The organism is Psychrobacter sp. 4Bb (genome assembly GCF_002836735.1).
GTDB lineage: Bacteria > Pseudomonadota > Gammaproteobacteria > Pseudomonadales > Moraxellaceae > Psychrobacter.
This window is the reverse complement of record NZ_PJAS01000058.1, coordinates 1-57,671: the sequence shown is the minus strand read 5'-3', so window position 1 is coordinate 57,671 and position 57,671 is coordinate 1. Positions and strand designations below refer to the sequence as shown.

At 44.0% G+C, this 57,671-nt stretch carries 46 protein-coding genes and 1 pseudogene (1 of these 47 running past the window's edge); 23 read left to right on the top strand and 24 right to left on the bottom strand.

Features of this window, described 5'->3' with window-relative positions:
• A protein-coding gene (locus tag CXF60_RS05925; protein WP_102091184.1) for an acyl-CoA dehydrogenase family protein crosses the window boundary here: on the bottom strand, window positions 1-526 show its start. The gene continues 1,280 nt to the left of window position 1, outside the view; 526 of the gene's 1,806 nt are visible here — the first part of the coding sequence; its start codon is at window positions 524-526; the stop codon falls past the left edge of the window.
• Between the two features lie 181 nt (window positions 527-707).
• On the opposite strand from CXF60_RS05925, the gene CXF60_RS05920 reads away from it, so the two are divergent.
• Window positions 708-1,730, top strand: coding sequence for a GlxA family transcriptional regulator (locus CXF60_RS05920; protein WP_102091183.1), 1,023 nt, complete (start codon window positions 708-710; stop codon window positions 1,728-1,730).
• A 19-nt stretch (window positions 1,731-1,749) separates the two neighbouring features.
• On the opposite strand, the gene CXF60_RS05915 is transcribed toward CXF60_RS05920, so the two are convergent.
• Entirely contained in the window at window positions 1,750-3,027 is a 1,278-nt protein-coding gene (locus tag CXF60_RS05915; RefSeq protein WP_102091182.1) for an LD-carboxypeptidase, read from the bottom strand.
• Window positions 3,028-3,230: 203 nt separating this feature from the next.
• Between CXF60_RS05915 and CXF60_RS05910 the strand changes: the two genes are divergently transcribed.
• A complete protein-coding gene (locus CXF60_RS05910; protein WP_102091181.1) occupies window positions 3,231-3,710 on the top strand; it encodes a YkvA family protein in 480 nt (159 codons plus the stop codon).
• A 109-nt stretch (window positions 3,711-3,819) separates the two neighbouring features.
• Here CXF60_RS05910 and CXF60_RS05905 read toward each other — a convergent pair whose 3' ends face one another.
• The gene (locus CXF60_RS05905) at window positions 3,820-4,125 is read right to left on the bottom strand and encodes a hypothetical protein (protein WP_102091180.1); all 306 of its coding nucleotides are present in this window, start codon (window positions 4,123-4,125) and stop codon (window positions 3,820-3,822) included.
• Between the two features lie 116 nt (window positions 4,126-4,241).
• Complete coding sequence (locus CXF60_RS05900; protein ID WP_228707053.1) at window positions 4,242-4,787, bottom strand: hypothetical protein; 546 nt, start codon at window positions 4,785-4,787, stop codon at window positions 4,242-4,244.
• Window positions 4,788-5,310: 523 nt separating this feature from the next.
• Here CXF60_RS05900 and dnaQ point away from each other — a divergent pair.
• From dnaQ to CXF60_RS05860, 8 genes are all read left to right on the top strand, one after another.
• The gene (gene dnaQ / locus CXF60_RS05895; RefSeq protein WP_102091179.1) at window positions 5,311-6,957 is read left to right on the top strand and encodes a DNA polymerase III subunit epsilon; all 1,647 of its coding nucleotides are present in this window, start codon (window positions 5,311-5,313) and stop codon (window positions 6,955-6,957) included.
• Between the two features lie 144 nt (window positions 6,958-7,101).
• Window positions 7,102-8,784, top strand: coding sequence for a hypothetical protein (locus tag CXF60_RS05890; RefSeq protein ID WP_102091178.1), 1,683 nt, complete (start codon window positions 7,102-7,104; stop codon window positions 8,782-8,784).
• Window positions 8,785-9,051: 267 nt separating this feature from the next.
• Window positions 9,052-9,990 carry an NAD(+) diphosphatase gene (nudC, locus tag CXF60_RS05885; protein WP_102091177.1) on the top strand — a complete coding sequence of 313 codons (939 nt, stop codon included), beginning with the start codon at window positions 9,052-9,054 and terminating at the stop codon, window positions 9,988-9,990.
• A 429-nt stretch (window positions 9,991-10,419) separates the two neighbouring features.
• Window positions 10,420-11,265: an RnfABCDGE type electron transport complex subunit B gene (locus tag CXF60_RS05880; RefSeq protein WP_102091176.1), complete on the top strand. Its 846-nt coding sequence runs from the start codon at window positions 10,420-10,422 to the stop codon at window positions 11,263-11,265.
• A gap of 120 nt (window positions 11,266-11,385) precedes the next feature.
• The gene (gene nth / locus CXF60_RS05875; RefSeq protein WP_102091175.1) at window positions 11,386-12,081 is read left to right on the top strand and encodes an endonuclease III; all 696 of its coding nucleotides are present in this window, start codon (window positions 11,386-11,388) and stop codon (window positions 12,079-12,081) included.
• 486 nt (window positions 12,082-12,567) lie between these two features.
• Window positions 12,568-13,734, top strand: coding sequence for a methionine adenosyltransferase (gene metK / locus CXF60_RS05870; protein ID WP_102091174.1), 1,167 nt, complete (start codon window positions 12,568-12,570; stop codon window positions 13,732-13,734).
• Window positions 13,735-13,810: 76 nt separating this feature from the next.
• Complete coding sequence (locus CXF60_RS05865) at window positions 13,811-14,167, top strand: DUF3144 domain-containing protein (RefSeq protein ID WP_102078350.1); 357 nt, start codon at window positions 13,811-13,813, stop codon at window positions 14,165-14,167.
• A 341-nt stretch (window positions 14,168-14,508) separates the two neighbouring features.
• Complete coding sequence (locus CXF60_RS05860) at window positions 14,509-14,757, top strand: hypothetical protein (RefSeq protein ID WP_102091173.1); 249 nt, start codon at window positions 14,509-14,511, stop codon at window positions 14,755-14,757.
• Window positions 14,758-14,899: 142 nt separating this feature from the next.
• On the opposite strand, the gene CXF60_RS05855 is transcribed toward CXF60_RS05860, so the two are convergent.
• From CXF60_RS05855 to CXF60_RS05820, 8 genes are all read right to left on the bottom strand, one after another.
• Window positions 14,900-16,552, bottom strand: a complete 1,653-nt coding sequence (locus tag CXF60_RS05855) for a BCCT family transporter (protein WP_102091172.1) — start codon at window positions 16,550-16,552, stop codon at window positions 14,900-14,902.
• A 242-nt stretch (window positions 16,553-16,794) separates the two neighbouring features.
• Entirely contained in the window at window positions 16,795-18,438 is a 1,644-nt protein-coding gene (locus CXF60_RS05850; protein WP_058025181.1) for a BCCT family transporter, read from the bottom strand.
• A 166-nt stretch (window positions 18,439-18,604) separates the two neighbouring features.
• Complete coding sequence (locus CXF60_RS05845; RefSeq protein WP_102091171.1) at window positions 18,605-19,888, bottom strand: PQQ-dependent sugar dehydrogenase; 1,284 nt, start codon at window positions 19,886-19,888, stop codon at window positions 18,605-18,607.
• A gap of 207 nt (window positions 19,889-20,095) precedes the next feature.
• Window positions 20,096-22,693 carry an ATP-dependent chaperone ClpB gene (gene clpB / locus CXF60_RS05840; RefSeq protein ID WP_102091170.1) on the bottom strand — a complete coding sequence of 866 codons (2,598 nt, stop codon included), beginning with the start codon at window positions 22,691-22,693 and terminating at the stop codon, window positions 20,096-20,098.
• Between the two features lie 309 nt (window positions 22,694-23,002).
• Window positions 23,003-23,584: a L,D-transpeptidase family protein gene (locus CXF60_RS05835; RefSeq protein ID WP_102091169.1), complete on the bottom strand. Its 582-nt coding sequence runs from the start codon at window positions 23,582-23,584 to the stop codon at window positions 23,003-23,005.
• A 111-nt stretch (window positions 23,585-23,695) separates the two neighbouring features.
• Entirely contained in the window at window positions 23,696-24,487 is a 792-nt protein-coding gene (locus tag CXF60_RS05830; RefSeq protein WP_102091168.1) for an SDR family NAD(P)-dependent oxidoreductase, read from the bottom strand.
• A 72-nt stretch (window positions 24,488-24,559) separates the two neighbouring features.
• Entirely contained in the window at window positions 24,560-26,269 is a 1,710-nt protein-coding gene (locus CXF60_RS05825) for an AMP-binding protein (RefSeq protein WP_102091167.1), read from the bottom strand.
• Between the two features lie 325 nt (window positions 26,270-26,594).
• Complete coding sequence (locus CXF60_RS05820) at window positions 26,595-27,725, bottom strand: DNA topoisomerase IB (protein WP_228707052.1); 1,131 nt, start codon at window positions 27,723-27,725, stop codon at window positions 26,595-26,597.
• Window positions 27,726-27,913: 188 nt separating this feature from the next.
• Between CXF60_RS05820 and CXF60_RS05815 the strand changes: the two genes are divergently transcribed.
• Complete coding sequence (locus tag CXF60_RS05815) at window positions 27,914-28,366, top strand: GNAT family N-acetyltransferase (protein WP_101205656.1); 453 nt, start codon at window positions 27,914-27,916, stop codon at window positions 28,364-28,366.
• A gap of 92 nt (window positions 28,367-28,458) precedes the next feature.
• On the opposite strand, the gene CXF60_RS05810 is transcribed toward CXF60_RS05815, so the two are convergent.
• From CXF60_RS05810 to CXF60_RS05795, 4 genes are all read right to left on the bottom strand, one after another.
• Entirely contained in the window at window positions 28,459-28,743 is a 285-nt protein-coding gene (locus tag CXF60_RS05810; protein WP_102091166.1) for a pyrimidine/purine nucleoside phosphorylase, read from the bottom strand.
• 77 nt (window positions 28,744-28,820) lie between these two features.
• A protein-coding gene (gene prfB, locus CXF60_RS05805; protein WP_102078362.1) for a peptide chain release factor 2 occupies window positions 28,821-29,916 on the bottom strand; the annotation gives its coding sequence in 2 pieces (ribosomal slippage) (window positions 28,821-29,843 and window positions 29,845-29,916; 1,095 coding nt in all).
• A 125-nt stretch (window positions 29,917-30,041) separates the two neighbouring features.
• Complete coding sequence (locus CXF60_RS05800) at window positions 30,042-30,743, bottom strand: HAD family hydrolase (RefSeq protein WP_102091165.1); 702 nt, start codon at window positions 30,741-30,743, stop codon at window positions 30,042-30,044.
• Window positions 30,744-30,901: 158 nt separating this feature from the next.
• Window positions 30,902-31,438: a gamma carbonic anhydrase family protein gene (locus tag CXF60_RS05795; RefSeq protein ID WP_102091164.1), complete on the bottom strand. Its 537-nt coding sequence runs from the start codon at window positions 31,436-31,438 to the stop codon at window positions 30,902-30,904.
• A 502-nt stretch (window positions 31,439-31,940) separates the two neighbouring features.
• Between CXF60_RS05795 and carA the strand changes: the two genes are divergently transcribed.
• From carA to CXF60_RS05750, 9 genes and pseudogenes are all read left to right on the top strand, one after another.
• A complete protein-coding gene (gene carA / locus CXF60_RS05790) occupies window positions 31,941-33,182 on the top strand; it encodes a glutamine-hydrolyzing carbamoyl-phosphate synthase small subunit (protein ID WP_102091163.1) in 1,242 nt (413 codons plus the stop codon).
• 153 nt (window positions 33,183-33,335) lie between these two features.
• The gene (gene carB / locus CXF60_RS05785; RefSeq protein WP_102091162.1) at window positions 33,336-36,599 is read left to right on the top strand and encodes a carbamoyl-phosphate synthase large subunit; all 3,264 of its coding nucleotides are present in this window, start codon (window positions 33,336-33,338) and stop codon (window positions 36,597-36,599) included.
• 330 nt (window positions 36,600-36,929) lie between these two features.
• Entirely contained in the window at window positions 36,930-37,406 is a 477-nt protein-coding gene (gene greA / locus CXF60_RS05780) for a transcription elongation factor GreA (RefSeq protein WP_057760725.1), read from the top strand.
• A 471-nt stretch (window positions 37,407-37,877) separates the two neighbouring features.
• Window positions 37,878-38,771 carry a hypothetical protein gene (locus tag CXF60_RS05775; protein ID WP_228707051.1) on the top strand — a complete coding sequence of 298 codons (894 nt, stop codon included), beginning with the start codon at window positions 37,878-37,880 and terminating at the stop codon, window positions 38,769-38,771.
• A gap of 237 nt (window positions 38,772-39,008) precedes the next feature.
• Window positions 39,009-40,277 (top strand): putative DNA modification/repair radical SAM protein, encoded by a 1,269-nt coding sequence (locus CXF60_RS05770; RefSeq protein WP_102091161.1) that lies wholly within the window; start codon window positions 39,009-39,011, stop codon window positions 40,275-40,277.
• Window positions 40,278-40,352: 75 nt separating this feature from the next.
• On the top strand, window positions 40,353-41,225 hold the full coding sequence (locus CXF60_RS05765; RefSeq protein ID WP_102091160.1) for a TIGR03915 family putative DNA repair protein: 873 nt from the start codon (window positions 40,353-40,355) through the stop codon (window positions 41,223-41,225).
• 150 nt (window positions 41,226-41,375) lie between these two features.
• Entirely contained in the window at window positions 41,376-42,707 is a 1,332-nt protein-coding gene (locus CXF60_RS05760) for a glycosyltransferase family 4 protein (RefSeq protein ID WP_102091159.1), read from the top strand.
• 44 nt (window positions 42,708-42,751) lie between these two features.
• Window positions 42,752-42,967 (top strand): annotated as a pseudogene (locus CXF60_RS05755) (agmatine deiminase family protein); the annotation flags it as partial.
• A 120-nt stretch (window positions 42,968-43,087) separates the two neighbouring features.
• A complete protein-coding gene (locus CXF60_RS05750) occupies window positions 43,088-44,461 on the top strand; it encodes an NAD-dependent succinate-semialdehyde dehydrogenase (protein WP_102091158.1) in 1,374 nt (457 codons plus the stop codon).
• 473 nt (window positions 44,462-44,934) lie between these two features.
• On the opposite strand, the gene CXF60_RS05745 is transcribed toward CXF60_RS05750, so the two are convergent.
• From CXF60_RS05745 to CXF60_RS05730, 5 genes are all read right to left on the bottom strand, one after another.
• Window positions 44,935-45,159, bottom strand: a complete 225-nt coding sequence (locus tag CXF60_RS05745) for a hypothetical protein (protein WP_102091157.1) — start codon at window positions 45,157-45,159, stop codon at window positions 44,935-44,937.
• Between the two features lie 264 nt (window positions 45,160-45,423).
• Complete coding sequence (locus CXF60_RS05740) at window positions 45,424-46,866, bottom strand: APC family permease (protein WP_102091156.1); 1,443 nt, start codon at window positions 46,864-46,866, stop codon at window positions 45,424-45,426.
• A 60-nt stretch (window positions 46,867-46,926) separates the two neighbouring features.
• A complete protein-coding gene (locus CXF60_RS14390; protein WP_180958095.1) occupies window positions 46,927-47,103 on the bottom strand; it encodes a hypothetical protein in 177 nt (58 codons plus the stop codon).
• Window positions 47,104-47,190: 87 nt separating this feature from the next.
• Window positions 47,191-48,450: a 4-aminobutyrate--2-oxoglutarate transaminase gene (gene gabT, locus CXF60_RS05735; RefSeq protein WP_102091155.1), complete on the bottom strand. Its 1,260-nt coding sequence runs from the start codon at window positions 48,448-48,450 to the stop codon at window positions 47,191-47,193.
• 201 nt (window positions 48,451-48,651) lie between these two features.
• A complete protein-coding gene (locus CXF60_RS05730; RefSeq protein ID WP_102091154.1) occupies window positions 48,652-50,115 on the bottom strand; it encodes an NAD-dependent succinate-semialdehyde dehydrogenase in 1,464 nt (487 codons plus the stop codon).
• 220 nt (window positions 50,116-50,335) lie between these two features.
• Between CXF60_RS05730 and CXF60_RS05725 the strand changes: the two genes are divergently transcribed.
• Window positions 50,336-51,097, top strand: coding sequence for an IclR family transcriptional regulator (locus tag CXF60_RS05725; RefSeq protein WP_102091153.1), 762 nt, complete (start codon window positions 50,336-50,338; stop codon window positions 51,095-51,097).
• A gap of 81 nt (window positions 51,098-51,178) precedes the next feature.
• Here the strand turns inward: CXF60_RS05725 and CXF60_RS05720 are convergent, their stop codons facing one another.
• The 3 genes from CXF60_RS05720 to CXF60_RS05710 all read right to left on the bottom strand — a co-directional run bounded on the left by CXF60_RS05720 (window position 51,179) and on the right by CXF60_RS05710 (window position 54,987).
• Window positions 51,179-52,249 (bottom strand): histone deacetylase family protein, encoded by a 1,071-nt coding sequence (locus CXF60_RS05720; RefSeq protein ID WP_102091152.1) that lies wholly within the window; start codon window positions 52,247-52,249, stop codon window positions 51,179-51,181.
• 147 nt (window positions 52,250-52,396) lie between these two features.
• Entirely contained in the window at window positions 52,397-53,605 is a 1,209-nt protein-coding gene (locus CXF60_RS05715; protein WP_102091189.1) for a CaiB/BaiF CoA transferase family protein, read from the bottom strand.
• Between the two features lie 197 nt (window positions 53,606-53,802).
• Window positions 53,803-54,987, bottom strand: coding sequence for an acyl-CoA dehydrogenase (locus CXF60_RS05710; RefSeq protein ID WP_102091151.1), 1,185 nt, complete (start codon window positions 54,985-54,987; stop codon window positions 53,803-53,805).
• Window positions 54,988-55,163: 176 nt separating this feature from the next.
• Here CXF60_RS05710 and CXF60_RS05705 point away from each other — a divergent pair, with 176 nt between their 5' ends.
• Together CXF60_RS05705 and CXF60_RS05700 are read left to right on the top strand one after the other, a co-directional pair.
• Window positions 55,164-55,991: an IclR family transcriptional regulator gene (locus tag CXF60_RS05705; RefSeq protein ID WP_102091150.1), complete on the top strand. Its 828-nt coding sequence runs from the start codon at window positions 55,164-55,166 to the stop codon at window positions 55,989-55,991.
• A 163-nt stretch (window positions 55,992-56,154) separates the two neighbouring features.
• The coding region (locus CXF60_RS05700; protein ID WP_102091149.1) for an FMN-binding glutamate synthase family protein at window positions 56,155-57,671 on the top strand (1,517 nt) is incomplete at its 3' end.

Genomic DNA, 57,671 nt, shown 5'->3' with positions numbered 1-57,671 from the left:
CGGCAAGCGATGAGCCTGCATGTGGCTCGGTCAGTGCCATGGTGCCGGTGAATTCGCCTGTCAGCATACGCGGCATAAAGGCTGTTTTGATATCATCACTAGCAAAATGCGAGATGACGTTGATTGCCGCCGTGGTCAGAAATGGATAGGCAGTCGTTGATGGATTGGCTGCCATAAAGTAGCCTGCCACAGCAGTCATCACTGTTTCAGGTAACTGCATGCCGCCGTCTTCAAAACTATAACGACCTGCGATAAACCCAGACTCGCGGAACGCATCAAAAGCGACTTTTACATCGTTTATCATGCTGACTTTTTTACCATCGAACTGCGGCTCGTTCTTATCTGCAATATGGTTGTGCGGTAAAAATAAATCTGTCGCAATCTTATTTGCCGTCTCTAATACAGCATCAAATGTCTCGCGGCTATGTTCTGAGAACTTTGCGTGCTCGGTGAGTGATTCCGTGCCTAGTACATCATACAATTGGAAAGGTAATTCAAAATCGTTTAGGAGGGTATCTGCGGCCATAGTATTCTCGTTAACTGATTAAATGTGGTTATCAATTGATATTAGTCTAATTTGATACCTGTCCGTATTGTCATTTATGACATAATTATGGTCAAATAAGACACAAACAGAGTATCTAACCAGTTAAAATCAACCAAATAATGGCTATTTTGGTAAGTACAGCAAAGGAAACGAGTGACTTATGCCCTATTTCAAACCTTTTAAAATGATTATTCTTGGCTTTGATGGTGTGCTCGGTAGTGTACTCTCTGGCGCATTGGATTTGTTTTCATTCACGGGGGTCAGCTGGCAACGCTTTTCGAATGAGTCTGTAGAGCCACGATTTAATGTGCAAATCGCAAGCTTGGGTGGCGGTGATATCAGGTGCAGTAATCGGTTAATCATGCAAGCCCACTGTGATATCCGAGACGTGACAGAGTGCGATTTATTGCTTGTGCCAACCATTGGCGATTCTATTGATAAGGTATTGAAGCAAAATAGTGAGCTGCTGCCACATTTAGTACGGCTTGCGAATACCAAGGCCGATATAGCAAGCAACTGTAGCGGTGCATTTTTTTTGGCAAAGGCAGGATTATTAGATCATAAGATAGCCACCACACACTGGGGCTATGCCAACAAGTTTAAGGTAGATTTTCCATTGGTGGACTTACAAGAGAATCAATTTGTTACCCATTCAAGAAGCGACTCAACAAACCAGTCAGGCAATATATTTTGTGCAGCTGGTGGCAGCGCCTTTTATGATTTGGGGCTATTATTGATAGAGCGGTACTGCGGACGTGAGATTTCTACACAAGTGGCAAAAACCCAAATTATTGATAGCAAAAGAGGCAGTCAAAATAGCTATACTAATGTGACCTTGCACAAGCCGCATTCCGACCATTTGATTAAACAAGTCCAGGAATATATCGAAGAAAACTTTCAGCATTCTTTGCAGGTCAGTAGTTTAGCCGCTATGGTAAATATTACCCCGCGCACTTTAAACAGGCGCTTCCAGTCCTGCGTGGCGATGCGACCGATTGAATATATTCAGGCCGTTAGAATTGAACAAGCCAAACGCTTACTTGAATTAGGCGATGTATCGATAAAGTCGCTTGCCGATCAAGTAGGCTACGATGATATCTCTTCATTCACGCGTCTATTTAAACGTGCGACAGAGCTGACGCCTAAAGAGTACCAAGATAAATTTTCACGGTTGGCTATTTAAAAAGGACAGTGATTAGCGTTTAAGTAGTCTGCCACAAGCTTTCTACTTGGATGGCATCAGCCTTGATGGTTGGATAATCGGTAAATGCCAACTGATAGCCGCCATTTGCATTAGGACTCAGCTGGCAAATCGCTCCTAGCGGAAAGCTGTATTTTTTGCCGATATGACCAAAAGGCATACCACTATATATCGGCAATCCTGTCAATTCATGCAGCTGACGAATGACTGTGGCGACATCATAACGTTTGTCATAGCTGTCCTCGCCCGTACCAGACAATGCCCCAAATACAATCGCTTGCTGATTTTTAAACACACCTGCGAGATATAAGTCATATAACATGCGCTCAATACGATACGCCTGCTCGCCGACATCTTCTAAAAACACAATGCCGCCATCGATACGCGGTAAATACTCACTACCTGCTAGTGCCGATACGACACTTAGGTTGCCACCCCAAATCGTACCAGTTAATGGTTTTGGCTCACCCTTTGTCAGTATGGCAGGTAGCTGCTGACTGGTTAAGGTAGCATCCTGTATGCTGACAGTTAGATTAGGATTGGTCAGCACTTCAACAAACTGCTGACAGCTGACCTTATCAGGCGCAGTTTTGCCAAACTCACTATAGAGCATCGGTGCTGCAAGCGAGCTCATTGACCCTTTTGCCAATAGCGCACACTGAATAGCCGTCACATCACTAAAGCCTGCGAGTATCGTGCCGCGCTCCTTCATAATCCGTCCTAGTGTCGACCAGTCCACCATAGGCAATATGCGCATGGCACCGTAACCGCCGCGCACACCTAGCAGCAGCTTTGGCGCGGCTATTGCTCCAGTGGCAAGGTTTTGAAAATCGCTAGCACGCTGTGAGTCCGTTCCCGCAAAGCGTAAATACTGACGATTGGTAATAGCAGGATTTTCTACTTTAAACCCAGCACAAGCCACTCGATCTAATGCCAACTGATTACGCTCATCATTACCACCAACGTTAGAGCTAGCAAAAAGTCGCGTCTCAATCGTAGCCGTGATACAACCTGCCTGCGTCAGTGATTCCTGTGACGTTTGTAAGGACGACTGACCCTCTAACAACGAAGTTGGCAGATCATCCTTGGTCAGTTGCGAGTTATTACCAGACACGATAGGACTGGCTGCAAACGCTTGAGAAATACCTTGGCTCGCTAGTACTGCTGTGCCTGCACTCACACCGATTCGACGTAAAAACTGCCGACGGTTTAGCCTAGATGTTGTTTCAGTTGCATGACTATTTTTGTTATCTGTCCATGCCTGATTTTTAATCCCCATATCTTACTGCTACCTTATCACTTTTATTTTTATGACTTGTGTTTTTAGACCTTGTGGCAGCATATTGTAGACGCTTTTCTGACACTGATGGTTGCCTAATCTTTACCGATATTTACTTTTTCGCTACTGAGACACACAATATAGATCGACTAGATTTGTTACTGTAAATACAAATTCATCGCAAAAAACAAAAGGTAATAATTATGTTTAATAAAAAAACCGATAAAAACAAGTCACTTGACTCTAATTTGGAATACTTGCTAGGCAAAGAAGACAAGCTGAAACAAAAGTTAGAGGACAGCGGCTACCTTGAACCGTTTAGTGATGATCTAATGCTATTTATGAGTCTTGTCAAAGACTATTATAAAGGTGACTACCGTAAGATTCCTTTTAAGACAATCTCAGCTGGCGTTATCGGTGCGCTCTATGTGCTAAATCCAATTGACCTCATTCCTGATTCTATTCCGTTTATCGGCCATATCGATGATGCGCTAGTACTTAAGTTCTGTCTAAAGCAGGCCAGAAAAGATCTGCAAAAATACAAAGAATGGAAGCAAGAACAATCAGCTACTAAGGATAAATTAGAAGCTAACAACGACACTAGTAAGACTGATGACGATAAAACTAGTCCTGATGAGAAAAATAGCGACGAGACTGGTACTAATCTGAAGAAAGCCTCATAAATATTAGTACTTTCAGCTACTAAAAAACTGCACTATCGAAAAAGCCACGACCGTGAATTAATATTTCGGTCGTGGCTTTTGCTATTCACAATTCATTCAATACTGTATTTTAATCAGGCACTTCATAATTAGCTTTTTCTGGATTAAGACCAAACGAGTAGACGAATGTCGCAACGAGACTATTGATAATAATGAAAGGTAAATCAATCGCAGCATGACCAAGTGTATAGCGACCAAGCAGCCAAGAGACGATCAACATGATAATAAAAAATGCACCCAAATATGCCAAAATCGCAGGATGTTTTAAATTATAAGGCTGCTCAGGCGTCGGTTGTTTGTCTAATACATACGTCCTTACCGCCCAACCAGCTGCATAAGAGAACCCACCTAACACTACGTAACTGAAAAAATTCATATCGCTTAACTCTAATGGTATGACTGTTTATAACAAAATACTGTTTATACAAATATCATCGACCAACAATGATATTTATAGTCGATATTTATCTAAAGACTATTATCAACGCTTATTTAAATACTATCATTAACATTATCGATAATAAGATTGGCATGTGGATTGGCTAAAATATCAGTATTCACCTCATCACATTCCACGCGATAGATCGTGTTGGCGCCTCGGTAAATGTACGACAAGTACTCACTGTCTAAGAGCGGATCAATATTTGCGTAAGCTGGTTTGACATGAGCCAACACAAGCACTCGATCAGGACGACCAATAACCGCATCGACATTGTCTGGATCGATAGAGAAGAACTGCGGTATGTCGCTATTTTCAATCACTTCTAACGGCTCTGGAGTATCCCAGACGCGCTTAGCAGTGACGGGTTCTTTCATTTGCATTACCCAAGTGTCATTTTGTTGGCTGACTTTTATCTGAGCAGGCTCATCTTGACTCACCGTATAACAACCTTCAAAGACAGACAGATCTGCTGCAACTTCAGTATCTACTTGAGGGCTAGTATCATTACAAGCGCTCAGAAAAATCGCGCTGCTGGCAGTCACACTGAGCATCAAATAGGTCAGTCTCTTATTAAATAAATTCGAGCGTAAGGACATAATGGGGTTATCCTGCAATCATGCATTAAAAACTTTTATTAAGTGTACTATTGTCAAAATGTCACTAGGGCGTGTCACCAATTAGATTATGAGCATTAAAATAAGATAAATTGATGCTAACCAAGGAAAAATTCGCAGTGAATATAAACATATTGACAAGAACTTTGACACAGTTTAGCGAAAATTTAGCCATTTTAAGGCCATAAATTGCATTAATGTGCTAATTGATGACACGCCCTAGATAGCTGTATAAGAAAAATGCACTTAGGCATCTTTGTAGCAAAGGCAGCTCTGTAACTAAAAACTAGAGCCTTTCAGAGAGCTTCGCTATTTTAACAGAAAACCAAGACGTTACTATTATGTTATAAGTTACCGTAAGGGTTTTATGACTTTGTGCGTCACGACTGCCCATATTTATGATAGATTTGCTATACTCACAACGTCATCATCATCGTTCGAATAACGTAAACGAGATGCTCTAGTACTACCCTATGCTTACCACTTATCAGGTCCATACTCTTTTATGTCAGACAACCGTAATTCAATGCCAAACACTCATAAAGATAACGCGATTGATCCATTGGCTGCTAAAACAAACACCACTGTGGCCTATACTGATGGTGCTTGCAAAGGCAATCCTGGCGCTGGCGGCTGGGGCGCACATCTTATATTTAGTGATGGCAGCACACAAGATTTATACGGCGGCGACAAAGAAACCACCAATAACCGTATGGAACTAATGGGTGCGATACAAGCCCTGACGCATAGCCCGCATGAGCACACTCTTGAGATTTGGACTGACTCCAGTTATGTCAAAAAAGGCATCACTGAATGGATTGAAGGTTGGAAGAAAAAGGGCTGGAAAACTGCCAGTAAGAAGCCCGTCGCCAATCAAGACCTATGGCAACAATTGGATAAGCTCTGCCAACAGCGTGATGTTAGCTGGCATTGGGTCAAGGGTCACGCTGGACATGCTGGTAATGAAAAAGCAGATGAGCTGGCAAACTTAGGTGTCACCTCAAACAGCGGCCATTCAGCTATAGTCAGTGAAGCAGATACGACTAAAAAAAAAGACCACATAGCGACTGATATTGATACTAATACTGACGCTAACACTGATACTTTGCAAAAATCGTCTAGCGCTGACTGGCTAAGTTTCGATCCATTGGGTTTAGATATGATGGACGATGAGTTTGATGAAGAGCTCTTAGAAACTGAGCCGCTAAGAGAAAATAGTCAGAGTACAGCTAACACCCTTAAGATGAATGAAAACATTGCTGTAGAATCTAACAGCCATCAAGACAATACATACAACCCGACGAGTACCAAAGCTATGCCAGATATTCAAACGCACCTAGATGATACCGTCGACAATGATATATTGCCAAGTGTAAAATCTGACGCCCCTAAGTTCGATGGGGATACTAGCCGTGCCAACCCACATTTTAAGCCGCTACTACCAAAGCCGATACACCGCCATGAAGCAGATCGTCAGCTTATTATGGATACAGAAACCACAGGGCTTGATGCACTAAAAGGCGACCGTATTATCGAGGTCGGTATTGTGGAGCTAGTCGGGCGTAAGTTTACTGGTGAAAAGCTGCACGTTTATATCAATCCGCAGCGCGGTATGGATGATGAAGTCATTCGTATTCATGGTATCTCTGAAGCATTTTTGACCGACAAGCCGACCTTTGATCAAGTGGCTCAGTCTTTGTACGACTTTATGGATGGCGCTGAGATTATCGCTCATAACGCTACTTTTGATATGAACTTCTTAAATATGGAGTTTGCAAAAGTTGGTCTGAATGACTTTGCCAATCGAGTGCAAGTAACCGATTCACTGGCGATGGCCAAGCAGCAATACCCTGGGCAAAAAAACACGCTAGATGCCCTCGTGCGTCGCCTAGATGTTGGTAAGCAAGACCGTACTTTTCACGGAGCATTACTTGACTCAGAGATTCTAGCCGAAGTTTATTTGGCGATGACTGGCGGACAGGTCACGCTTGCCATCGAAGAGGATACAGATACCGATGGCGGACAAACCGCTCATGCAAGTTTCGCCAATTTAGCAAATTTATTACTGGCTTCAACATCGGATGAAACTGCTGACCAAAGCTGGTATACCGCTTTGGCAGAAGATTATCCTGCCCTAAAAGCTAGCATATAATTGTCGTTCGAATTTTTATTGAACCGACATTTGTATAATTTAGTCTTGATTATTATGATAGAAAGCGTTAAAACATCACTAGCTAATACTTTCTGAATCAAATTTATATTGCTATTCTCATCAGTACATTATGGAAAAATACTTATGGACCAGTCTGCGCAAATGAAGCTAACCGCCCCAACGCTTAGTGTTACTGATTTTAACCTACCATCACTCCATTTACTGCATGATGAGGTTATAGCAACGCTTAAGGATACCGAGATTCATCTGAGTGAGTTCAATGATGATAGTAGCCAAGCTCCTTTGTTGTCAGATTCTATCGAAGTATTAAAGCAGCTTTCTTGTATTTTTAAACTGATTTCTTTGGTCGGTGCAGAAGCATTGAATGATGCCATTGTTGGTGGTCTACAGAGACTTTATGACAATGGTGATAACAACGATACTGATTTGATCATGGATCTATCAGAAGCCATCATGACCTTGGATCGTTATGTCGAATTTGTCCTCTTGACTGAATCGGTAGAGCCTACTCTACTCATACCTGTCATTAACAAGCTTAATGCGCATAGTCAAAAAGCTCCTATTACAGCAGACTATTTTTCTGCATTTGGCAGCAGTAGCGTCATCATCGCCAATCCTGAACAAAACTTTGAATCTCTTAGCATGCTTAATCTAGATACAGAATTGCTGACCAACGCGTATCGTAGTGGCCTTAGCATTGCACTACTCAATCAAGATGGCAACATTGACTCTGCGGATCAGCAAAAGCTGGATGCTATGAGTGCAGCTTGTGCATTAATCGCTTCAAATACTGATAGCTTATTTTGGCAAGCGGCGACTGCCGCCGTGACTGATATCGCAGCAGTATTACCACTAAACCTAAGTCAAAAGCACACACTTATCTATTTAGAGCAGCAATTTCAAAGCTATTTACCAGTCATGGATACCCGCTTTGCAGATTTAGTGAGCTTTGCCTGTCAACGTGATAACGAGCAAGCGCATCAACTACGTGAACAGTATGCCAGTAACCATTTAGAAGGTGCTCAGCTAGAACAAATGAAACGCTTTTTATTCGGTCCTAACCGCGAACTTACCGATACGTTAAACACAATTATTCAAAATCAGATCAATAATATTAAAGAACACGTCGATAGTTATGCACGTGGCGATTCAATCAACCCTATTGATATGCAGACCGCGCAAATTATCGAAGAGCTGACTGAGCTTAGTTCAGCATTACGTTTATTAGGTCTGTCCAACGCAGCCAATAGTCTTAGCGAAGCAGCAGAAGCTGTGAGCCATTGGCAAGCACCTTCCCCTGACGATTTTGATCATTTGCTACTAGCGTTAATGCATGCAGAGAACGCCGCCATTGCCATGGCAGAGATGCATACACCAGGGGCAATCTATCTGCCACTGAATAACCCGCATATCTCATTGCATCAGCTTAATACGGCTAATGATACCTTGATACAAGAAAGCCGAACTGCTATTGCTAGTGCCGAGCAAGCCATCAATGATTATTTGGCGGAGCCTGAGCGCGATATGCTCAATATCCAAAATATTCCTGGGATGATGCGTCAAGTAGCAGGCGCAGTACGCTTCTTACAACTGCCCACACCTGCCAGCATGCTGAGTCAGCTAGCCAACTACATTGAAAAGCGTATCGAAGGCGGACGACGTATCGAAGACAGTACGTTAGCCTGCATCGCTGATGTTATCATGGCGGTCGATCATCACTTAGATGGTTTTGAGAATAATCGCCCTGTCAGCAAACAAGCGCTTGATGTGGGGCAGCAAAGCTTAAGCCACCTACTTGCTGCTTAACTTTTCTTATTGTCATGGCATGGTTATTATCTCTTAGCCATGACATCTCATTTACGTATAGATAATTCAAGATAATGTAGGTACGAGTCAGGCACGTGAAAGCGCTACAGTCATTAGGTTGAACTAGCCTGGTCATGAGGCTGAACCAGCCTGACAACATGTATAGATATCTGGGTATCTGGTTTACATAGAATTGATGATATTTTACTCTAAAACAGTCTGTGTCTACGTCGATGCGGACTTACTTTATAATGTTTGGAATTTTATATGGCCCATGCTTTTGTATTAAGTGATGACAGTATCTTATGCCGTCAAATGCCAGATGGTTGGTGGCCTTTGCAAGTTCAGCTATCGCCCGATAGTAATGACTTAAGCGAGCAAGCTTATCAGGTTGGTCACGTAACGCTGCACGAGAGCCTAGCACCAAATCATTGGTTATCAGACGACAGCACTGGTAACGATGCAGATGATACGGTTGATGCCAATATGGCTCATAGCTTTACCGCTCATGCCACGAGCGCCATGACTTATGACTATGCAGTTGCTCATAACATGACGCTACCAATTATTGCTGAAAGCAGTGGTAACACTTTTGTTCCTTATCGAAAACTGATGACTCATTTGCCAGTCGCCTTGTCAGATCAGATTAGCCAAGCAATACAACTATTAAGCTGGCAAGCAGATACACAGTTTTGTAGTCGCTGTGCTAGCCCTACTGTACATGCTGACCAAGGCGAGCGTGCCATGGTTTGTCCAGTATGTCGATTGCGCCAATACCCTCGCGTACAACCGTGCGTCATTACTGCTATTACTCGGCCAAATCCAGTAACGGGTGAGATGCAAATCTTATTGGCTCACCATCATCGTCATGGACAGCAAAACCTACCGCCAATGTATGGTTTGATCGCAGGGTTTGTAGAAGTTGGAGAGAGTCTGGAGCATGCTGTAGTACGTGAAGTCGCAGAAGAGGTCAATATCAGAGTATCAGATATCCGCTATGTGAGCAGTCAGCCATGGCCATTTCCCTCTAACTTAATGCTTGGTTTTCGTGCTTCGTATGCCAATGGCGATATTATCTTGCAAGAAGATGAGCTAGCACATGCTGACTTCTTTGATCTCTCAAACCTACCCAGAATTCCGCCAAAGGGTAGTATCGCTCGCGATTTGATTGACCAAGTGGCTAAAGAACAAAATATAAACTTATGATTAGAGTGTGTCCTCATTTCAAAAACGGAGATAAGAATGAGATAAATTGCCTTCAAACCAGAAGAATAGCGCCGATAATATTGGAATATTAACCAGCCATTTGAAGACATTTGAAGACATTTGACAAGATTTAGCCCATTTAGACGATTGTCAAGTGAATTGAAGACATGACCTAATACTTATCTACAAATACCACATTACGCTATAGGATTGTATTTTCAATCTCATCTCTTTAAAATCGCTGCTTCTATGATAAACGTTTTACTTTAAACTTTATTTTTTAATAAGTAACACGCCAACATGAGCAGTAAAACGCTGACAGAGCAGATGCTCTTATAGATACTGTTTTACAAAGACCGCTTTCTCAACACTTTATCTCTATTTATACTAATACCTATTCTTACGACTGGTATTAAGGTCCTTAGTTAAATGCAAAGTAGCACCAATATACGCTTAGTCAATCTACCTATCTTATTCGATGCATTACACATTGATACTTTGCCCGCTGACATACAGGCAAAAATTGCACGTGTGGATGCTTGTTTGCCACAAACGCAATGCGGGCTATGTGAGCATCCAGATGGTTGCCTGCCATATGCCGCTGCGATTGTATTAGATGGCGAGCCGTATAATAAATGTGTGCCCGGTGGTCAGCCAGTCACCAATGCGATTGCTCAGACTCTCGATATAGATACTCCTGACACTACGCTGACGGCAGTGCCTTCACAGTGGCCAATAGATGCCACTTCCGAACGTCCGACCGAGGTTCGTGCGGTTATCCGTGAAGATGACTGTATCGGCTGCACCAAATGCATCCCTGCTTGCCCAGTCGATGCTATCGTTGGTACTGGCAAACATATGCATACGATTTTTACAGATTTGTGTACTGGTTGCGAGCTATGTATCGCGCCCTGCCCTGTTGATTGCATCGACTTAGTTACGATTGAGCGAGAAATATCTGAACCTGAGCGAATAGCAGAGCAAGAAGATTTGAGACAACGCTACCACACTCATTTAAAACGCGTCACAGAACAGCTTGCCGATACGAGCAATAGTAGACCTGTCGTTAGTATGGTAGAGGCTAAGCTCAATAACGCAGCAAGTCAGACTCTAAACATCAGTGAGTCGCAAGCGAAAAATACCATTGCGGCTGCCAAGCTCCGTACCAAAATCAAAAAACTAGAAAAACAACTGAGTGTGCGTGCAAACGAGAAGAAACAAGCAGAGCTCGAATCCTTACAAGCAGAGCTTGAGTCATTGCAAGTAGCGCTATAACGGTAATAGCTGATTATGCAATTAATGCGTTAATAAATTGATACTTTAATCATTAACATGAATGCTAGCGCTAGCATATAATTTGGCACCATCATTCATCAAAATAATAGTCAAAATGCCATGAGTAAAACGGTCAAACATAAAACAGCTGACACACCGCCCTCTAGACGAATGCCCAATCGTGACGTGCGTCCATTCTTTGAAAAGCTGGCAGCGACTATTGATGAACCTGTCACCGAACTCAATTATGACAATAATTTTGAGTTACTTATCGCAGTAATTTTGTCCGCACAAGCGACTGATATCAGTGTCAATATTGCCACCAAGCAATTGTACCCTGTGGCCAATACGCCTGAGGCAATACTGGCACTAGGCGAAGACGGTCTAAAATCTTATATCAAAAACATTGGTTTATATAATACCAAAGCAAAAAACGTCATCAAAACCTGCCGTGATTTGATTGAGAAATTTGATAGCACCGTTCCTGATAACCGCAAAGATTTAGAGTCACTGGCAGGTGTCGGCCGTAAAACTGCCAACGTTGTGTTAAATACTGCCTTTGGCCAGCCTACCATGGCCGTTGACACGCATATCTTTCGGGTGGGCAATCGTACTGGGCTTGCCACTGGCAAAACCGTACTTATCGTCGAAAAAAAGCTGGTCGAGCGCATCCCAGAAGACTTCATCATAGACGCCCATCATTATCTTATCTTACACGGCCGCTATACCTGTCAGGCTCGTACACCCAAATGCGGCGCTTGTCCTGTGTATGAAGAATGCATGTTCAAAGATAAAGCTGCATTTTTAGAGTTGTAACGTATTGTTCATTTCAAGCAGACGCTACTGCTAGCTAATCACTCAGCTAGCAGTAGCATCTAGTAACCACCTTTGATTGCAGTGAACTGCTTGTTGAGCATTTCTTATAGTAGAGCAAGTGTTGCTCACTAGAGTTTTATAACGTTTCAAGGTAGAATAACCCTATTTTGCGTTAAGAGATTTTGGCCATTACCCTGCTTCTGATAAGGCAATCTGCACATTAGCGTTGTCTATTAGGGCAAGTACTGACTCAACTCATTACCGCCAAGACCATATCAGAGCGAGGCAGTATCATTTTATATATTGATTGAATGATAGTCAGCTCACCCTTTGGTCATATTTATTAGCAAAGATTTTAGTCAAAACCGATTTTAAATTAAGAAATACCGATTATCTGCCGCGTAAATGCGTGGTCAAAATTAATTAGAGCAGCACCCAGATGTGCTGCTTTTCCTACCCTTATTGATTCAATTAAGCGATCCCATTATGCGTGAATACAACTTATTTACCTCAGAATCTGTGAGCGAAGGCCATCCTGACAAAATGGCTGACCAAATATCAGACGCTATCCTTGACGCTATCTTACGTGAAGATCTGCACGCACGTGTGGCATGCGAAACCTTAGTAAAAACAGGCGCAGTCATACTTGCAGGTGAAATCACTACAACGGCAAATATTGATTTAGAGCGTCTGGTTCGTGACACCGTAAATGGCATTGGCTATCACCATTCAGACCTAGGCTTTGATGGCGAGACTTGTGCAGTCATTAATATGTTGGGCAAGCAATCTCCTGAAATCGCGCAAGGTGTCGATCGTAGCGACCCTGAAGAGCAAGGTGCAGGTGACCAAGGCTTAATGTTTGGTTATGCAAGTAATGAAACAGAAGTACTGATGCCAGCGCCTATCGAGTATGCTCATCGTTTGATGGAGCGTCAGTCGGAGCTGCGCCGCGCAGGTGATCTGCCTTGGTTGCGTCCAGATGCCAAAGCGCAGGTAACCTTGAAGTATGACGGCAATCGTCCTGTCGCCATCGATGCTGTTGTATTATCAACACAGCATGATCCAAGCATCTCGCAGTCAGATCTACAAGAAGCCGTGATGGAATCTATCATCAAGCAAGTGCTACCAGCTGACCTATTGCACGCTGGCACACGCTATCATATCAACCCAACTGGTAAGTTTGTGATTGGCGGCCCTGTCGGTGATGCTGGTTTGACTGGTCGTAAAATTATCGTTGATACTTACGGCGGCATGGCACGTCATGGTGGCGGTGCGTTCAGTGGTAAAGATCCTTCAAAAGTGGATCGCAGTGCTGCTTATGCGGTACGTTATGTGGCCAAAAACATCGTAGCAGCAGGTCTTGCTGAGCGCTGTGAAGTACAGGTCAGCTATGCGATTGGTGTCGCTGAGCCTACTTCTATCTCTGTTAATACCTTTGGTACTAGCAAGATCAGTAACGATGAAATCATCCGCTTGATTCGTACTCACTTTGACCTACGTCCTTACGGCATTACCCGTATGTTGAACTTACTACAACCAATGTATCAGCAGACTGCTACCTTTGGACACTTTGGTCGTCCAGGTTCAGAGACTGCCTTTACGTGGGAAAAAACAGACAAAGCTGATATCTTAAAAGCAGACGCTGGTTTATAAGAGTCACTACTTTAAAACGTTTACCAACCATTTTTATATACTAAAAACTACTGACACTTATTATTAGGAGTTGCTTATGTCTCAAGACAATATTCAAGACCAAAACGCTGATGCTAACATCGAAATCACCCCTGAAATGCAGGCGTTCTATCAACGTGCTGACGCTATCATCGGTATCGCCAACAGCCAGCTAGGTCCTGAAGCACATTCAGGTCAAGTAGGTGCTTCTTTATTGTATGCTGCAGCACGCTATAGCGCGTCAGTTGCCTCTATCGGTTTCGTCAAAGGCGATGATTTCGCCAAAGAAAAAGACGATATCGTCGAGTTTTATGTCAAACAGTATCGCCAAATGCTGAGCGACAATTTGACTGATTATGCTCAAAACTTTGACAAGTACGTGCAGCTAAATCAAGACGACAAACCAGCTGAATAAGCGAATCTCGTCAGTCTAGATGTCTTTGATTTAGACATACTGTCGTAGTATCAATATTTGATGGCAGAAAACAAAACCCCAAGCTTAATTGAGCTTGGGGTTTTTTGTATGATGCTTAAGTGGATAGCTACTGACAAATGAGCTACCATAAATGCTTAAGCGTTTGTCATCAGTAGGCAAATCCATCAGCGATAACAGGATGCTATCGAATATTATGAATAAGGACATTTCTTATGAAACAAACTATATCCAATCTCCGATTTTCCACAATTAATCAATCTTCGTTCAAACCATCATTACTGATACTGACTTTAGCCTTAGTTTTAAATGGCTGTAGCTCTATGTCTGATGTAGGCACGTCTGGTCAAACACCTACCCCATCCAGTCCTGATCTCAGTCAGCAATTTGAAGGTGCTCTTACTCAATGTCCACCCACTAACCCTGCCAATAATATCTGTACGGCACAATATGAACCTGTCTGTGTAAAAACGAAAGTTGGATCAGTTGTCAGCTACCGAACGGCTAGTAATGCCTGCTCAGCCTGTAATATCCCCGAAGCCGTTGGTTATACAAAAGGCGAATGCAATTAATCCATAAAGTGATTGTATCGAGATCTGCTGTACTGAAAGCTGCTGTATTGAAAGGTTTTTTATTAAAAATATTGAACATCCGTAAAAATACCCAGCCTATATAAGCTGGGTATTTTTGTAGCTAAGAAATAAAATCTAAAGCTTAAGCATCTTTCTCAAGTGCTGGTGGGCCTTTTAGTAACTCTTCATCACGGAATTCATTAGCTGAGTTATGCTCTGCTGACTCTTCTGTGGTGAACCATTGCTGATTACGATAGAGTATCAAACGATCTCGACTGAGACCACGCAATAGAGAGTACATCATCACGACGATCACAATAGCAAAAGGAAAGCCTGAGACAATCGATGCCGCTTGTAATGCACTTAAGCCACCTGCTGCTAGCAATACAGCAGCGATAACGCCTTCAGAACCTGCCCAAAATAAGCGCTGAATCTTTGGCGGATTGGTATCACCACCTGATGTCAACATATCGATGACAAAACTGGCTGAATCTGATGAGGTAACAAACCATAGGACAATCATCACCACGATGAGCAAGTTGACCGCACCCGTCAATGGATAAGACTCCATCAATTTAAAGATAGCGCTACCTGTATCGGCTTTGACCGCTTCGATCAGACCTGGACTAACTATGTTAGGGTCTGCTGCTGCCACCAACTCCATATTTACCGCAGAACCACCAAAAGCAGTAAACCACAGAAACAGTATCGTGATAGGAATTAATAATACGCCTAATATAAATTCACGGATGGTACGGCCACGAGAGATACGTGCAACGAATACCCCAACGAATGGAGACCAGCTAATCCACCATGCCCAATAGAAAATCGTCCAAGAGGCTTGCCAGTTTTCTTCGCCTCTATAAGACTCTGTCCATAGACCTAACGGCACGATTTGATGCAAATAGTTACCGATGTTTTCTACAAAACTGTTAAAGATAAACTGCGTAGGTCCAAAGATAATCACAAAACTTAGCAATATCACAGTGAACAATATATTGGTATCACTTAGACGCTTGATGCCTTTATCCAATCCCATAAACAGAGATAACCCTGCAAGCATGGTGATAAGGCCAATCAAAATAATCTGCACCGTAATATTATTGGGTATACCAAATAACGTCTCAAGGCCTGAGTTGATCTGCAAGACGCCAAGACCTAACGTGGTCACTACCCCAAACATCGTACCAAATACGGCGAGCGTATCTACCGTATGTCCCCAACCGCCGTAGATTTTTTTACCCAATATTGGATAAAGTGTCGAACGGATAGCCAGTGGTAAACCTACTCGATAATGAAAATAAGCAAGCGATAGCGCAACCATGCCATATAGCGCCCATACATGTAGACCATAATGTAGGAACGAGATATTCATCGCTTGCTTGGCAGAGGCAACTGTCTCCGCCTCGCCTAATGGTGGTGCCATGAAATGATACAGCGGCTCAGCAGTGCCCCAATAAAGCAGCCCAATACCGATACCTGCTGAAAACAGCATACCAATCCAAGAAACCATATTGTACTCTGGCCTCTCATTCTGATGACCGAGTCTGATATCGCCGTAGCGGCTAAATATCATATAAATACTCATGACCAATGTTAAATTGACCACGACAATAAAGAACCAGCCAAAGCGTAAAGAGACAAATGCTTTTGCTTGGTTAAATACTACTTCTGCTTGTTCATTGAATAAAACGCCAAAAATAATGAACGCCAGTATCAAGATTGCTGAAGTCAAAAATACAGGTTTACTTACCCGCGGAAAAGGGCCTAATCGGCCAACTTTTACATGATCCATAGGTATATCCCCAAAAAAGTGCGTAACCATACCAAGGTATGAACGAATTATCAAATATAACACCTTGTAAATACTGCCGAATGTATAGAAATGGTAGTAACATTTTGGTAATAATTTTCAGCAATCCGAATCTGTCCTGAATAAATTTAAGTATCTTCACCCAATAAAGAAGCCCCAATTTAAAAATAAATTGGGGCTTCTTCTGTTAAAAGCTTGAGTAGTTGTCTTACTTTCACCTGCTTTTAGTCACCTTTTACAATCTTAGGTGGCCCTTTTAGTAGATGCTCGTCAACAAACTCATCAGCTGAGTTATGATCTGCTGATTCATCTGTGATAAAGCTTTGCTGCGCTCGATATAGAATCAAACGGTCACGGCTAAGGCCCCGCAACAACGCATACATTATGACAAAAACCACTAAAGCAAATGGCAATCCTGCTACGATGGCAGCTGCCTGCAAAGCAGACAATCCACCAGCCGCTAACAATATGGCAGCGATAACGCCTTCTGTGGTTGCCCAAAACAAACGCTGAATCTTTGGTGGATTGGTATCACCACCAGCGGTCAACATGTCAATAACAAAACTGGCTGAATCTGACGAAGTCACAAACCAAAGCATAATCATGACAACAATCATTAACGTAATCGGTTTGGCTAGTGGGTAGTACTCAACCAGCTTAAAGATTGCGCTACCCGTGTCTGCTTGTACTGCTTCAACCAACCCTGGGCTAATACCTGTCACAGCAGAGGCAAGCTCCATGTGAATCGCTACGCCACCAAAGGTCGTGAACCAAAAGAACAAGATAAGCATAGGGATTAATAGCACCCCAAACGTAAACTCACGGATGGTACGGCCACGAGAGATACGGGCAATAAAGATACCAACGAATGGTGCCCAGCTCACCCACCATGCCCAATAAAATATCGTCCAAGCACTTTGCCAATCTGTTCCACTATAAGACTCGCCCCACGTACCCAAAGGCACGATCACGGTCAGATAGTTGCCGATATTTTCGATAAAGCTATCAAATATAAAGAGCGTTGGCCCTAAAGCCACCATGAATACCAATAAAACGATTGTAAAACCGATATTGATATCACTAAGGCGCTTAATACCTTTATCCAGACCCATCATAACGGAAGCGGCTGCAAGCGCTGTGATGAAAGCTATCAAACCGAACTGTACAGTGAGACTATTCGGCATGCCAAATAGTTTCTCAAGTCCCGCATTGATCTGCATCACTCCAAGCCCGAGTGAGGTGACCACACCAAACATCGTACCAAACACGGCCAAGATATCGACCGTATGCCCCCAGCGGCCATAGATTCTTTTGCCAAGTAAAGGATACAAGGTTGAGCGAATCGATAAAGGCAAACCGCGACGAAAATGAAAATACGCTAACGACAGTGCCACAATCGTATAGATGCCCCAAGCGTGTAGACCCCAATGCATAAATGAGATATTCATCGCTTGCTTTGCGGCTTCAACCGTTTCGGCCTCGCCCATTGGTGGTGCCATAAAGTGATACAACGGCTCCGCTGTACCCCAATAGACGAGACCAATACCAATACCCGCAGAGAACAACATGCCAATCCAAGAAAACAGATTGTACTGCGGTCGCTCCGTTTGATTGCCTAAACGAATATCACCATAGCGACTCATTCCTAAGTAAATGCAAAGCCCGAGCGCTGTATTCACTAAGATAATAAATAACCAACCGAACTTATCGGTAATAAAATTCTGTAAAAAACTAAAAACTGCCCCTGCTGTTTCAGTGAAAAGCGCACCGAAAATAATAAATCCAACGATCAACAGTGACGATGTAATAAACACAGGTTTACTCACCCGTGGAAAAGGTCCTAATCTGCCTACTTTTACTTCTTCCATGTGCAAGTCTCAAAATTTAAGGAATATTACCTTAACAAAATAGGCTTTAACTATCAATCAATTACAAAATAAAACTTGATAAAACCTTTAACTTATTCTAATAAGATTGATAGTTTTTTTAAAATGTCTACATAAATACAGATGTAAAAGCAGCTTTATCATGATGTTACTTAGGCAATAATCTGAGTAATCGTCCACCATCACCATCTTCCAATGCCCAGACCTGCCCATCAACAGCCAGTACGCTGCGGACACGCTCGCCCATGTCATAACGATAGCGTTCAGTAGCACTATCATCTTCATCGATACTTACGACAATAAGCGCTTTTGAAGATAAACCACTGATTAAAAAATCGCCTTGTAATGCTGGAAAGTCATTGTGGCTACCAGCCGTATATAAACTCAGTGATGACGGTGAAATAACGGGCGTCCATGTGATTTTGGGCATTTCAAAATCAGGACGAGTGTCGTGATCTGGGATTGGTGTGCCTGAATAATTACGACCATTTGATACAATCGGCCAGCCGTAGTTTTTGCCTTTTTTAATCAGATTAAATTCATCACCGCCCTTTGGCCCCATCTCGTTTGCCCAAAGCCTGCCGCTTTCATCAAATCTTATGCCGAGCACATTGCGATTGCCCATTGTCCAAAACTGAGAGGCAATGTCATTGCTATCATTGACAAATGGATTGTCCTTTGGAACCGAGCCGTCAGCATACAATCTAATAATCTTACCTAGATTCATGCTCATATTTTGTGCTGGGTCTTTGTCTTGACGCTCGCCTGAGCTGATATATAGATAGCGCCCATCAGGCGAAAACAGCAAACGATGACTATAATGTCCCTGCCCTGTGACTTTCGGAGACTGTTGCCAAATAGGTGTGATATCTTGCAATATAGGTGTGGCTGTCTCTAATCCTGAAAGTATCGCTTTGATAACTTTAGCACCAAATTTATTGCTATCACCTCCTGTTCCTGCTTCTGCGTAGCTAAGATAAACGGTATTGGACGTCGCAAAATCTGGAGCCACGATGATGTCTCCTAAGCCGCCTTGACCACCGTAAGCGACTGTAGGCATGCCTTCGATTTTGGTCTTATTACCCGTCGCTGTATCTACGATAAATAGCTCACCTGTTTTTTGTGTTAGTAGTAATTTTGGCGCTGTGCTATCTGCAATAGGTAACGCTGTCATAGCCCAAGGCTCATCAAAGGTAGCGATTGCTTTGGTCGTAAAGTCAGGCTTGCTAGTCTTTGTTTGTGTAGTGCTTTTTGTGGCGGTTTGAGTATCGTTATCTGAAGTAGAAATCTCTTTAGACTCTGTTGTGGTACTTTTATTATTACTAGTACTTACTGCTGAAGGATTGGAGCACGCAGCAGTGCTAAACAATAATGCTGCAATGATTAGTGGCGAAGTTAAAGGTATATTTATACGTTCAATATGGGCTGTCATCGTTCTGTTTCTCCATTCAGTTGATACTTATACTATTATTCATTGATTTAGTTATAGCATAGTCCTAAGACTTAAGAGATATTGAAATGGTAAAAAAACAGTAACGTAAAACGCTCCTTATAAATAAAAACCCCTTACCTACGATTGTAGATAAGGGGTTTATTTTAAACATACAGTTGGGTCATAAAGACATCGATGCCAATGTGATTAGCTCATTCTAAGCTTATCAAAAGTTAGCTTGTCATCGGCACCTACATCGACTTTGATAATATCACCAGCGACAAAATCACCTGCCAATAGTTTCAATGACAATGGGTTTTCGATCTCTTGTTGAATGGCACGCTTTAAAGGACGAGCGCCATAAACAGGGTCATAACCCACGGCAACCAATTTATTCATCGCATCTGCTGACAGCTCAATATCCATCTCACGCTCTTGGATACGCTGACGTAATCGATCCAGTTGAATATCCGCAATACCTGCCATCTGCGACATACCAAGCGGATGGAAGACTACGATTTCATCAATACGGTTGACGAACTCTGGACGGAAATGCTGCCCAACAGAATCCATTACTTCCGCTTTGATATCCTCATAGCTCTCGCCAACCATTTCTTGTATCTTGTGCGAACCCAAGTTACTGGTCATGATGATCACGGTGTTTTTGAAATCTACTACACGACCTTGCGAATCGGTTAAGCGACCATCATCCAATACTTGCAGCAAGATGTTAAACACATCAGGATGCGCCTTTTCTACTTCATCGAACAATATGACGCTATATGGCTTACGGCGTACGGCTTCTGTCAATGTACCGCCTTCTTCATAACCGACATAACCTGGAGGCGCGCCCACCAAACGACTGACACTGTGTTTTTCCATATATTCACTCATGTCGATACGTACGATCGCATCTTCAGAGTCAAACAAAAAGTTTGCTAGTGATTTGGTCAGCTCGGTTTTACCAACACCCGTAGGTCCCAGAAATAAGAACGAACCAGAAGGACGGTTGGGGTCAGATAAGCCTGCACGGCTACGACGTACCGCATTGGCCACCGATTCGACCGCTTCGTTTTGACCGATAACACGCTCACGGAGCTTTTCTTCCATTGCTATCATCTTGTCACGCTCACCTTGCATCATTTTGCTGACTGGAATACCAGTCGCGGCCGCCACCACTTCGGCGATTTCGTTGTCTGTCACCTTATTACGCAGCAATTTCACACCGCTACCTTCACCTGTCTGCTCTTTTTGCTCAGCCAAGTCAGACTCATGAATACGTCGTTCTAACTGCGGAATGGTTTCGTATTGCAGCTTACTCATGATCTCATAATCGCCTTCGCGGCTAGCCTTGTCATACGCAATACGGGCTTTATCTAGCTCGTCTTTTAGCTGTTGACTGCCTTTGACCAGTGCTTTCTCTGCCTGCCAAACCTCGTTAAGATCAGCATACTCTTTTTCCAATTCCGCTATTTGCGCATCGAGCACTTTACGCTCAGCTTGCGCGCCAGCATCTTCTTCGTTTTTGAGCACCTCACGCTGCATTTTTAGCTGAATGAGGCGACTATCGAGTTTACCTAATGATTCAGGCTTGCTGTCCATCTCCATACGCAAGCGGCTGGCTGCTTCGTCAATTAAATCAATCGCCTTATCTGGTAGCTTACGGTCAGTGATATAGCGATGGCTCATGCGCGCAGCAGCAATGATGGCGCTATCTTGAATATCGACGCCATGGTGCAGCTCGTAACGCTCTTTTAAACCCCGTAATATCGCAATGGTATCTTCGACTGTTGGCTCATCGACCAAAACCTTTTGAAAACGACGTTCAAGCGCAGCGTCTTTTTCGATGTACTGGCGATACTCATCAAGGGTGGTCGCACCAACGCAGTGCAGCTCACCGCGTGCCAAAGCAGGTTTTAGCATATTACCCGCATCCATCGCACCTTCAGACTTGCCTGCACCAACCATCGTATGCAGCTCATCGATGAACAGAATGACATTGCCTTCTTGTTTGGCCAAGTCGCTCAATACGCTTTTGAGGCGTTCTTCAAACTCACCACGGAATTTTGCCCCTGCAATCAGCGCGCCTAAGTCTAATGACAACACTTCTTTGCGGCGCAGACCTTCTGGTACATCACCATTGATGATTTTCTGTGCTAAGCCTTCAACGATAGCTGTTTTACCAACGCCCGGCTCACCGATAAGTACAGGATTATTTTTGGTACGGCGTGACAGCACCTGAATAGTACGGCGAATCTCTTCGTCACGGCCAATGACTGGATCTAGCTTGCCAAGCTCTGCTTGCTCAGTCAGATTAATCGTGTATTTGTTGAGTGCATCACGCTGATCTTCGGCGTTTTGGTTATTGACGGTATCATCACCGCGCAGCTGCTCAATGACCGCTTTTAGTTTGCTTGCCGTCACGCCTGCACTTTCAAATATTTTTTTGGTTTCGCCTTGCTCAGCGAGTGCCAACATGACCCATTCAGTCGCAATAAAATCATCGCCTTCTTTTTGCGCCTGACGATCTGCCAAGTTCAATATTTTTACCGAGTTTGGGTTTAGATTGACGTCACCTGTCGGCTCCGAAATGGTCGCTTGGTTATCTAAAGCTTTGGCAACGCCGTTTTTCAGCGCTGGAATAGAAGCGCCTGCTTGTTGGCAGATAGATAAATTAGACTCATCTTGTAGCAATACCGCGAGCAAATGCACAGGATCAATGCCCGTATGATCACGACCTAACGCTAGGCTCTGAGCTTCTTGAATCGCTGATTGCAGTTTTTGCGTAAACTTCTCAAATCTCATGTCTATGTCCTTTTATAATTGGTATTCTCAATAGCACCTCTAAGGATTATCTTAGTCTAGTGCCCACTGTTATCTGTCACTTATATAAGGTATATATACATCTATTTCAAGACAATTGCTAAATAAAACCTTACTTAAAACAATGATATTTATTATTAATAATATTTAAATGGGCTATTAATATCAGTTAAAGGTAGCTAGTAGATAAGAAACGCCATTTTATTGATGTAAGTTAAAGAGAAATCTCCATTGAATACGGTAATAAGCAATACACTTATTGAGCATAAACCCAATCATAATCCGACTATTCTACTCCACGATTTCGATAGGAGTACCAAGTATCACCGCTGCCATAATTTCATCCATCTCGTCATTAGTGACAGCGATACAACCATCTGTCCAATCGCGTCGTTGATTAAATAATGCCAAATGTCCAAAGCCATTCATTTGCCCATGAATCATGATATCGCCACCCGGATTGACCCCTAATGAATTCGCTCGTGCCTTGTCTTCATCATTTGGATAGCTAATATGGATAGAACGATGCGCAATAGATTTCTCATTTTTATAATCTAAGGTATAAATTCCAACGGGCGTACGCTGATCGCCTTCTTGTTGCTTATGTCCCGATGGACTGCCCCCAAGGGCAATACGATACGACCTAATAACTTTACCATCGCTCATCAATTTTAAGATACGATCTGATTTGTCGACAAAGACTCGGTCAATGACTATGGAAGGAGGAATGGGGTTTTTGGTTTTTGAGGTGCTTTTGGCATAAGCAATAGCGCTGGTGCTGACAATGGCAGCAAGACTAAGGCCAATGATAATGGGTAACCAAGGCGTACGCTGCTCATTTGATGAGTAATATTTTTTATGAAAAAATAGCATAGACTCTGATTCCCATAATTAATTTTTTGTCATTAATCATATGTATCAAAGCACTATGCCAGATTCTGTAGATACGTTTTGTGCAAAAGTGATGAAACACTCACTAGACTACTACACCATGCGAATCGCACCATCTAAGCGAATGACTTCGCCATTTAGATAGGCATTGTCAATGATATGAGTGACCAATTTGGCGAACTCATTGGGAGCGCCTAAACGTTTAGGATATGGCACACCTGCCTCTAGCTGCTCGCGGGCTTTTTCAGGAATGCTCTCCATCATCGGCGTAGCAAAGACGCCTGGTGCGATGGTCATCACGCGTATACCATGACGTGCCAGCTCGCGAGCAAGCGGCAAGGTCAGTCCAACCACGCCTGCCTTAGACGAAGAATAGCTGGCTTGACCTATTTGACCGTCAAAAGCTGCAATAGAGGCTGTATTAATAATAATACCTTGATCTGCATTCTTTTCTACATGCTCGCCTGCGGTACCATCACTCGCTATACGCTTGGCAATGCTAGCAGCGACCAAACGGGCGACATTAAATGAACCGACCAGATTGACATTGACCCCGCGGCTAAATGCCTCAAGGTCTGCCGGATTGTTATCACGATCTAGCAGCTTTTGTACCACTACGATACCAGCACAGTTGATTGAGCCTTGTAAGCCGCCGAAAGCTGACTCTGCCATCTCAACCGCTGATTGCACTTCATCACCGTTAGTGATATCACAGCGCACAAAACGTGCGCTATCACCCAATTCAGCGACCAATGCTTGCCCAGCAGTTTTATTTAAATCAGCGATAACGACGTTGCCACCTTGATCTACAATCGCCCGAGCCACTGACTCACCCAAACCTGATGCACCGCCTGTGACCAAAAAGCTATTTTCTTTAACTTGCATGATTATTCCTTTAAATTTTTGCTTCTTATTAGATATTTTTCTATTAAATTTATAGACACTTTACCAATTCATTTATGCAGCAGACAGACTACGCAGCAAAAAGCGTTGTATCTTGCCACTTGGCGTTTTTGGTAACTCGGTCACAAACTCGACCTCACGCGGATAAGCATGAGTGGATAGGCGTTTGCGTACCAGCTCTTGGATTTCTTTGGCGATTTGCTCACTGCCTTCGATGCCATCTTTTAGTACCACATAAGACTTGATAGTGTGACCGCGCACTTCATCTGGCACGCCTACCGCCGCAGATTCTGCGACTGCTTCATGCTCTAATACAGTATTTTCGACATCAGTAGGCCCTACGCGGTAACCTGCGGTAATGATAATGTCATCATCACGGCCTGAGAACCAGTAACTACCATCACTATGACGCTCGACCACGTCGCCTGTCAGATAGTAATCATCTACAAAGGCTTGTTTTTCATTCCAGCTATAGCCACGGAAATAAAACGCAGGTGATTGACTGACGACGACTGCCAGCTGCCCTTGTTCGCCATCCGGCAGTACATTCATATCATCATCTAGTACGACTAGTGTATGACCTGGCAGTGCCATACCCATCGAGCCAACAGGACATTCATGTGTCAGTGCATGATGTGCACAGCAAGTCATGCCCGTTTCTGTTTGCCCATATTGGTCTTTGACTTGGCATGCTAGATAGGTTTCAACCCAGTTGACCACTTCAGTGTTCAATGTCTCCCCTGCTGAGTTGGCACAGCGTAAAGACAGCTTGACATCGTCATGAGTCTCTTCATTAACACTATCAAACACACCACTAGATTTCATCATTCGAAATGCCGTTGGTGAAGAGGCCAAATTGGTAATCTTATGACGCACCATAAAGTCATGGGTATGGGTCGCATCGAATCCTGCTTCATTAAAATAAGTGGTGATGCCCAGTAACAGAGGCCCTGTGATGGCATAGTACAAGCCATACGCCCAGCCTGGATCGGCCATGTTCCAATACTGATCATCTTCGCGTAGGTCGATGGCATAACGCATATATAGGTAAAAAGCAGGTAACGCAGCCAATGGAACGCTGACGCCTTTTGATTTGCCAACCGTGCCTGAGGTAAACATTTGCAAAAATGGCGCATCCGTATCAAGCATCATAGGTTCAAACGTTTGCAGCTGTGCTGCCATAGACTGGATATAGTGATCATCACCCCATGTCTGGGCATCCTCCACACTGCCGACCAATACCATTTTGGTTTGCTCAGCCAAATCTTCAAACTTGCTGCGATTTTCTAAGTTAGTAAAAACGACTTTGGTATCGGCTTTGTCCATCCTATATTTGATTGAATCATAGCCAAAAGCAGTAAATAGCGGCTGATATACGGCTCCGATACGCCATGTCGCCAATACAACGGTTAGCAGCTCGGGCGTGCGCGGTAGCATGGTCGCTACCTTATCGCCCGCTTTTACCCCATACGACTGTAGCAAATTGGCGATTTGAGCACTTGCTTTGTCAAGCTCACCAAAACTCATGCGCGTTATATTGCCTGCGGTGTCTTCGTGTACTAGCGCGGCATTGTCAGCGCGGCCGTCACGTACATGACGACCACAGCAAGCCATATAAGCATTTAGTCGATCATCCACCTGCTCGCCAAATATTTCTGACAGCAGTGTATTCATATCAAAATTATTATAGTAATCGGTATAGTTTTTTGGCGTGATGGTAATATCTGTATCAATATTCGTCGGGGTTTGAGAGGTGGTGTTCATAAGCTAATCCTTTAGCAATAGCAGGTAACTGGTAACTGGTAACTGGTAACTGGTAAAATGGTATTTATGATTGAATAACGGCCACATCCTATAGACCGTTTCATAGGTTCGTATTTATCATGCTCTATTAGTAACGCATTTTTACGTTTATTTCAATACATAACGTATCATTTTTATTTTATAGAAATAGAGATAATCCATAACTAATTATCATTAATTCGCTATAAGTCCGCGAAGACACCTACAATAGCCAAAGTACTGCCGCATATTTTCAATTTCCTATTAAAGAATTAACACCTCAATATTATTATCTAAAACCTCACACTTAAACATCAGCTCTTAAAAACCCTAACAATGCTTTTTCTTCGCAGCTTTGGTATTTCTTAGTTCGTCCACGGCGCGCTTGTTTGTAAGTTTCAAAGAACTGCCCTGCCAAAAAACGCTCAATGACAATGGGATGAATATAAGAGGCACGGCATACGGTCGGCGTGTTGCCTAGCTCTGCTGCGACACTTTTTACCATCTCAGTAACTAATTGCTGTCGCTCAGCGCTTTCTGGTGCACTGGTTAATATGTTAGCGCCTGCAGACGTTTGTAGCTCATCATATAGGTAGCTTGCCGCAAGTACACTTGCCATCCATGTACGAAAATCCTTTGCGCTGTATAGCTTGCTTTCACAGTCCATGCCGCACGTGTGCATCCGTAAGTAATCATTGATATCGCTACTGTCAACGACTTGCTTATGTCCGTTGTCGTCTAGATATTTGAATATTTGATAGCCTGGCAGCTCAGAACAGGCTTGCACGATATCAATCAATCGCTCGTCTTGCAGTTCGATGTGGTGTTCTTTTGCGCTTTTGCCGACAAAATCAAATGCCAGTCCATTGTCGGTTTCACTGACATGCTTGCTGCGTAGCGTACTCAGACCATAGCTTTTATTTTGCTTAGCGTAGCGGCTATTACCAATACGAATCAAAGTGGTCTCTAGCAATTTAACGACGGCAGCAAGCACATTGGTGCGTGATAAGGACTTTGCTTCCAAATCTGCCTCCACCTGCGCGCGTAGATTGGGCAGCGCCTCTGCAAATCCTATCATCGCATCAAACTTTGCTTGGTCGCGAATATTGTTCCATGAGGGATGATACAAGTATTGTTTGCGCGATTTTTCGTCTCGCCCTGTTGATTGCAGATGGCCTCGTTCGTCTTGGCATATCCACACCTCTGACCACATAGGCGGTATCACCAATGCATCAAAACGCTGACGCAATGCTTTGTCTTTGACCGTGTTGCCCGTTGCATCACGATAAGTAAAGCCGCGACCCCAACGCCTACGCTCGTAGCCTGGTTCGTCGTCACTCACATAACGCAAATTGGCACGGCGTGCGAGATGCTCGTAATCATGACGCACGTCTTTGGTCATTGTTTGCTGGTTTGCCTTTACTATTGCCTTTGTCATAAACCTATATACCTTTGAGAATTCATGGTTTTAGCATAATTAATGACGGTAATTTTTACTGTTTATTTGGCACAGACAAAGTGTAATCCTGTGTAAAATAAAGCAGTGATAAAAATAGCGATACGGGTTCTAAATGCTGTATTTTTGAGGCATAATTCAGCACTACTCACGACTTAAGTTTATAAAAAATGGACCATTCACCTGTGAAAATAAAGGCACTCGCCCTCGCCGATCATGATCTTTGGGCGCACTTATGGCAAAACTATCTGACATTTTATGAGACCAATTTGCCGTCAAGCACGACGGAGACGACGTGGCGCAATCTGCTTGATGATGACATCCCTGTTTATGGATTTGGGGCGTGGAGAGAGGATGTTTTGATAGGCATTACCCATGTGGTACTGCATCCCAACACATGGAATACTAACGCATGTTGTTACTTAGAAGATTTATACGTCGCGAATAATGTCCGTGGTCAAGGCGTAGGACGTGCATTGATTGAACATGTATACTCCTTTGCTAAGGATAAGGACTGCAACCGTGTCTACTGGACGACACAAGAAAGCAACACCGCCGCTCGTAAACTCTATGATGCCATTGCGACTCAGACAGATATGGTTCAGTACCGTAAGGACTTATAAAGAGTGAGCTAGAGAATGAAATGCCCACAAAAAAAGCCAAGTATAAAATACTTGGCTTTTTTCGTTTTGATACTGCTATAACTTGGAAGTCGTTATTTACCATATACACATAGATAAGCGGTTTCGACGTCTACTTTTACTTGGAACTTCTGATTAGCTTCAACGGTAAACTGCTCGCCAGCGTTAAACGTTTTCCATTCGTCACTTTCTGGCAGCTTGACAGTCAATGCACCGCTCACCACACTCATGGTTTCAAATTCACTGGTACCAAATTCATACTCACCAATTTCCATGACGCCGACAGTCGCAGGCTTGGTAGCCGTTTGAAAAGCAATAGAAGTCACTTTATCATCAAAATAATTATTAACGCTTGGCATAATTTTCCTTAATTAAATATTGGTTACTATTTCAATTAGTTACTATTTTAAAACGGCTGCTTATTTAAAACAGCCTTTTACAGTCCTGCTTTTAGACTCGCTTCGATGAACTGATCGAGGTCACCATCTAGCACCGCACCAGTGTTAAAGGTTTCAACACCCGTACGCAAATCCTTGATACGAGAGTCGTCGAGCACGTATGAGCGAATTTGACTGCCCCAACCGACATCAGACTTACCGTCTTCTACCGCTTGCTGTGATTCCATACGTTTTTGCATCTCTAACTCGTAGAGCTTAGCACGCAGCATTTTCATCGCGGTGGCTTTGTTACCATGTTGACTACGCTCATTCTGACAGGTCACTACCACGCCCGACGGCTCATGGGTAATACGTACCGCAGAATCTGTCGTGTTTACGTGCTGACCACCCGCTCCTGATGAGCGATAGGTATCGATACGCAAATCCGCTGGATTGATATCAATCTCGACGTTGTCGTCAATCTCAGGCGACACAAACACCGCAGCAAACGACGTATGACGACCATTATTACTATCAAATGGTGACTTACGTACTAGACGGTGGACACCAATCTCGGTACGCAACCAGCCAAACGCATAATCGCCTTTAATCTCAATGGTTGCCGACTTGATACCAGCCACGCTACCTGATGACACTTCAATAACATCTACTTTGAAACCATGTGCTTCTGCCCAGCGCGTGTACATGCGTAGTAGCATTTCAGCCCAATCTTGCGCTTCAGTGCCGCCACTACCTGACTGAATATCCAAGTAGCAGTTATTTGGATCCATCTCACCGCTAAACATCCGGCGGAATTCTAAATCAGCAACACGTTTCTCAGCGCTATCTAGCTCGCTCTGCACGTCGGCTAGCAAGGACTCATCTTCTGCTTCGACTGCCAACTCTAGCATGGCAGACGCGTCTTCTAGTGTGGTTTCAAGAGAAACCACCACATCGATGACACCATCAAGGTGACTTTTTTCTTTGTTGATTTTGGTCGCGCGCTCTGGATCGTTCCATAGCTCAGGGTTTTCTAATTCCAAATTGACTTCTTCTAAGCGTTCTTGCTTACCATCAAAGTCAAAGATACCTCCGCAAATCCTGCCCACGCTCTGATAAATCTTTAATTTGCTCTTGATACGGATTGATTTCCATAAATGTTCCTGTTTTTCTAATAAAAATAAATAACGAATGTGGCGCTATTTTAAATGAGATTGAGACTAAACGGTTCACTAATTAATGCTATTGCCAATGTTGCTACTATTATTAGATTGGACAGTCTATATTGACCAATCTTCTACTGCCCAGCGATGTGCCAAAGCATGCGCATGTAACGCATCATCAGGTGATACGCAAACGGCCACATCAGCCCATTCGAGTAACGGGATATCATTTTTGGAATCTGAATACGCATATGTTTTTTCAAAGGTAATGCCAGAGGCTTGCTGTTTATTTAGCCATTTATCCAAATGGTATATTTTGCCCGCTTGGAAGTTTGGTCTGTCAGTTAGCTTACCTGTGTAGCGATTGTCTTTGATCTCGAGTGGCGTTGCCAATACATTGGCAGCTTCAATACCAAACCGCTTAGCAATGGCCGATACCACAAAATCATTGGTCGCAGAAATAATTACCACATCGTGTCCTTGCTCAATATGCTGACACAATGCTTCCATCGCTTTTGGGCGAATATGTGGCTCGATTTCGCTTTTGATATAGTCTTCTCTTAGCTCATCAAGTCTATCAAGCGGCAGACTGCTTAAAAACTGCGCAACGAATTCATTATACTCTGTCGCGTCTAGCGTACCTTCGATATAGTCATTATAAAACTTCTGATTGGCAGTGCGGTACTGCGCCTCATCGACAAGGTCATGCTTTACGATATACTCGCCCCAGAGATAATCGCTATCGACATCAAGTAATGTATGATCTAAATCAAATAATGCCAGTTGTTTTTGTTTTGTTTGTGCTTGATTTGCCTGCATGGTGAGACCTTATCGTTGGTTGCGAAAAAATATGAATCGTTTAATAAAATTGGGTACAGTTATCTACTAAAGCTGAGCACATCACTTAAATAGCATGTAAACGAAATAAGCCTGTACCTTGTAATCTATCCCTTTAGAATTGCTTAGACTATTTACCTTTAGTCAGGCATCGCTATTTCTGTTAAGCCTGTTTTAAATTTCTGGCAACGCTCAGCATAATGTAGCGCTGACATTTTTAGCATGGCGGCTTGCTCATCTGTTAGCGTTTTGACCACTTTTGCAGGCGCGCCCATCACTAGCGAGTTATCTGGAATAACCTGACCTTCAGTAATCAAGGCTTTCGCCCCTATCAGACAGTTTTTACCAATTTTGACATTGTTAAGTACCACAGCGCCAATACCTATTAGGCTGTTATCACCGACTTCACAGCCATGCAACATAGCCAAATGGCCGATAGTCACGTAATTACCGATTTTCACCTCAATACCTGCATCAGTATGAATCACACTGTTTTCTTGCACATTACTATAGTCACCGATATGGATACGATCGTTGTCACCGCGTATCACTGCACCGAACCAAATATTGGCTTGATGACCTAAATATACATCGCCCATCACTTGCGCTGAATCTGCTACCCAGCCATTGAACGGTGCAGCAAACTCAGGGGTTTTGTCTAAATACTGATAAATCATAACGACTCCTTGTCATCTTCATTATTGTTATAACAAACGACCATAAAAATTGGGTCTAGCGCTGCGCTGTCCATTGTGGCAAAGCCAACTGCGAAAATCCAGCGCTATTAATATACGCTTGATGTCGAATTCGATAAAAGAGTAAGTAGTTAATTTTTGCTTAGGCTATTTTATAAAGTCAATATCTTTATAAAGTCCTCATTATTAGCCATGAAATGACTATTAACCCAGTAAATCGGCTAGCTATAACCGTCTATTTTGTATATAATACGCAAAATCTGTGCCTAAGCGAGCGGACATGATGCAAGTTACCTATTCACTATCTAGTGGGTTTTGTAGTTTTCATCAATAATGTCTTCTCGCTTTTTTGTGGAAAATTTTTGTGTATCGCCCTTTTTTTACTTTTATATGACAACAGTCAAATGCCGTAAATAAAAGGATATGGAGCAATTTTAGACCAACAAAACACGATGGCACTCACCAATAACAGCGGAGGCAATCCTTGAATTCATCGGCAGAAATACAAGCAATTTTGGCACTAGCAGACGGTACAATCTTTCGCGGTGTCAGTATCGGCAGCCTAGGTCATCGTATTGGTGAAGTGGTATTTAACACAGCCATGACAGGGTATCAAGAAATCCTAACCGATCCAAGTTATGCCCGCCAGCTGGTGACTTTGACTTACCCTCATATTGGTAATACAGGCACCAATAGCGAGGACACCGAATCTGGCAATGGCCACAAAGTATGGGCAGATGGTCTTATCATTCGTGATGGGACCATGGCAACCTCTAACTTCCGTAACTCAGAGTCACTTAGCGACTATTTACAGCGTAACGAAACAGTGGCTATCGCTGAAATTGATACGCGTCAGCTAACACGTCTATTACGTGATAAAGGTGCACAGAACGGCTGTATCATGACTGCCTCAAACGGCGAGACTATCAGCAGCGACGATGAGCAAAAAGCGATTGAGTTAGCGAAAGGCTTTGCAGGTCTAAAGGGCATGGACTTGGCAAAAGAATGCTGCACTAAAGAGAACTTCGAGTGGACAGCAGGTACGTGGGATTTATCAGACACCCTACTCAACCGCGATATCCCTGGTAGTCATGATAGTGGTACTGGCGGCTTCTTTAAGCAACTTGGTACTCATATCGATGCTAAATACAACGTCGTCGCTTATGACTTCGGTAGCAAAACAAACATCCTACGCATGCTCGTTGACCGCGGTTGTCACGTAACGGTTGTACCAGCACAGACCCCTATCGCAGACGTGCTAGCAATAAATCCAGATGGCATCTTCTTATCAAACGGCCCTGGTGACCCTGCAGCTTGTGATTACGCTATCGATGCGGTACGTCACATCATTGAACAAACTGACGTACCAACGTTTGGCATCTGCTTAGGCCATCAGCTGATTGGTCTGGCTAGCGGTGCAAATACTATCAAAATGAAAACTGGCCATCATGGTGCTAACCATCCAGTACAGGATTTGGCGACTGGCACGGTTATGATTACCAGTCAGAACCATGGTTTTGCGGTTGATGAAGACACGTTACCTGACAACGTTAAATCTACTCATCGCTCACTGTTTGATGGTACTAACCAAGGTATCGAGCTGACCAATAAGCCAGTCTTTAGCTTCCAAGGTCACCCAGAAGCCAGCCCTGGTCCACATGACTGCGCGCCATTGTTTGATAAGTTTGCGGATATGATGGAAGCGTCTAAAGCTGCCCAAGCGTAAACGGTTGATTATAACTACATAATAAGTAAACGCTTGAATCGTCCATAGCGGTTCAAGCGGCACTAAATAAAGCACTGCAAGTATAAAACGCCTTGAGCGTTATCAAAAATAAAGATTACTCAAATTATCACCCAAACGAAGGTAGCTCTAACTATGCCAAAACGTACCGACATAAAAAGCATTCTTATCATTGGCGCAGGCCCTATCGTCATCGGCCAAGCATGTGAGTTTGACTATTCAGGCGCACAGGCGTGTAAAGCACTAAAAGAAGAAGGCTACCGCGTCATCTTGGTCAACTCAAATCCTGCAACCATCATGACTGACCCGGTCATGGCTGACGCAACCTATATCGAGCCGATTACTTGGCAGACCGTTGAGCAAATCATTGCCAAAGAACGTCCAGATGCAATCTTACCAACGATGGGCGGACAGACCGCGCTAAACTGTGCGCTAGAGCTAGATAAGCACGGCGTATTGACTAAGTATAACTGTGAATTGATTGGCGCGACCAAAGACTCAATCGAGATGGCAGAAGACCGCAACTTGTTTGATAAAGCCATGAAGCGTATCGGCCTTGAGTGCCCTCGCGCTGAAACCGCTGAAACCATGGAAGAAGCCTTTGCTACTCAAGAAAAAATGGGCTATCCGTGTATTATTCGTCCATCATTCACGATGGGTGGTTCAGGCGGCGGTATCGCCTATAACCGCGATGAGTTCATTGAAATCTGTGAGCGCGGTTTTGATTTGTCTCCAAACCATCAATTATTGATCGATGAATCATTGATTGGTTGGAAAGAATACGAGATGGAAGTGGTTCGTGACAAAAACGACAACTGCATCATCATCTGCGCTATCGAAAACTTTGACCCAATGGGCGTGCACACGGGCGACTCTATCACGGTTGCACCTGCGCAGACTTTGACGGACAAAGAATACCAAATCATGCGTAATGCTTCATTGGCAGTACTGCGTGAAATTGGTGTAGAAACTGGCGGCTCAAACGTACAGTTCGGTATCAACCCTGATACAGGTCGCATGGTCGTCATCGAGATGAACCCACGCGTATCACGCTCGTCTGCCCTAGCCTCAAAAGCCACTGGCTTCCCGATTGCCAAAATCGCAGCAAAACTGGCGATTGGTTATACCCTAGATGAATTGCAAAATGACATCACTGGTGGCAAAACGCCAGCCAGCTTTGAGCCTGCGCTTGATTATGTCGTGACTAAGATACCTCGTTTCAACTTCGAAAAATTCCCGCAAGCAGACAATATCCTGTCGACTCAGATGAAATCGGTCGGTGAAGTGATGGCGATCGGTCGTAACTTCCAAGAGTCGATGCAAAAAGCATTGCGCGGCATGGAAACAGGTGCAGATGGTTTTGATGAGCAAATTGACTTGTCAAAAGTGAGCGCCGAAAAAGCGCGTAGCGAAATCATCAACCGCCTAACCATTCCAACACCTGAGCGTATCTACTACGTTGCTGATGCATTCCGTGTCGGTATGAGTGTCGATGAAGTGTTTAACTTTACCAAGATTGACCCATGGTTCTTGGTACAGATAGAAGACATCGTCAAAACAGAAGCTACCGTAAAATCACTTGGTTTTGGCGGCTTGAACGAGAAAAATCTACGTAGCTTTAAACGTAAAGGCTTATCAGATTTGCGCTTGGCTAAACTGCTTGGTATCTCACAGAAGCAGCTACGCAAAAAGCGCTGGGATCTAAACGTCTATCCAGTCTATAAGCGTGTAGATACCTGTGCAGCAGAGTTTGCTACTAGCACGGCTTATATGTACTCGACCTACGATAGCGAATGTGAAGCCAACCCAACAGACAAAAAGAAAATTATGGTTATCGGTGGTGGTCCTAACCGTATCGGCCAAGGTATCGAGTTTGATTACTGCTGTGTGCATGCAGCGCTTGCTATGCGTGAAGATGGTTACGAGACCATCATGGTCAACTGTAACCCTGAAACGGTTTCAACCGATTATGACACTTCTGACCGTCTATACTTTGAGCCAATCACGTTAGAAGATGTATTAGAGATTGTTCGTATCGAAAACCCTGATGGCGTGATTGTCCAGTTCGGTGGTCAAACACCATTGAAACTTGCTCGTGCACTAGAATCAGCAGGCGTTAAAATCATCGGTACTAGCCCTGATGCAATCGACCGTGCCGAAGACCGTGAGCGCTTCCAGCATATGATTCAGCAGCTAAACCTAGTACAGCCGTCAAACGCACTAGCAACCAGCCTAGAAGATGGCTTGGTTAAAGCAAAAGACGTAGGCTATCCATTGGTTGTACGTCCATCTTATGTATTAGGTGGTCGCGCGATGGAAATCGTCTATAACGAAGACGAGCTAAGACACTATCTACGTACTGCGGTACAAGCATCGAACGAAGCGCCTGTCCTACTGGATCGTTTCTTAGATGATGCTATCGAAGTCGATGTAGACTGTGTATGTGATGGTACTGATGTCGTCATCGGCGGTATCATGCAACATATCGAACAGGCTGGCGTTCACTCAGGCGACTCAGCATGCTCACTGCCACCATACTCACTGTCTAAAGAGCTATGTGACGTGATGCGCGCACAGACAGTCGCTATGGCAAAAGAGCTAGGCGTTATCGGTCTAATGAACGTACAGTTCGCGGTAAAAGGCGAAACCGTATATATCCTAGAAGTGAACCCACGTGCTGCACGTACAGTACCGTTTGTCTCTAAGTGTATCGGTACTTCTTTAGCACAGGTTGCTGCTCGCTGTATGGCTGGTACTTCGCTTAAAGACCAAGGTTTTACCACTGAGATTGTTCCAGCATTCTATGCGGTCAAAGAAGCGGTATTCCCATTCGCTAAGTTTCCAGGTGTTGACCCAATCTTGAGTCCTGAGATGAAATCAACGGGCGAAGTTATGGGCGTGGGCAAAACCTTTGGCGAAGCATTCTACAAGGCCATTATCGGTAGTAATGAGCGTCTGCCAGGCTTGCCGACTGAAGGCGAGACAAAAACCGTCTTTATCTCAGTTCGTGACAGCGACAAAGCCCAAATCGCTCCGATTGCTCGTCAGCTTGCAGACTTTGGCTTCAAAATCGTCTCGACCACTGGCACGCAAAAAGTACTGAGCGACGCTGGTATCGAAAGTCAGCAAATCAACAAGGTCACTGAAGGTCGCCCGCATATCGTTGATGCCTTGAAAAATGGCAAAATCGACCTTATCATCAATACTACTGAAGGTAAGCAAGCTCAAGAGGATTCGTTCTCTATTCGCCGTAGTGCGCTACAGGGCAAAGTATTCTACGTCACCACGTTAGGTGCCGCTGATGCCGTCTGCAAATCTTACGCGATTGACTTACCGTTTGATGTCTATAAGTTACAAGATTTGCATGAGCAAGCAAAGTCTATTGACGTGGCTGAATAATTTCAGTAGATTAAGCATAACCGTTAGGCTTGCCTAAAAGCTCACTCAAGTATTGTTGTTTGCTTTAAATATAGCCAACCATGCTTGAGGAACGATACCTTTACCGTGATAGACCTAAAAAGCATAGTGGCTAAATTGCGACTATGCTTTTTATTACGTAAGCTTAAGTGCACCTATGCTTGAATTGAGGTGAAATACACTCATAAATGATGGCCAACTTATTCATTACATCGTCTTAATTATCACTCTTTTATATTTTATATCCATTGCAACAACACTGACACCATCTCATTATGAGGTGGTGTGGTGTTATTGGTTTAAGGAAAAAACATGCAACGTTACCCAATGACTCCGCAAGGACACGCGGCTCTAGAAGCCGAATTAAAACAGCTAAAAAGTGTCGACCGTCCACGCATCACAGCATCGATTGCTGAAGCACGCGAACACGGCGATTTGAAAGAAAATGCTGAATACCATGCTGCCCGTGAGCAACAAGGTTTTTGTGAAGCACGTATTCGTGACATCGAAGCCAAACTCGGTGGCGCTCAAGTCATCGATCCTTCGACACTGCCAAAAGAAGGCCGTATCGTGTTTGGTGTTAGCGTCGTGATCGAAAACATGGACACTGAAGAAGAAAAACAGTACAAAATCGTTGGCGACGATGAAGCTGACTTTAAAGCTGGTAAAATCTCAGTCAACTCACCAATCGCTCGTGGTTTGATTGGTAAATTCGAAGGCGACGAAGTGCGCATCGAAACGCCAAAGGGCGTCGTTGAATATGAAGTCATGAAAGTTATATATGACTAATAGCTACACTGCATTCTAATTTATAAATTTGATGTTCTCAATTGTAGACAGTTTGAGAAATGACTTTTAGATAGCAGCTTCGATGACAATGATTGTGACTAGCGACTTAGTTATGCCATTCCATAGATGAAAGCCTTACTACACATAAATAGCATTTATACCATTTCGGTTACACAATGCTGCTTTTATCCATGATTTGTTTTGGCGCATAATTATTTGAGTTTGAGTGCACAACAGCTTTAGTATTAAGTCTATTCAGTAAGAAATATTTAAGATTGAATAACTTCTATGCAAGTTAACACTGCTGCGCGCTTACTAAAAATAATGATGGTCTGATCGCATACATAGGCTAATATCAGCACTACTACCCTCGTTATTTGGCATATTTTTCGGTGTCATTTAGCGGGGGTTTTGTTTATCTAGGCATTATCTACTGTTGTATTACTTACTATTATTTTTGAGGAGTCTTTTATGATTATGAACGATGGTTTTCAAGCATCAACTGCTAAAACAACCATGGCAAAAAATGTAGCTATGTCTGCATTGCTAGTAGGTATAGTGTTGGCTACATCATCGGCCAATGCTGCCCCTGAGATTGCCATTAGCTCCTCTGCGAGCGGTAGCACCACGGTGGTCGAGCAATATTCTGATGGCAAAACTGCTACGATTACGGCGACGCCAAACGGTATCACCATGCAAGACGGCATGCCGTACGCGGTAACTCAGGTGACCACTGTACCACGCTACGTCGTGCGTCAGTCTCCTGTTGTCCAAGGTATGACGACCGTTACTAGCGTACCGGTGATTAACTCTATTACCAATAAAGTCACTAAAGTAGATGTGATTACCACGCCTGCCAGCAGCGTGACGCAAGTACTACCTGTCGCAACCAACGTCACCCCGCCAGTGATTATGCAGCAGCCAGTGACCAATCAAGTAACGACCACGACGACAACTTTGGATACGTTGCAACTGACTCCTACCTTTAGTACGCCTGGCGTGGTCAATGCAAATACCAAAGTCATGAAAATTCTAAAAAATGCTGATGGACGTGAAGTTGCCGTTCCTGCCAATCATATTGCCCCTGGCGATGTGATTGAGTATCACACCACTTATACCAACACCTCAGCACAGCCGGTCAATGACATCAACGCCATGATCTCATTACCAAGTGGCGTCCAGTTAGTCTCGTTGAATAGTCCTCTGCCGACACTTGCTACCACTGGCGGAGACAGCTATCAAACCATTCAGCAAGTTGGCAACACGGTGGTTGTCCAAGAAAACTACTCTGGTCTAAAATGGAACTTGGTGAACTTTGATGCTAATGCGGCCAAAACCGTGGTAATACGTGCCAAGGTTCAATAAATAACTCGCTCACTACAAAATACGCATCTTTAACAGTATCATGTTGCAAAGGGTCTTGAATATTCAAGGCCTTTTTTAATGTGTGTCATATCGAGTAGCACGTATGCTCGCTCACAACCTCTTGATGGATACGACACTATTTGTCGTGTTGTTTTTTAAATTTTCTTATAAATACAATGACTTAATACATATTTTGGTAAAATAGTTACTCATTAATTAATTGGTAATAACCGACTTATGGCAAACATCAATTATGAAAGATTACAGGGCAAGCTCAATATCTTGGCTGACGCTGCCAAATATGATGTCTCTTGCTCCTCCTCCGCTGGTACTCGCAAAAACCAAGGCGGCGCTCTAGGCGATGCCTCAGCAACCGGTATCTGTCACAGCTATACCGAAGATGGTCGCTGTGTCAGTCTGCTAAAAATTCTTTTGACCAACCATTGCATCTATGATTGCGCGTATTGCACCTCACGCAAAAGCAACGACACGCCGCGCGCTGCTTTTAGTGTCGAAGAAGTCGTCGATTTGACCATGCAGTTTTATCGCCGCAACTATATCGAAGGGCTGTTTCTCAGCTCTGGTATCTTCAAAAGTGGCGACTATACGATGGAGCGACTGGTCGAAGTTGCCAAGCTCCTGCGTACTCGCGAGCGTTTTAACGGGTATATTCATCTAAAAACCATTCCCGGCGCGTCAAAAGAGCTATTGTTAGAGGCAGGACTATATGCAGACCGTCTGAGCGTCAACATCGAAATTCCGACTAAGTCAGGATTGGCTTTGCTCGCGCCAGAAAAATCACATGACCAATTAAAAGCACCGATGGAAACGGTAAAAGAAGAAATTATCACCATTCGTGAAAGCCGTAAGACTCACAAAAAAGCGCCTAAGTTCACGCCAGCAGGTCAGACCAGCCAAATGATCGTTGGTGCGAGTAACGAGACTGACTTGCAGGTGATTCAGCTGTCGAGTCACTTTTACAAAACGTATGACCTCAAACGGGTTTATTACTCAGGCTATGTCCCCATGCTCTCTGACAATCGCTTGCCGGCGATAGGAACGCCTGTACCGATGGTGCGGGAGAATCGTCTGTATCAAGCAGATTGGTTAATGCGTTTTTATGGTTTTGGCGCGCATGAGATTGTGGAGCCAGAATCGCCATTTTTGGACTTAGACTGTGACCCAAAACTGGCGTGGGCGATACGCCATCGCGAGCATTTCCCAGTCAATATCCAGACAGCGACTTATGAGATGATTGTGCGTATTCCAGGTATCGGTACAAAAACTGCTAAAAAAATCGTTAAAGCACGTAAGTTTAATCAATTGACGCTATACCATTTAAAAAAGATGGGTGCTGCGGTCAACCGTGCTAAATACTTCATCGCGACCACTGGCAAAAACGAACACCTTGCACATCTAACGCGCGATAATTTCCGTCAGTATGTATTGGCTCAAACGCAGACCAAGTTCAGCGATCAGCGTACTGGACAGTTGGCTTTATTTTAGAATGGCTCTAGATAGCATGTATTAAAAAACCTGCTATCTCGCTACTGTATTTATAATAAAAATTTAGGATAAAACATGTCAGCACTTATGCAAAATGACTCTTACGCTGTCGGTCAATTGACGCCTAGCATTGTACTGTATGAGCCTAGCTTTGAAGGTTGGTTGAGTGCTGTGTTTTATGTCTATGCCAATCGTCTACAAAACGATATATCACTAAAGCTAACGGCGCAAGATTGCTATGTGCCATCACTCATCGCTCAGGCGACTAGCGTGGCAACTGATGAGGATAAAGCCGAGCGCGTGTTGGTCAAATTAAATACCTTACTGGGTCGCTCAGGCATGCGCAATATTTTGTGGGGGTTTTTGTCAGAAAAGGACGATATCGGCACCACTTTGTTTCGTGTGGTTAAGTATGCCATTGACTACCCTAGCCGAAATATCATGCAAGATCTTGGTCACTTGGATGTGTTAGAGCTGGTACAGACGGTCAAATCCGTCGGTCGTGAAAAGCATCGCATGGAGGCCTTTGTACGTTTTGAGCACACGACCGATGATATTTATTTTGCACGTGTAGAGCCTGATTTTAATGTACTGCCACTGATCGGAGAGCACTTTCGTCAGCGCTATCAAGATCAACATTGGGCGATCTATGATCTAACGCGAGGCTATGGCATCTATTATGATAAAAGTAGTAGCACGCCATCACGTCCAGCGAAGCTGCAAACCATCACTGATCTTGATGATGCGGTACTACGCAATCCTGCCAGCATCCATAGTCCTGATGAGCAGCGCTATCAAAAATTTTGGCAAGGCTACTTTACCAACGTCAATATCAAAGAGCGTAAAAACCCCAAGCTGCATAAACAATATCTCCCGCAGCGCTACTGGAAATACTTGAGTGAAAAACAAGTACTGCCTAATGCTGAACATTTACAAAAACGACGCTAACGGCTTTTGGTGTTTATTAATCCACGCCTTACGCTTATATAGTCTAAAAACCCCCTATCTGACCTTATCTTTTTATCTTGATGGTTGAGTTTTAATCGCTTTTAACTGACAATAGCAAATTGATATTACTAACCGGTGACCAACGCTATTATGAAAGTTATGCGCTTACTGTCGTCTCTAAAGCATGATGAATCCGAGCGCGGCATTTTTCATCTTGGGCGAGCATTGGTCAAAAATGAGCATACCTCTATTATTGTCTCAAGTGCCGATGAAGACAATGACTTGGTCAGACGTCTCAAACGCGATGGCAATATATACCATCAGCTACATGTGAATAAAAAGTCTTGGCTATCGCTATTGCAAGTCTCTGCACTGCGGCATTTGATAGAAAAGTACGAACCTGATGTCATTCATGTACATTCGCGTACCCCTGCATGGATATTGCATTTGGCACTGCGCCGCGCACGCGTCAGGCGTTTTCCCAAACTGGTCTCGACCATGTATGGTTTTTATCCAATCAATAAGTACTCTCAAGCCCTACTCAATGTTGATACGATAATCACCGTATCTGACAGTGTCACTCAATACTTAAAAAAAGGACTGCGCATCGAAGACGTAGATCCTAAAGTCATCACGCGTATCTATCGTGGTATCGACACTCGGCGCTACCCTTATCGTCACAATCCGTCGGTCTATTGGTTACGTCATACCTTTGCCGAGTACCCTGAGCTTGAGCACAAAAAATGGCTCGTATTCCCAACCGTCATCGGTAATGAGTACGGACAAGAGTGGCTGATAGATATCTTGGGTAACTTGCAAGAACAGTTCCCCAATATTCACGTCATTATTATGGATGAAGACTATAAAGACGGCGATGTCGCTCATGAAGATTTTCGCCAACGCACCAATAGCTTGGGACTGGCTGAGCGCATTACCTATGTGGGTAGCAAGCGTAATGATATGCGGGAATGGCTATCGGCGGCCAATATTGTCATGGCACTTGCTAATGAACCCGAGTCAATCGGTATCAATGCCCTACAAGCCATACATCTAGGTACGCCAGTCATTGGCTGGGATCAAGCAGCCTTTAGCGAGATTTTACAACCGCTCTACCCGCAAGGACTGGTAAAAAAGTACAATGCCAATGCGCTTTGTAAAGCGGTTAGAAATCAGCTAGAGAGTGTGACGCGTCCTGAAATGACCAACAAATTCACCATGCGTGAGATGATTGAAAAGACGCTTGAAGTGTATCAAAGCTTACATGATGCGGCGCTTGCCGAAGAACAAGCCGAAGCAGATGCTATCGCAGTTCGACGCATCAAACGCAGTCTAAAAAAAGCATCTAAACCTGCCCTTAACGTCGCTGTGAAAAATATTGAACCTGTTGCTAAAAACCCAAAAATAAAGCTAACCAAAGAAAAATCAAAGACAACGGATAATGTAGATACGGTAGAGAAAACTGAAGACAATCAACCACTGTAAACACTCATCAATCTCATGACGCCAAACCTCGCCTAACGGGTGATGTTTGTATCGCCTCCTATGCCAACTTTTTGATTTGTAATGACGCGGTCATCGTACCGCAATATGATGATATAAATGATGCACTCGCCATCGAGCAGCTTGAAAAAATCTTTCCGCAGCATCAAGTAGTGGGAGTACGCACAAAAGAGATTGTCTATGGCGGCGGTAATATTCATTGTATTACCCAGCAACAACCTGTAACCAAAGCGTCACTCTAACACACGCCGCTTGGTATAGAGTGAACCATAATAAATCGCACTTATTAGCAACTGAAAGTATAAGCATAAACCCAAAAATGGATTTTAAACCCAAAAACACGCTAAAAATAAGGAAAAAGTATGAGCGATTATCAAATCAACAATCCAGCCACTGGCGAACTAGAAGCCACTTACCCTACCGCCACTGAACAAGATATCCAACAAGTCATTGAGCAAGCAGATACCGCTTATCAAGACTGGCGTCAAGTCTCATTGAGTGAGCGCAGTGCACTACTGCATAAAATTGCCGATAGCTATCTGGAACGTCAAGACGAGCTGGCTCGTATCGTGGCGGGTGAGATGGGTAAACCCGTTGCACAAGCCAAGGGTGAAATCGGTCTGGTCGCTGAGATCTATCGTTACTATGCAGACAATGCTGAGCAGCTACTCGCGCCGAATACCATTGACGTTGACTCAGGATCAGCTTCGGTAGAAAAACGTCCTGTTGGCGTTCTACTCGGTATCATGCCGTGGAATTATCCGCATTATCAAGTGGCACGTTTTGTCGCGCCAAACTTTATGGCAGGTAATACAATTATTCTAAAACACGCACCGCAGTGTCCAAATACAGCAGAAGTTATCGTCGATATCTTTAAAGATGCAGGCGTACCTGAAGGTGTTTATAACAATATCTTTGCAACCAATGAGCAATCAGCGACCATTATCAATGACACACGCGTACAAGGTGTCTCGCTAACAGGTTCTGAACGCGCTGGACAAGCCGTGGCAAAAGAAGCTGGCGGCGCACTCAAAAAAGTCGTGTTGGAGCTTGGCGGCTCCGATGCCTTTATCGTTGCAGCCGATGCCGATATCGAGCAAGCGATACAAGGCGCTATCTCTGGTCGTTTTGGTAATACTGGACAAGCCTGTAATGCTGCTAAGCGTCTAATCGTTATCGAATCAGTCTATGATAAATTCGTTGAAGGCTTTACCAATGCGGTCAGCAACATGACTTTGGCCGACCCGCTTAAAGAAGATACGTTTATTGGCCCAATGTCATCAAAAGCCGCTGCGGTCAACTTGCAAGCGCAGTTAGACAGTGCTATCCAAGCAGGTGCGACAGTATTAGTAGAAGGCGGCATGGACAAAGACAAGCCTGGTGCTTGGTTTAAGCCTGCGGTACTGACAGATGTAACTGAATCCATGGATGTATATCGTGAAGAGCTGTTTGGTCCTGTAGCAGTCGTCTATAAAGCAAATGATATCGACCATGCTATCAAGATTGCCAACGATGTGCCTTTCGGTCTTGGTGCCTCTATCCAAACGCAAGATGCTGCCCTAGCTGCTGACATTGCTGACAAATTGGAAGTGGGCATGGTCACGATCAACGCACCTTCTGGTACGGAAGCAAACACACCATTTGGCGGCGTTAAACGTTCAGGATTTGGTCGCGAGCTTGGCACACTTGGTATCACTGAATTCTTAAACTATAAACTGATTCGTGATAAGTCTTAATCGTATAAGCACTTGATTGTATGCACTAAAAAAGCCTAACGTTTGACGTTAGGCTTTTTTATGCAAAGATAGTTAAAGTAAGTCTACTTTTTATATGGATTTTCTTATTTTTAGTTGAGGATATCGAACATCAAAGTCTTGGTTAATCTCATTGATCATACTCATTTCACGAAATCTAGAGTTTAGACGTAGTTATTTTTATATGCATGTTTAAGAGTATTATGATTGCACGTATTTCAGAACGTCAAAAAAGGCCTCATATCAAGTATTAGGTCTTTTCGTTGGGATATTTTTATTCATTATTTTTACGTTAAATTGTCTCTACATAGTTAGATGATGCGATGTCGAGTACACTGCCAAAAACTAGAAAAATGTCGTTCTGTTTATTGAGCATACTATCGGGCAGTAGCAGCACCTCAATCCATTGCCTGACACTCGAAACCCACAGCTTTCTCAATGAGACGCTAATACTATTATTTTTCTAAAGCAAAAAAGGCGTCATTGACTAAGTGGTCTTCTTCATTAAAACGAACATATATCCCTTCACTATCTTTTGTTGCATACCAATATTCTTCATTTGCGCCAATATTTATTTGGAAAAACTTATTGCTTATAATATTACCGACAGTGTAGACCGAGCCTTCTACAAAAAAATCGTTGCCACAGATACATTTTAGTTTATCTCCACTTCTGATCATATAGCTAACCTTCACGACAACGATAATAGTAAACAAGAGTGAGCTATTTTACTTTTTTATTGTTAAATGTCAATATGCGAATATTATGCTAGTTGATTATTTAACAAAAATAATTAAGACTCTCATCTAATCAAGAAAGGATAGAAAACGACTTTAAGTAAATTATTACTGTCCTAAATGTGTAAACTCATTTTTGAACAGAACAAAAACAACAAAAAAAGCCTAACGTTTGACGTTAGGCTTTTTTATTAACGATAAGTAAGTCTACTTTTTATATGGATTTTCTTTTAACCACTGCTGGTTAGCCGTTTTTAGCTCGCGCAGTTCATGATCCATAATGTCTTTACTCTTACCAGGATTCTTCATCGTAGCATAACCGTACAATACCCCACCAAGTACGATCCAACCAAGGAAAATCCACCACTCAATAGCGACGAGTGCTGATGGCATACCTGGTAGATATAGTGCCAACATACCAAGACTGAGAATAATAGTGATAATACCAACCAATTTACCTGCTGGTACTCTAAACGGACGTACCATATCAGGCTCACGGTAACGCAGCACTAAGAATGAAAGAGCCACACAAGTATAAGCAATAACGATACCGAACCCACCAGCATCTACAATCCATACCAGCATTTTGCGACCAAATAATGGCGCAAGTGTCGCGAGACCACCGATTAATAAAATCGCATTGACGGGCGTATTATATTTCGGATGCAGTTTGCACAAAAACTGCGGCAACATGTGCGTTTTGCCCATAGCATATAGCAGACGACTGCCACCGATAAGAAACGCATTCCAGCTCGATAAAATACCTAGCACGCCGCCAATAACCAGTAACGTACCAGCCCATTTACCATTCCAAGCATTGGTCATCGCATCAGCAGTAGCCAATGTTGAGTCTTGTGCTTGTAATAGCGGTAAAGTCTTGCCCACACTCCAGGCGACTGCTACATACCACAGTACAGCGATAATAATAGAGACAATCAAAAACTTACCGATGTTCGGACGAGATAGATTGATTTCTTCTGCAGCTTGGGGAATGACATCGAAGCCAACGAACAAGAACGGTACCATTACCATCACCGTCATGATGCCACCCATACCGCCAATAAAGTTAGGCGCTTGTACGGTATTAGAAGTTTCAGGACTGAACAGTAACGCCCCTACGAACAGTAATATACCTACACAGAAAATACCAACGACTGCTGTTTTTTGGAACCACGCACTGACTTCCATACCGCGTATGTTCAGCCAAGTAACAATCACTGAGCCAAGCATCCCGACGCCTACCCAAGTGGCGTAAACATCCCAGCCAGCAACATCCCAAAGATACCCTTGGCTATAATTAGGAATAATGTATTCGACGACGGTGGGTAGTGCTACTGCTTCAAAAGCAACGACGGAAAAATAACCAAACAAAATACTCCATGAGCAAATAAAGGAGACATTGACTCCTAACGCTCGATGGGTATAAGTATGCTCACCGCCAGTAATTGGCATGGAGGCCGCAAGTTCAGCATACGTCACACCAATCAATACGACTACCAGACCGCCTATTAAAAAGGCGCTAATTGCGCCCCATATACCTGCCGAGATGATCCAACTACCTGCCAGTACAACCCAGCCCCAACCGACCATTGCACCGAATGCCAGTGCAATGATATCGAACACCCCTAGCGACTTTTTTAATTCAGACATAACCTACTCCTTGTCTGTGTTTCATCCGTGTGAGCCTGTTACAGCTACACTATTTTTGTTTCATGGGATCATACCCATCATGTTTGTTGTGTCTGTCGCGTCGCCGCAAAGTTTAACTTTGCTATCGGTATAGTATTCAAACAGCAAAAACAAAAACGGCGTCTTGACTTGCAAGGCGCCGTTAAAAAACTCATTCAAAGCGAGTGTTATAAGGGCAACCTTGCCGTTATCTTTCATACAATCTTTTAACCAATATTGGTACTTGAACTAGCTGTACTTGGTTAAAAGCGCTCCATCGCTAAAGTAAATAACACTCAGTATTGCTTATGCCGTTAGAATACCTTTGATGATATCAAGGCCTTCTTGTAGCACTTCATCTTCAACCGTCAATGGCACCATCACACGAATGGCATTGCCATACATACCACAAGACGCTAGTAGCAAACCTTGCTCAAATGATTTTGCTTTTAGATTGGCTGCGGCGGCTGCATCAGGTTTGCCTTCGCTATCAATCAATTCAAACGCTAGCATAGCGCCCTTATGACGGATATGACCGATACTGCTAAAGTTCAAGCCTTTTAAGAATGAAGCAATGGTATCGCCAATCTCGATACTACGCTCAAGTAAGTTTTCTTCTTCGATCACTTCCATAACAGCAAGCGCCGCCACACAAGCAAGTGGGTTACCAGAGTAAGTACCGCCCAAGCCGCCTACTTGCGGCGCATCCATGATGTCAGCACGACCGATGACCGCAGAGATAGGATAACCACCCGCCAAACTCTTCGCAGCAGTCATTAGATCAGGCTCAACGCCTAGCTGTTCAGTGGCGAACAACGTACCGGTTCTGGCGAAACCACACTGTACTTCGTCAAAAATAAGCACGATGCCATGCTCATCACAAATCTCGCGCAAGGCTTTGGCAAATGACGGCGTTACTTGATGGAAACCACCCTCACCTTGGACTGGCTCGATAATCATTGCCGCCACTTCACTCGGATCGATGTCTGCTTGGAAGATCATGTCAAGGCTGTGCAGTGCTTGCGCTTCTGTTACGTTCAGCTCTTCTGCAGGGAACAATGCATGGAATACAGGTCCTGGCATCGGGCCAAAGTTCTTTTTGTATGGCAATACTTTGCCAGTTAGGCTCATACACATCATGGTGCGACCATGCCAGCCACCAACAAAAGAAATCACGCCTGGACGACGGGTTTTAGCACGAGCAATCTTGATGCAGTTTTCAACCGCTTCTGCGCCAGTGGTCAAAAAGAATGCTTTGGTATCGCCACTGATAGGCGCTTTTTCACACAGCTTTTCAGCCAGATCCACGTAGCATTCGTAGTTAATCATTTGCGCTGCAGTGTGCGTAAATTTGTCTAGCTGCTCATGCACACGTTGGGTAATTTTTGGATGGCTATGACCCGTGTTCAATACTGAGATGCCACCGACAAAGTCGATATAGCGCTTGCCTTCGATGTCCCAGATTTCTGAGTTCTTTGCTTTTTCTGCAAAGATAGGAAAGGCAACCCCAAGTCCTGTTGGTAAAACAGCTTTGCGGCGCTCAAGTAATGATTGATTGGTAGTCATGGGAATGTCCTTTTCTTTGTTCGTAACATAAGTGCCATCTAGTGAATGGCGGTTTATTTGATGTTTGTCTTTGTACTTAGTAGATATCAAATGGTGCTTGGTTGACCCAAAACACCATAGATATCTAAAAACTTGCGCTAGTTAATGCTTTGCTAATTGTTACTTTGCTAACCATTAGGCCAACTCATTACGTTATGGCTATTAGGTGATATCAGAGCACCAGTATTTGGTCGTGATATAGTCTTCGATACCATATTTTGAACCTTCACGGCCAAAGCCAGACTGCTTCACACCACCAAATGGGGCAACTTCCGTAGAAATCAAACCCGTGTTGTGACCGATGATGCCGTACTCAAGACCTTCGGTAACACGCCATGAACGTGCATAGTCGCTACTATAAAAGTAAGCGGCCAAGCCATAGATAGTATCGTTAGCAGCACGAATCACTTCTGCTTCGTCTTTGAAGGTAAATATGGTCGCAATCGGTCCAAAGATTTCTTCAGAGGCGATGTCCATATCACTGCTAATATCGGTGATAACCGTTGGGTTATAAGTCAGTTCTGAAGCATCATTGATACTACCGCCAGTGACCAGTTTTGCGCCTTTATCTAGCGCGTCTTTTAGCAAGGCTTGTACTTTATCTAACGCTTTTTTGTTGATAAGAGGGCCGATATCTACGCCTTCTTCTAAGCCGTTGCCTACTTTTAATTCGGCGACTTTTTTGACAAAGACATCTAAGAATTTATCTTTAATGCTGTCTTGAACGTATACTCGATTGGCGCAGACACAAGTCTGACCAGCATTACGATATTTAGAAGCGATTAAACCGGCAGCGGCTTTCTCTAGATCGGCATCATCAAAGACGATAAATGGCGCATTGCCACCCAACTCTAGCGATAACTTCTTAATAGTTGGCGCGCATTGTGCCATCAGCGTACGACCTACTTCTGTAGAACCTGTAAATGATAGTTTATGAATGCGTGCATCACCCGTTAGGATGTCGCCGATGACAGAAGACTTACCGGTTACGATCTGAATGACGCCAGCTGGAATGCCCGCTTGCTCTGCCAACACACCTAGTGCCAATGCAGAGTAAGGTGTCTCGGTGGCAGGTTTGACGATAATCGTACAGCCTGCCGCTAGTGCAGGAGCAACTTTACGCGTGATCATCGCAGCTGGGAAGTTCCAAGGCGTGATAGCGGCACAAACACCAACTGGCTGCTTAAGTACAACATGACGTAGCTGTGTACTATTGGCAGGAATCACATCACCATAGACGCGTTTGCCTTCTTCGGCAAACCAACGGATAAAGCTATTGGCATAACCTACTTCACCACGTGACTCAGTCAGCGGCTTACCTTGCTCAGCGGTCATAATGATAGCCAAATCTTCTTTATTGGCATCGATTAGATCAGCCCACTTTTGCAATAACTCTGCACGCTCTTTGGCTGTTTTTGCTGCCCAGTCTGCTTGGACGTCATGAGCATAAGCAACAGCTTCATTGACATCTTCTGTGGTCAGGCTGGGTACAGTACCAATGAGCTCGCCATCAAAAGGGTTGTTGACATCAAGTACAGCTTCATCACTAGCAGCATGCCAGCCGTCTTTGATGAAGCAAGATTGTTTGAGTAAATCTGGATTTGAGAACTGCAGCGCGTGTGACATGTTGACGCTCCTTGTCATATAGGATGTATTTATAAGAATGGATACATTGGTAAGTCGTAAATAATTATTGATAATTCATTATTTGTTCAATATACTGAACAAGTATTCTATATACGAGACGTCATTATAAGAACGATATGACGCGATTTGCAACCCTTAATCTCATTATTTTAAAAATTATCTTGTACTTCTTTCTTTTATTTCACTTTATAGGTTATTTATGAGCTCGACTGCCGTGCCTGCGCTAGACAAAACGTTTCAGATTTTGGACTTGATTACTGATAGCTCACAGCCTCTGACAGCGGCTCATATCGCAAAAGAGCTTGGGCTACCGCGTAGCTCCACTCACAATATTTTGCAGAGTCTATTGACCAAGCACGTCATTTACAAAGACCCTGAAAGCCGTTTTTATTTGGGTTCATATTTGATGTACTGGGCAGGTAAGTACGAGCAGCAGCAAGGCGTGGTGCAGTTATTTAAAGATTTGATTGTGCAGTATCCGGTACTTCTTCAGCACACTGTTACCTTGTCAAAACTTGATTTGGGCGAAGTGGTATTTTTGGCTTGTCATGAGTCACCTGCGCCGCTTGGCTTTACTTTTCGTGCAGGCGTTCGCGTACCTGCCGTATTTTCTGCGACAGGCAAAGCCATGCTATCCACGTTGTCGATGGACAGTATCAAATCATTGTATAAAGATGCGTTTCCAACGCCTATGACCCAGCATGGGGTCAAGAATTTTACCGATTTGGCAACTGAGCTTGCGGCGATACAAGAAAGCCGAGTGTCTCTCGATGATGGACAGTTGCGCGATGGGATGTACTGCTTGGGCACTTATATTCGTAACGCATCAGGCAATGCGGTCGCTGGTATGGCCGTGAGTTTTTTGCAAGGAGAGTATGAGTCTAAACGGGCTGAGGTCAGTGCGGTATTGATTGAATTGGCCGAGCAAATTGAGCAGCATTTAGGTTTTACGGCAAATTGATAATTGGTAAGAATCTATAGAAAATAGGTCGCAGTGTTTACTCCTATACTCTACGACCTATTTTATTACTTTTAATTTAATTTAAATATTACTGCTGCTCTTGCTGTTCTCTTCCATCAGTCCTAATAGGAATGCTTGCAGATTGTCATTGAGCTTTTGAAGGTAATAACCACCTTCCACTAAGACAATCAATGGCTTGTTTAAGGCTACCATCTTTTGTGCCAATATTTTAAAGCCTTCGGTACTGACGGCACATCTCGCTTCTGGGTCGTTTTCATAAACATCAAAGCCCAATACATGAACTATCACATCAGGATCAAATAGCATCATCGCCTCAATAGATTTATCAATATATTCAAAGAAGCCTGTTTCATCGGTGCCATGCGGCATTGGGAAATTGATGTTGTAACTTTCGCCCTCTCCTATACCTTTTTCAAACGCATGCCCTGTCACTGCTGGATAAAAATTAACGGGGTCACCATGTACTGAAGTATAAAGCACGTCTTTACGGTCATAGAATATCTCCTGGATACCTTGTCCGTGATGCATGTCTGTATCGATAATGGCAATTTTTTTGTATTTCTGGCGTAAATGTTCGGCGATGATGGCAGCATTATTAAGATAGCAAAATCCGCCCGCGGCGCTTTTGCGAGCATGATGACCAGGCGGCCGTGAAAAGCAAAGCTGTATATGATTGTCAGCGCGCTCTGTCTCTGACTTCTCATCATTTAACAGTGCTTCAGCTGCGTTAAGTGCCGTTTGCGCCGACCAATAGATAGAGGTCCAAGAATGCTCGCTGATGGGCGCACTGTCATCTGCCTGATACTTTGCTGCTTTTGCCATGATGCCAATACCCGGATTGTCATACGGCATAAAAATTCCTGTCTGCACCTGTGCGCCCAAATCTTCCTCAACCGCCATCCACTCATCATAGCCATGTTTGAGAAACTCAACATAACCAAAGTCATGAACCGCCAATATTGGTGCGATGCCAACATCGGTAGCAGTAGTGACTTCTAGACCCAAAGCCACTGGTGCTTTCAACAGCTCAACCATACGCTCTGGTATTTCTAACGGTTCGTGCATTTTCCCATAAGAAAAATAAGGTAACGGTCTATGCAGACTTAGATTTTCATGGCTGTATATTTTCATGCTCAACATTCCTTGTTTGACACTACTTGGTTTTACATTATTGATTGGGATACTGCTTTATTTAACATTGTTTTTTTTAAGAAGTTCCATTTTCTAGCTTGTGTGTTTAGTCTCTATCGCTGTAAATATACGGCTGCCGACGCTACTTTAAACAATTCCATCGGCTTTTAGCTTTGCGATCATCTCGCTGTCATAGCCCAGTTTAGCAAGTGTGCTATCAGTATGCTCGCTCAACTGCGGTGGCGGCGTGCGATAGCTGACTGGTGATGCGGATAACTTGATAGGGTTACCAAGTGCGCGTACTGGACTGCCTTGCTCGGTGAAATTAACAATCATATTCCTTGCTTGCGCTTGCGGCATGGCCAGGGCTTCAGCTACGTTATGAATCGCGCCGCATGGAATACCTGCTTGATCTAAAACCTCTAGCCAATAAGTACGTGGCTGCTTGGCAAATTGCTTAGTCAGGTCACTACACAGCAGTTCGCGGTTGGCAACGCGTTGTGGATTGGTCGCAAAGCGCTCATCGGTATGCCAATCGACTGCGAGCACGGTGCAAAGTTTGGCAAACTGACTGTCATTACCGCAAGCTAAAATAAAGTGCTGCTCGCCCTCGCCCGCAAACACTTGATACGGCACAATATTAGGATGCTGATTGCCCAGTCTTGGTGGAATCTTGTCTGAAGCCAAATGATTCATACCGACATTGGCCAGCATGGCGAGCGCGCTATCGAGCAATGCCACATCGACATGTTGACCAACACCCGTATTTTGACGCGCCAATAGTGCCGCCTGAATACCAATCGTTAGCTGCAAACCTGCAAACAAATCGACGACTGCCACGCCAACTTTGTGCGGCTCGCCATCGCTAGGGCCTGTGATACTCATCAGCCCTGACAATCCTTGGATAATATAATCATAGCCGGGGCGTTTGGCATCGGGACCTGTCTGCCCAAAGCCTGTCAATGACGCATAAATCAGCCGCGGATTGTCTTGTTTTAAGCTGTCATAATCCAAGCCGTATTTTTTTAGACCACCGACTTTGAAGTTCTCAACCAAAATATCACTCTCAGCGATTAGCTGTTTAATGATGGTTTGCCCTGTCGGCGTAGTGATATCTACCGTGAGCGACTTTTTATTGCGGTTAATCGTAGCGTAATAAGCGGAGGTATCGTCACTGAATACTGGCGGTGCCCAATGACGTGTCTCATCACCGATATGTGGACGCTCAACCTTGATGACTTCGGCACCAAGATCAGCTAACACTTGCGTACAAGAAGGGCCAGCCAGCACTCTCGATAAATCGAGCACTTTGATACCATGCAATGCGCCCTTTGGCATATTAGCCATATCAATCATATCTGTCATGAGATTCCCTTACTCTGTCGCATATTTTTTAATCATAAAATTGTTCTTCATGATTTAGCGTTTAAATAGCTAAATCATGAAGAACAACTGAAAAACGTACGCTACTGTTAATGCTCTCTTGATAAAAAGCCAAGCAGTAACGTACGTCATAAAATACAGTTGTACCAAAAACTATTAGCTAAAAACGCTTAAAAGAACGCTTGAATGCCTGTCTGTGCACGGCCTAGGATAAGCGCATGAATATCATGTGTACCCTCGTAAGTATTGACGGCTTCCAAGTTCATCACGTGACGGATGATATGGAACTCATCAGAGATACCGTTCCCGCCATGCATATCACGAGCGATACGAGCGATATCAAGCGCCTTGCCGCAGTTATTACGCTTAATAAGTGAAATCATCTCAGGCGCTGCGTTGTCTTCATCCATCAAACGACCAACCCGTAGCGCTGCTTGTAAGCCCAAGGTAATTTCTGTCTGCATATTGGCAAGCTTCAACTGCACGAGCTGTGTCGCGGCCAACGGACGACCAAACTGTTTACGATCGAGCGTGTATTGACGGGCGGCTTTCCAGCAGAATTCAGCCGCACCCATCGAACCCCAAGCGATACCATAACGGGCTTTATTCAAGCAGCCAAATGGCCCTTTTAGACCACGGATATCTGGGAAAGCATTGGCTTCAGGAACGAACACTTTGTCCATGACTATCTCACCCGTAACTGACGCACGTAATGAGAACTTGCCCTCGATTTTCGGTGCTGATAAACCCTTCATGCCTTTGTCTAAAACAAAACCGCGAATCTCGCCAGCATCATCTTTTGCCCACACGACAAACACGTCAGCGATAGGACTGTTGGTGATCCACATTTTATTACCAGTCAGCTCATAACCGCCATCCACAGCGCGCGCACGAGTAGACATCGATGAAGGATCAGATCCTGAATCTGGCTCAGTCAGACCAAAGCAGCCGACATACTCACCTGTGGCAAGCTTTGGCAAATACTTTTCTCTTTGCTCTTCAGTACCATACGCCCAAATAGGATGCATCACTAGGCTTGACTGTACGCTCATCGCTGAACGGTAGCCCGAATCAACGGCTTCCACTTCCTTGGCAATCAGACCGTAAGCAACACTCGATAAGCCAGCACAGCCATAACCTTCAATCGTGACACCAAGCAGACCCATTTCACCCATTTGACGCATGATATTACGGTCAAAATTCTCATTGCGATTGGCCTCGATAATGCCAGGCATCAGCTCTTTTTGAAAAAACTGACGCGCGCTGTCGGTGACCATGCGCTCTTCTTCAGTAAGCTGGTCACGTAGTAAAAAAGGATCTTCCCAATCAAAGCGTGGGCTAGTAGATGTTGCCATGTAGATCTCCTTGGTATCAGTCATCCTGACTGACGAATAGTGATTGATACATCATTTAGTCTAACAAGTCATTGACTTCGTTATTCCGCTGTGCGAAACTTAGTTTCATAATTTAAAACCATTTAACCAAACTTTCGCTGCGCTGTAAACCTTTATCAAAAAAATATGAGTATAAAATGACGAAACCCTTATCAAAAGCTACTCCGCTACTCGAACGCATGCATGCAACAATGAGTCAAAACAAGGAAGAGAATGACCGACAGTTTGTGACGGCATTGGGACGGGGACTAATCATACTGGCGGCTTTTGAGCACCATGAGCGGCTCACCCATCAACAGCTATGTCAGATGACCGAACTACCGAAAGCAACTATTACCCGCCTTATCCATACTTTAACTACGCTTGGCTTTTTACGTGTCACTGAGCACGGACAGTATCAATTGGGCAGTAGTGCTGTACGGCTCAGTGCGACCGCGTGGAGTCGTCATGACATGGTGGCATACGCTGAGCCATTACTGCGACAGTTCGCCAGTGAGAATGAAGTATCTGTAAATTTGGCAACCGAAGTCGAGGGAGAAATGCGCTATCACGCCTGCTGCCGTAGTCCTGCTCGCCTATCAGTCAACTTACAGGTTGGCTCCGCCGTACCTGTGGCACGCACTGCCATTGGACGTGCCTTTTATGCGGCAAGCTCGCAAGCGAGACAGGCTGTCGTTATTAGCAATCTCCAAGAGAATTTACCTGTTGAAGAATATAACGATGCGCAAACCGCCCTAGCCAGCGCGGCAGAGCATTATGAAAAGTATGGCTATACCGTCTCTGATGGGGAATTCTCTACTGACATACTGGCAGTCGCGGTTGGTGTCTATGATGTCGCAACAGGACAATACGCGTATTCGCTGAATGCCAGTGTACCAAGCGCTAATTGGGAAGCGGACGATTATGCGGAAATGATAGTGCCGAAATTGCAAACGTTGGCGGAGCGGATTGGTGGTGGTACATAGAGCATATTAAAACGAATAAAATCAAGGTTTAGGCTGGATAAACGAAAACACCATCTATAACCCTGTTACCCATTGATACCGACGTAATGACGTCATGCGTGTATGATGTACGCGACAAATGTAAGCATCTTATCTATATCAATCATTACTATTGAGCCTCGCTATGCCTGAATCTCGTACCAATCTAAACCCTGAACCCAAAACCAGTTCGCCGTATTTTATCGGATTATTACTTCGCTATAGCACGTTCGGCGCGGCGATTTTAATTCTATTAGCGGGTCTATTATTGGTAAGTTGGTGGCTGATTGTGATCGGTGGTTTGGCTGTGGCACTTGGTATCTATGATTTGATTCAGTCCAAGCACGCAATATTGAGCAACTACCCTGTCGCTGGACATATTCGCTATGTGTTGGAGGATTTCCGCCCTGAGATTCGCCAATACTTGCTTGAGGACGATAAAGAACAAGTACCGTTTTCACGCCAGCAGCGTGCGCTAGTGTATCAGCGGGCAAAGAACGTCAGCGATACCAATGCCTTTGGTACGTTGGACAATCTATATACTCATGGTAAAGAATGGTTTTTGCAATCTACCATCAGTGCACCACTAGAGAACAAAGACTTTCGTATTATGGTCGGCGGTGAGCGTTGTCAGCAACCACACGATATGTCGGTATTCAATATCTCCGCGATGAGCTTTGGCAGTCTGTCAGCCAACGCCATCATGGCACTTAATCAAGGCGCAAAACTCGGCGGCTTTACTCATGACACGGGCGAAGGCGCGATCAGCCCTTATCATCGTAAGTTCGGTGGTGATTTGATTTGGGAGTTGGGTACGGGTTATTTTGGTTGCCGTGATGACGCAGGTAACTTTGATCCACAGTCTTTTGCTGAAAAAGCCGTCGATCCGCAAGTTAAAATGATTGAAATCAAGCTTTCACAAGGTGCCAAGCCTGGTAAAGGTGGCGTCCTTCCCTCTAGCAAAATCACGCAAGAGATTGCAGATACACGCCAAGTACCTACGGGTCAAGACTGTATCTCACCCTCTTCGCATACCGCATTTAGCACCCCGCGCGAGTTAGTCGCCTTTTGGCAGCAGCTACGTGATTTATCAGGCGGCAAGCCAGTTGGCTTTAAGCTATGTATTGGTCAGCCATGGCAGTTTATGGCGATCGTCAAAGCGATGATAGAGACGGATAACTATCCTGATTTTATCGTTATTGATGGTGCAGAAGGCGGCACAGGTGCAGCGCCTGTCGAGTTTATGGACAATGTCGGCATGCCAATGGTTGAAGGGTTTTTGCTCGTACATAATACCTTAGTCGGTGCAGGTATTCGTGACAAAATTAAGCTTGGCGTCAGTGGCAAGATCGTCTCAGGCTTTGATATTGCGCGCATGATTGCGCTAGGTGCCGATTGGTGTAACTCAGCACGTGGCTTTATGTTTGCGGTTGGTTGTATTCAGTCGCGCTCTTGTCACACCAATACTTGCCCGACAGGCGTGGCTACCCAAGACCCTTACCGTCAAAAGGCGCTCGATGTCCCTAGCAAAGCAGAGCGCGTGGCAAGCTTCCATAAAAACACACTCAAATCATTAGCCAGTATCGTCGGCGCGGTGGGCTTACAGCATCCGAGTCAGCTGCAACCTTATCATATCGCCCGCCGTCTAGATGACGGGCAGAT

Bases quoted from the DNA above. Each gene is read 5' to 3' on its own strand.
- metK (WP_102091174.1), top strand. From the start codon at position 12,568: ATGCGTGAATACAACTTATTTACCTCAGAATCTGTGAGCGAAGGCCAT.
- CXF60_RS05705 (WP_102091150.1), top strand. From the start codon at position 55,164: ATGACGAAACCCTTATCAAAAGCTACTCCGCTACTCGAACGCATGCAT.
- CXF60_RS05830 (WP_102091168.1), bottom strand. From the start codon at position 24,487: ATGCAAGTTAAAGAAAATAGCTTTTTGGTCACAGGCGGTGCATCAGGT.
- CXF60_RS05765 (WP_102091160.1), top strand. From the start codon at position 40,353: ATGTCAGCACTTATGCAAAATGACTCTTACGCTGTCGGTCAATTGACG.
- CXF60_RS05845 (WP_102091171.1), bottom strand. From the start codon at position 19,888: ATGACAGCCCATATTGAACGTATAAATATACCTTTAACTTCGCCACTA.
- CXF60_RS05815 (WP_101205656.1), top strand. From the start codon at position 27,914: ATGGACCATTCACCTGTGAAAATAAAGGCACTCGCCCTCGCCGATCAT.
- CXF60_RS05725 (WP_102091153.1), top strand. From the start codon at position 50,336: ATGAGCTCGACTGCCGTGCCTGCGCTAGACAAAACGTTTCAGATTTTG.
- CXF60_RS05905 (WP_102091180.1), bottom strand. From the start codon at position 4,125: ATGAATTTTTTCAGTTACGTAGTGTTAGGTGGGTTCTCTTATGCAGCT.
- CXF60_RS05865 (WP_102078350.1), top strand. From the start codon at position 13,811: ATGTCTCAAGACAATATTCAAGACCAAAACGCTGATGCTAACATCGAA.
- CXF60_RS05860 (WP_102091173.1), top strand. From the start codon at position 14,509: ATGTCTGATGTAGGCACGTCTGGTCAAACACCTACCCCATCCAGTCCT.
- CXF60_RS05900 (WP_228707053.1), bottom strand. From the start codon at position 4,787: ATGTCCTTACGCTCGAATTTATTTAATAAGAGACTGACCTATTTGATG.
- CXF60_RS05740 (WP_102091156.1), bottom strand. From the start codon at position 46,866: ATGTCTGAATTAAAAAAGTCGCTAGGGGTGTTCGATATCATTGCACTG.
- CXF60_RS05835 (WP_102091169.1), bottom strand. From the start codon at position 23,584: ATGCTATTTTTTCATAAAAAATATTACTCATCAAATGAGCAGCGTACG.
- CXF60_RS05745 (WP_102091157.1), bottom strand. From the start codon at position 45,159: ATGATCAGAAGTGGAGATAAACTAAAATGTATCTGTGGCAACGATTTT.
- CXF60_RS05855 (WP_102091172.1), bottom strand. From the start codon at position 16,552: ATGGATCATGTAAAAGTTGGCCGATTAGGCCCTTTTCCGCGGGTAAGT.
- nth (WP_102091175.1), top strand. From the start codon at position 11,386: ATGAGTAAAACGGTCAAACATAAAACAGCTGACACACCGCCCTCTAGA.
- CXF60_RS05775 (WP_228707051.1), top strand. From the start codon at position 37,878: ATGATTATGAACGATGGTTTTCAAGCATCAACTGCTAAAACAACCATG.
- dnaQ (WP_102091179.1), top strand. From the start codon at position 5,311: ATGTCAGACAACCGTAATTCAATGCCAAACACTCATAAAGATAACGCG.
- CXF60_RS05800 (WP_102091165.1), bottom strand. From the start codon at position 30,743: ATGCAGGCAAATCAAGCACAAACAAAACAAAAACAACTGGCATTATTT.
- CXF60_RS05910 (WP_102091181.1), top strand. From the start codon at position 3,231: ATGTTTAATAAAAAAACCGATAAAAACAAGTCACTTGACTCTAATTTG.
- CXF60_RS05795 (WP_102091164.1), bottom strand. From the start codon at position 31,438: ATGATTTATCAGTATTTAGACAAAACCCCTGAGTTTGCTGCACCGTTC.
- CXF60_RS05750 (WP_102091158.1), top strand. From the start codon at position 43,088: ATGAGCGATTATCAAATCAACAATCCAGCCACTGGCGAACTAGAAGCC.
- clpB (WP_102091170.1), bottom strand. From the start codon at position 22,693: ATGAGATTTGAGAAGTTTACGCAAAAACTGCAATCAGCGATTCAAGAA.
- CXF60_RS05880 (WP_102091176.1), top strand. From the start codon at position 10,420: ATGCAAAGTAGCACCAATATACGCTTAGTCAATCTACCTATCTTATTC.
- CXF60_RS05715 (WP_102091189.1), bottom strand. From the start codon at position 53,605: ATGATTGATATGGCTAATATGCCAAAGGGCGCATTGCATGGTATCAAA.
- nudC (WP_102091177.1), top strand. From the start codon at position 9,052: ATGGCCCATGCTTTTGTATTAAGTGATGACAGTATCTTATGCCGTCAA.
- CXF60_RS05730 (WP_102091154.1), bottom strand. From the start codon at position 50,115: ATGTCACACGCGCTGCAGTTCTCAAATCCAGATTTACTCAAACAATCT.
- gabT (WP_102091155.1), bottom strand. From the start codon at position 48,450: ATGACTACCAATCAATCATTACTTGAGCGCCGCAAAGCTGTTTTACCA.
- CXF60_RS05810 (WP_102091166.1), bottom strand. From the start codon at position 28,743: ATGCCAAGCGTTAATAATTATTTTGATGATAAAGTGACTTCTATTGCT.
- CXF60_RS05850 (WP_058025181.1), bottom strand. From the start codon at position 18,438: ATGGAAGAAGTAAAAGTAGGCAGATTAGGACCTTTTCCACGGGTGAGT.
- CXF60_RS05720 (WP_102091152.1), bottom strand. From the start codon at position 52,249: ATGAAAATATACAGCCATGAAAATCTAAGTCTGCATAGACCGTTACCT.
- CXF60_RS05915 (WP_102091182.1), bottom strand. From the start codon at position 3,027: ATGGGGATTAAAAATCAGGCATGGACAGATAACAAAAATAGTCATGCA.
- greA (WP_057760725.1), top strand. From the start codon at position 36,930: ATGCAACGTTACCCAATGACTCCGCAAGGACACGCGGCTCTAGAAGCC.
- CXF60_RS05890 (WP_102091178.1), top strand. From the start codon at position 7,102: ATGGACCAGTCTGCGCAAATGAAGCTAACCGCCCCAACGCTTAGTGTT.
- carB (WP_102091162.1), top strand. From the start codon at position 33,336: ATGCCAAAACGTACCGACATAAAAAGCATTCTTATCATTGGCGCAGGC.
- CXF60_RS14390 (WP_180958095.1), bottom strand. From the start codon at position 47,103: ATGAAAGATAACGGCAAGGTTGCCCTTATAACACTCGCTTTGAATGAG.
- CXF60_RS05820 (WP_228707052.1), bottom strand. From the start codon at position 27,725: ATGACAAAGGCAATAGTAAAGGCAAACCAGCAAACAATGACCAAAGAC.
- CXF60_RS05760 (WP_102091159.1), top strand. From the start codon at position 41,376: ATGAAAGTTATGCGCTTACTGTCGTCTCTAAAGCATGATGAATCCGAG.
- CXF60_RS05770 (WP_102091161.1), top strand. From the start codon at position 39,009: ATGGCAAACATCAATTATGAAAGATTACAGGGCAAGCTCAATATCTTG.
- CXF60_RS05825 (WP_102091167.1), bottom strand. From the start codon at position 26,269: ATGAACACCACCTCTCAAACCCCGACGAATATTGATACAGATATTACC.
- CXF60_RS05710 (WP_102091151.1), bottom strand. From the start codon at position 54,987: ATGGCAACATCTACTAGCCCACGCTTTGATTGGGAAGATCCTTTTTTA.
- CXF60_RS05920 (WP_102091183.1), top strand. From the start codon at position 708: ATGCCCTATTTCAAACCTTTTAAAATGATTATTCTTGGCTTTGATGGT.